A 57,671-nucleotide genomic window follows, 5' to 3' on the forward strand; every position below is an offset into this window, starting at 1 on the left:
AAGCTCAACCCTGCGTTCCACAGACAATCCTTGGTTGAGAGCAGACAGGTTCATCTGACCAGGGGATTAAGCTGGATAAAGAGAAATGGTTAAACAGAGAAGTTAAATTGAGCAGTATGCAGGTTGAATAAAGAAATCAGGCTGAAGAGAAAGTTTGAGATTTCAGTTTATACCGATATTTTCAGTTGGTACATTTCAGTTTATACCGATATTTCCAGTTGATACCGAAATCTCAGCTGAGACTGATATTTAGCGAATACTTTCTCCATCTACTCTTTAAAAATGTTAAAGGCAGGCTCCTTCCTTTGCAAACCTGCACATGCATTTCTGGGTTTCCGGAATGTTTCCTATCACATCCGAGAGGATTTCGAAGATTGAGTCCTGAGCTTTCCCGACAACTTCTGTGACTTCATCTGCGGTTAATTTCTGTGTGGTCATCCCACATGCCTGGTTTGTAACAATGGCGAGGGAAGCGTAACATAGACTAAGTTCCTTAGCAAGGACTACTTCCGGCACACCTGTCATGCCAACAACGTCTGCAAACTGGCTCATCATGCGGATTTCAGCCCTTGTCTCAAAGCGGGGACCTTCAGTACAGGCATAAATTCCTTCTGTATAGGAAAGTCCCTGTTTTCCCAGAGCATATTTAAGAGCTGCCTTTATTTCAGGACAGTAGGGCTCAGTAACGTCAACGTGGACAGTTTTATCGTCATAAAAAGTTGAAGGCCTGCTACAGGTAAAATCAATGAAATCGTCAAGCACGACAAAACTGCCAACAGGATGCCCACGCATTGACCCGACAGAGTTTGTGGAGATTACACGTTTTGCACCCAGGGAATGGACAGCCCACACATTTGCTCTGTAATTAACTCTATGTGGCGGGATATGGATTTCTTCGGCGTGCCTGGGGATTATTGCGACGCTTTTTCCTTTTATACTGGCAATATATGCCGTAACTCCCCCATAGGGAGTCTTTACCGGCTGGCTTTCGCATTCTCCGTATGAACTGAAACCCACACCCCCAAGCACTGCAATTTCTGCAATTTCAGATGCCTTATCCATTTTTAAGTCTCCTTTTCGGCGTTTTTAATACTGAGCTTATTGGTTTTCAACTGATTGGTTTCTCTGGTGATTGGTTGCTCTGGTGATTGGTTGCTCTGGTGATTGGTTGCTCTGGTGATTGGTTGCTCTGGTGATTGGTTGCTCTGGAGTTCATGCGATTTTTTTATTTCTCCGACCTCTCACTCGCTTCTCGTTTTCCGGAGTCTGGTTAGATAGAGAATACTTTATCCCTGCAAGGGCAATGAGGACTGCAACTGTGATAGAATATACGAAGTACTGCAGAGCAAGGGTAGGATCACTCAGAGACCCGTCAGATATGGCAGCCACTGCCAGGATATATGTGCTTGCCCCCCAGAAAAGAAGGCCTGTTGCGATCACGAATAGGGAAATAGAGACATTTCTATATATGGGCCTGCCATCCGTCTTGAGATCGAAAATCTTTCCCAGGTCTGCGAGCAGAACGGCTGCTGCGTACCACCAGATAGAGACATTGATGAAGACCGAGATAAGTGTCAGAGTTCCGTGATACCAGACCCCTTCTGCAGAATAGAGTTTCCATACCTCCATAGCTCCGTATACAGTGGCTACAAGACTGGTAAGCAGAGCAGCAGTATAACTGATGAAAACCATTCTCTGCTCAAGGAAAGCATCCCAGAGCTTTTCTTTCTCAAGGGCAACAATGTCGTCGAGACCGAAGCCCCTGTACAGCATGTAAAGCCCTACAGCTGCAAGAATTCCCACAACTGCCCCTTCGGGATAACGGGCAAGCAGGAAAATCGCATATATGAGAAAAGCAAGCCCCAGAGGTACAAAAAATGTCTGAGAAATCTTGGGGTCACTGAAAGCATGCTTGAGGATATAGTACGTACTTTCCAGGTTTTCACTCTGCATAACAACAATCCGTTTTACGGAGTCGATTTTCATCCTGGACTGCACAATAGGGACAAGAGTCTCATCTTCTGCCCCATCCGAAACAAAGACAGCTCTCTGCACGTCGTTCATCTGAAGATAAAGCTCAAGCTGTTCGGCGATCTTCTGGTCTGAGATCACTCCGACATTCTTGTCTCCTGCAAAAGAAACTATCTCCGCGTCAACTCCTTTTGCCCGAAGCTCATCAAGGATCCGGATCCCTCCAAAAATGGTATTTGTGTCCGAATCCTCAGGGTCAGCAATCCCGAGTGCAACTGCTGCCTGAACGTTTGCCTCCCTTCCTACAATGGGAGTTCCCATTTTTGCTTTTTCACCGAGGTCGTTATCCCTGTCTATGCATATAACTAAGGTCTGCATGTCTCCTCTATTATTTTTATTGAGTTGTCCTGTCCCGGAGAGCGAATCTTTGCTGGATACGATATTGATTCAGCTTTTATATGATCCTTGACGGAGTTTTCAATAAACTCATTTAATTAGTTAAGTTGCCTTACTCTTTACAAGCATACTATTTTAATTTATACTTTATAAGCCTGTAGCGTCATAAAATCTATTTAAAAACCATTTTTCGTCATGACAGGTTTTAAGCGTCAGCTTGGAATATGCTGAAAATTGCAAAAACGACAATTAATGTCAATCATTTAGGTATAAAATTGTTTTGGATGTAAGGTGTAAGCAGATATTAAAAAAAGATAGTTTTTGATTGATTGATTGATTGATTGATTGATTGATTGATCTATTCCGGAATTCAGGAGGAAATTTTTCAGATTTTACTCCCTGAGCCGTAAGAGACTGGAGTAAGCTTGTCAGCCAGATAAGTATTTTCCTTAACCCTAAACCGTTTTTTAATTAAGGCAGACATAAACGATTCCGCCAGCTTTTCTGATGGTCTGGAAAAAAAGTAGAAAAATACAAAAACAAATAAAAACGACACCATATAGCTAATATTGTGTAAGGGTCAAAATTAAGGATTCATGATTTAGAGCTGCCATGATTTTGAGCTGTCGTTATTTTCTTAGTGCTCTAAAACATCAACCAGGTAACAGGGGATGACCAAAAACCAATGGATAAAATAAGGATATTTAAAAGAAAAAAATAAAAGCAGATGAGATAGCCGATGAGAAGATAGAAGTCTTCTCTTTCATCATTTTATCTTTTCTTCTCTGGCTTGACGGGATTGTTGTGCTGAAGAGACTGGTTTGGATTTTACTTGGTTTTACTTGGTTTTACTTGGTTTTACTTAATACTTGTTCCCCTGGGTACAGATAGAATCAACAACTTCGCCTTCGATGATCGTAACAGTCACTGTGGCTGTATCGACCATAGTATGGTCTTTTTCAGAAATAAGATCAAACTTGTAGACGAACTGCCAGCATGAAGAGCAGTTGAGATTTGTGCTCTCAACAAGAACCGGTTCTGTCAGATTATAGGTTTTATAAGAGTCAAGGTCTCTTACATAATTCCCGGCTATCTGCTGGCTTTCTTCTTTTAAGGATTCATTCAATCCACCGCTATTTCTGTCGTTGCTCTCGGTACAGCCGGATATGGCAGAAAAAATACAGAAAAATATCAGAGTAAGGAAGAAGGTAAACCGGACTTTCACATAAATTCGTCCTTTTCTTCGGGCTTGTTTTTAAAAGAAGTACAAAATGAAAGTATTTAAGAATTGCTTGAAGTTTGTTCCCGTTTTTAACCTTCCAGGCGTTTATCGGTTTATACCTGTGAAATAAAAGGAGTTTCAAAAAATAAAAGGAATTTCAAAGCTTCAGGATCAATGTTGTTGAGATTATATAAAATGCATTAAGTACGGATTCTCCTAAAAAAACTCCCACCAGGCACTTAATCACGGGAATTCTAAGACTTGAGCCTATATACACGATCAGATCTGTAGGTACAAGAGGGAAAAAACTCCAGCCAACAATTACCGGGAGTTCTTTGTCTGTAATGCTGCTCCTTATTTTTCGGACATATTTTCCGTATTTTGTTTCAAAATATGAGTCAAAGCCCATGTACTTTGAAAAGTAGTATACAATGATAGAGGAACTCAATATACCTGCCATGTTTACGGCGAAAAGCTCCATAGGGTCAAAGATTAATACTCCTGCCAGGAGGAGGGGAGTTGAAGGGATCATGGTCAGCCCTCTGACTGACAGGAGCAGGAAATAAATACTCAGGGCTATGTAATGGTACTCTTCGGAGAGTTCTTCCAGGAAAAAGATATTTATTTCGTCCGGAAAGAGGAAGTATGCTATTATCCCTCCTGTTATCAGGAGCATCCAGAAATAAAAAACGAGCTTTTTCGGGTTCATTTCTGATCGCTCACTTCCTGCCCGGATCTGCCGGTGGTTTCATATCCTTATGAAACGCTTCACCTTTATTTTCAGAGGCCCTGTGTACTTTTCTAGTACTTACATAGACAAGATCGGTATACTTGTTTATTCCGTAAAGCGTATAAGTGAAATTGTCTTCCGGGTCCTGAATATCATAAGTAATTATCAAGAACTCGTTTTTCTTATTGGAAATCCCGTAGTGGCTCTCGAAAAGTTCTATAAAGTCATCTTCCTGGCTTAATGAGACATTGAAATATTCCAGCGCGAATTCTTCTTTTGTGTAAGTCTGAAACTTAAACTCATGAGGATCGGTCCCGCTGTGCTTAACAAGTAAATTGACGTGTGTATTCAGAAAAAAAGGGTGAGAAAAAACCAGAATACCTGATATAAAAATAAGTATAGATAGAGTTAACATGGTATAGATGATAATTTTCAGGTATTTTTTCATCCTTCCTGTCATTAACCTGAATTAGCTTTGTAACAGTTATAAATATAATCCCTTAATGAAACAATTATTTTAATGGAGAATCTTTTCAAAAAATCCTTTTAATAAATACGTTAAATAAATAAATTGAATAATCAGTCTAATAAGTACATAACACACACAAATAAAACCTGAAATAAAAATACAAAATGAAATCCACTCTTTTCGCCCTTTTCTTAACTTCCCATATTTAAACAAGACGTTTTGTTCATAATGGGTAATTTTATAATTCAGTCCTGCCTAATGTATAAAATCTCTTAGAGGGAAAAAATATGCAGGCTTACTCGGGTTTTCTCAGGAGGTTAATAGCCTCGATAATTGATTCTTTCATAATTATCCTTCTTGTGGCATTCATCCAGTTCATCTCAGGAACAATGAGCGGAGCTTTTTTTTATATTTTATTGATCCTGCTTTCCTGGAACTATTTTGCCTACCAGGAAAGTTCAGTCAGACAGGGGACAGTTGGCAAACAAGCAATGAACATTATCGTAACTGACCTTAAAGGAAACCGGATTTCATTTGAACGTGCAACGAAGCGTTTTGTGGGAAAAATTCTGGCTTCCCTTCCTTTCTTCGCAGGGTTTTTGCCAGTTCTTTTCACTGAAAACAAGCAAGGTCTGCATGATAAAATAGCAAAAACTCTGGTTCTTGTTAGAGAGGATTAATTCCTGTTTTCAGGCTTTTTTCTTTATTTATTTCTTTCTTTCTTTCTTTCTTCTCTCTCGCTCTTTCTTCTCTTTCGCTCTTTCTTCCTGTTATCTTTTTTGTTTTTCTCTTGCTTTTTTCTGTTTCTCTTTCTTCGACCTGATCTTTCCGTTCAATTTTGTCTTGCAATAATTGGATTTTTGCGCTGTATCAGTTAATTATATTATTTAGAATGATTAAATACTTTTATTATCCCTCCCATAATAAACAGGAAATTATTTGCCGCCAGAAGAAGAAAGGAACGGTTGTCATGTCCATTTATGTTGATCAGCGCAGGTTTATAAAGAAAATTTCCGTTAAAAGCAGTTCAACTCTAGATTATTATGTCCAGAGTAGCTCAGTCCAGAGTAGCTCAGTCCAGCGTGGTTTGTTTCAGGATTATTCTGCCCAGAGCATCCCGGTCCAAAGCAGCCCGGTCCAAAGCAAACCCTTGAGTCTCCACAATTCCTTTCCAGACAATTCCCCTGTCTCTTTATTTTCCGGGCAGGATCCAAGGCTGAAGGTTTTTCTGGATATGGATGGAGTACTTACTGATTTTACAGGCGCATGCGAGAGCTTAAGCGAACATATGATGTTCTGGTACACGGCAGATAAAGAGCGTTTCTGGAAATATATTACAGCGGCAGGAGCTGGCTTCTGGTCAGATATGCCCTGGATGGCTGGAGGAAGGGAACTTCATGGCTTTCTTATGAATTCCGGCTTACATCCCACGATTCTTTCTGCGCTTCCCAGCCCGGATAGAAAAACTGCTATGGCCAATGCCAGAAGAGGAAAAATAGAATGGCTAAAAAAGGAACTCGGGACTCCATACGCAAATAATGCAATTCTATGTTTCCGCCCGGAAAAAGCCCTGCAGTCCGGAACCTCCAGAGTCCTGATCGACGATAATTCAGATAATATCCGCGAATGGGAAGAAGCAGGAGGGACAGCTATCCTGCATAAAAGTACGGATCGGACAATCAGGTGTCTGGGCAAAATAGTCAAAAAAGAACAAGAGGCCTGAACTTTACTCCCTTCTTCCTTTTCTCCTGTTCTTCCACGAACCCTCTGTGGCTGTTGTTTTTATATTTGGCTGGCAGATGGCTATAAAAATGTGCAGCTAAAAAGTAAAAAGCCGGAAGTTAAAATCTCTGGATACTTTTGAATAATATAAAAGACGGTCAGGAACCGGCAGAGATAACCCAGAAGTTAAAAATTGTTAGCCGGATAATCTGAATTAAATAGTTAATCTGAGTTTTTATTATTGTCTGTGCTCTGCCGACTTTCTGATACCTCGATCACATGAAACTCTATTCATCCGGCAGGGGCACTTAATGTTTATTTTGTAGACTTTATTCTGTGTCTGTCCTTCTGTTTTTTATAGCGTTCATTCCGGTTTACCTTTCTGTTTTTCATAATATATTAAAAGGAAAGGATTCTTGTCCCCTTTTGTTGCGGGAAAACAAGCATCCTTTTCGAACGTGAGAATTAAGAGTCTTGCTTCCGCCTGAAAAAGAAGAGATAAGGGGAGACATCCATTTGTGGAATATTAGGCGGAAGCACCATAAACAAAACACAATTAATTTATTTTAACCTGATTATCCGGATAATAAACCTTAGCTCCTGGTTAATAATGTCTGACTTACAAAAGCCTGAATCACAAGAGACATGGAAAAATTCAGGTTTATAATTAATGGTTTTCCTTATTTCCAAGAAAACTTAAAACGGAAGGGAACTTTGGTCCCCTCATTTTAAGAATGAAAGTCCTTTTCTTTCAGTTCGCTTTTTAGCTATTCCTTCTCCGAAGTAAAAAAGCAATGCATAAGAGTCCTTCAAAAACTAAAAGAGTTCCGAATCCAGGTGTACTTTCGTCTTCCATTCCTGTCACTGGCTCATCATATGATGCCTCTTCGTATACCATATCGCTCTCAGAAAGTGAAGCCTGGGAAGATTGTGTCTGACTACCTGAAAAAGCAGCTATTTCGCCTTTTATAGGTGGCTCTTCCGCAGGTATTTCAGAAAACGTTTCTTCCCCGTCGGCTGATTCCGGATTGGTAAATTCAGGGACTTCCACAAAAAGAGAGGTGTAGGGGGTCACAAACTCGAATTCAAAAGCTAGGTTCGTTACTGCAGACACGAGATGTTCGTGTTCTCCTTCTACTTCAATCCTGTCCAGCAAGGATTCGATTGTGGTGTACGCCCAGAGGCGGGGGATGAAGTAATTGTCCGCTTTCGGGCTCACAACAGATTCTTTTGAAAAAATTCTAGCCCCTGTCCTGGTACTGGTCGAAATATCCGCCTTGATTCTGCCGATTTATGGGCTGTATTTTCCAAGGACAATAGCATCTGAGCCTGCAAAGAGGTTCTTTTCCCCGGTGTTTACAAGTTCGGTGACCCCACCGCTATAGGAGAAGTCCATGTCCGTGACCAGGGGGGTTGAAATCGTTTCATAGAAGCTTCCTATTTCCTCAGAAGCATTGTTTTTCAGATAGAAACTCTCCGCAATCCCGTAGTTTTCCAGGCTCATAGCTCTGAGGAAGTGGTAGTTGCTTTCGTTCTCGATCCCGAAGGCACTCGAGAAGATAGATACCTGTGCGGTGTTGGCATCTTTAATGTTCTGGCGGATTGCGTATGGGGAAACAACGCCTATGGTGGGTTCCCCATCGGTTAAAAAGACTATGATCGGAACCCTTTGACTCTCCGGGCTGAACATACCTAGAGCTGTCAGCAGGGCTTCGTTGATATTTGTACCCCCGTCTGCTTCAAGGCTGTTTACGAAATCCAGGGCCCCTTCCTTTTCTTCCGGGTCGGCTTTCAAAAGGGTTTCGGAATAGCTCTGCACCGTGGAATCAAAAAAAATTAAGTTAAAATAGTCCCCTGACGGGAGATCTTCAATGATTTTTCCGAAAACTTCCTTTACCTGCTCGATTTTGTACCCTTCCATAGAGCCAGATTTATCGAGCACGAAAACGACTTCCTTGTCCATCGCTGAAGTCCCGAGATCTGCTTCCTCCGGGGAAAAGACGTGCATAAAGTATCCTTCACCCCCATTTTCGTAAAACAGCATGTTTCCGTTCAGGGGAGGGTTTTCAGTCTCGAACATGACCCTGATTTCCGAAGTAGGGTGAGAATTCGTTTCATACCTCACCTGTCCGCTGTTTGCTGAATGGTACTCAACCTCAGCTGCCGGGAAATCCGGAACTTCCAGGCGGGTAAGCTGATTTTCCGAATTGATGTTTATAGTTACCGAGAGGTTATCTGCTGCCTTTCCACTTTCCAGGAACTGTATAAGTTCGTATTCCCCGAGGGTTTTCTTGAGAGCCTGTTCATAGGTCAGCTTCACGATGATGCTCTGCTCGGGCTCAAAGCTCAGGGCATAGGCGAAAAGATTTTCATCCTTTGTTTCGAGGAGACCTGCTGTCCTTCCTTCAGATGCGGCAGACTCGAATTTTTCGGAAGCCTCTTCATTTGGAAGTACATCAGCCCTGTATTCTTTTCCATCAATAATCAAGGAAAAGCCCGAAATGAAAGCCTCTTCAGGGATCGTGAACTACCCCTCCCTAAAGCTCTGGCCTAATGGCTCAAGCTTTTGAGGGAGGTGCTTCCTGCTTCATTCTCCAGAGCAACCTCTGCGAGTCCACAGGCTCTACCTCTTGTCCCAAGAGTGCAAATTTTTTGATGTTAATAGCGGCATTAATGTCTCTATCGTGGTTAGTTCCGCAATCGGGACACTGCCACTCTCTTATTTCTTCAGTTAGATCTTGATATTTGTATCCACAAACATTACAGGTCTTTGATGAAGGTTCCCATTGTCCTATCTTCAATATAGTTTTTCCTAACCATTCTGCTTTATACTGTAATTTCAGGACAAAACTATACCAACCTGCATCTACGGTTGATTGAGCACGATTGTGGTTTTTCATTATTCCCTTGATATTCAATGTCTCAATAGCTATTGCTTGGTTATCGCTTATGAGCTTTTTTGAAAAATTGTGTTGGAAGTCATGTCTTTGAGTTGAGATTAGTTCGTGCAGTTTTGCAAGCTTATGTACTGCCTTTCTTCTGTTTTTAGAGCCGATTACTTTTCCCGAAACTCTCCTCTGCAAACACTTCAGCCTTTCAAGAGAATTCTTCAGGAATTTAGGATTATCAATTTTCTCTCCTGTTGATAGTGCAGCAAATGTTTTGAGTCCTACGTCTACTCCGATGAGAGTAGCATGAGAAAAAGGTTCGGGTTCCGGTAGTTCTATTCCATCATCCGTTAAGACGCTTATATAGTATTTTCCAGTAGGAGTTCTCGATACTGTTAATGTTTTCATCTTTCCTTGAAAAATGTCTCTGTGCATCTTAACTTTTATCCAACCGAATTTAGGCAACTTAATTTCTAACTTTTCTACATTAAGATCATAATGTTGTGGAAGCTGGAAAGAAAAATGATGATCCTTTTTGCTTTTTCTTTGAGGATAACCGAATCCGAAATTGAAAAAGTTTGTGAAAGCTTTATTAAGATTTCGGCCTGCTTGCTGAAGTGCCCCGGCGTTAATCTCTTTTAGCCAGGGATATATTTCTTTTAGAACTAACAAGTGATTATTAAGATCAAATTCAGAAATACTTATTCTACAATTTCTATATAATGTAGATTTAATATTTAGAAGTTTGTTGTAGACGAACCGAGTACTCCCGAAGTGTTTTTCCATAAGAACTTTTTGTTCTTTGTTAGGGTAAATCCTGTATCGGTTTCCTCGTTTCATTGGCATTATATATGTTTTGAAACTATGTTAAGATTAACAGATTTACTGCCGGTAGAATGTCGGGAAGTTGACGGCTTCCATCCCCCACCTGTTCGATCCGGTAAACCGGATCTCCTGAGGAGGGGGTCATCTCGCCTTAAGAGATAAAACTGAACTGGTCTTCAACTGCAGTATCAGCCAGGTTGCTGAGTTTTTCTTCAACAGAGGTAATGGCATACCCATTGTTTACGTATGTACTGAGCGTCAGGTATTATGCAACAGGGCTGGCTGCCCCAATCTGGATTGATGCCAGCAAAATAAGGCAAATAACAAGAACTTTCCTTATACAAAATCCCCCTTTAGTTGATCCGATTTTCAGAAAATTTTTGACTTTTTGGTGCAAGAATTCAGGAATAATTCAGCAAATTACTTATTACTGATATGTATAAAGATGTGCAACTGTTTTATTTATATTTGACTTTAGTTACGGATTCTTTCGAAGTTATACAGGAAATTCGTATGATACATAAGAAAAAGTTCTTTAAAAAAATTAAAAGTCTTTCAATAGAATTTCGTAAATATATATGAAATGATAAATTAGCAAAGTTATATACACTACCGTATTTTTCTATAAGTGACTAGCTCTATATTCACGCCACCTCTATGAAATTAATTGGAGTAGATCAAATGAATAAGAGAAGAAGATCAAAGTTTATTGTTTTGCTTATAATTACCTTGTTTTTTGGGATAGTGCTTGTTCCGGCGACAAGTGCCACTCCGGAAAAAATAGCCACCGAGAAAGAAGGGAATGAACCGAAGTCTGTTGAAGCTTCAAAATGGAATGAATGGAAACAGGCCCATACTGTAGAAGTTGAAATGACAACGGTTTATGATTACAAAAAAGACGGAACACTCAAAATTACGGAAACTTATTCTGGAGAGAAGCTTAAAGGCAAATTTAAGGTAGATAAACTCACAAGGTCACAGGCTTTTTCTGTCTCTAACAGAGAAGAAGTTGCTGTTAGTGCTGAAAGCGGAAGCTTGAAACTAAAGCCCGGAGATAAGAAAGAGTTCATGACCCAGGAATCCATAGTGATTACTACCGAAAATGACCCTTATATGTGGTGGACTACTTTCTCAACTGCTTCTCCAACTTTTTCTTCAACTTCTCCCACCTATCCCCAGTGGACTTTCTCAAAGGTTACCTCACTCTCCAAGACTTATTACAAAATGGAGGACCCCGTAAATCTTATCTGGGAACAGAAAAGTTTGAAGGTGATTAAAAGCGTAATCCTGAATCAAAAATGGGTTGATAACCCTGTGAATACACCCATTATATTCCGTATCCTGACGGAACCTGGGTTGCTGGAGACGGAATGGCTGACAGCAAGTACAGGCTTTCCGGAGGGTACCATTTGAGGCTCTGGGAACTTCCAGGTGGGAACGTAGTTTCAAATGCCCATCATGATGACAAGTTCTCATTATCCCGGGACATCAGGTAGATGGATATGAAAACTCAGAAACTAAAATTGCCGGATTTTTCGGAACCGCATATGGGGTATCCTGGCTGGACAATATGTGCTATAGTAATTACTATAAAGCCTATAACGACGGATCGGCAACACTGTCCCGATAATTAAAAAAGTAACACATTTTGAATTAATGTGAAAACAAAAAAACCTTGAATAGCTAAAAATACTTATTTTAATTTATTTTTAAGGGTCTGTTAATGAGGCCCATAAAAATATTTTTAGTAAATGCTTACTCCTTTTACCGAAGGCAGGTTCAGGATTTCGTCCACAAGGTTTCCGGGCACCTTGCGGTCAGTGATAATGGTGAGCCTGGGGTTATCAGTAAGGTATGGATCATCTGAGACTGCCTGGCGGATACTCACATTGTTTCTGGAAATCAGGCCTGCTACCTCTGCAAGGATTCCAACATGAGCAGCATCCTCAGGAATAATAATGATCACTCCCAAACCAAGGGAAGGAGCAACGTCCCTGAGGAAAGGTATAGAATGGACATTCTTAAAAATAGTACTTAGAAGTTCGTCCGAAATAATGGTTTTTGTGGTTGCGTCAACCACCCGCCGGTCCACACCGGCTTCCTTTGCAAGCTGAGTATGTGCTATCTCGATGGATCCGGAAGTTACTTTTCCTTCCTCATTAACCTGGAACCCACGTTCAAAAATTAGTTTAAGCACTTTTGCCTGCGCAGGGTATTTTTCAAACTTTTTGAGTAGTGTCTGCCACATATAAACCTAAGTTTAAAATGAGTCCCCTGATATATAGTTTACTGATTGTTGCGAACCCGAACCTAAAAGATAGTCAAGAGAAGAATTTTTCACCGACTTTTTTGAGCTTTACAAATTTTTTAAAATTTGACAATTGTCTGCGTTAATTTGATGTACCTGCAGGACAGGAACCTGTACATGGAAATTCCAGCATCAGGCAGTAATGAAAAATCCCGAGAAACAGAATACCAGCTAATTCTTATTGCCGCCCTCAAAAAGGAAATAGAGATCGCTCGCAGGCTTGACCCTGAAAAGCTTGCAGCCGAAATAGAAAAAACAGGTTTTTCCTGCCAGCACTGCGGGAAATGCTGCAGACGGGCTTTTGGGGATAACAGGGTAGTTTTGACTCCTCATGAGATTGAGAAAGTCAGGGAGTATACAGGACTTTCAAAACTGGAGGTTGCAGGACCTCTTATCCCTGAAGCCTGCCAGCCTGAAGAAATCGGAGAGGATGATGAATGCAGGGATACAGAAGGTTCTTTCAGGTCATCAGAAAAAAACGAAGGACCAAATGAAGAGCCGTTTTCAGAACTCTCCGGGCTGTTTGAGCTTCTGAAGGAAGATATTGATTCGGAAGGAAATATTCATGCCTTTGGCTGGATGCTCAGGCGTAAAAAAAATGGAGACTGCGTTTTCCTTGAGAAAGACACAAACCGGTGCAGGACATATCCTGTACGCCCGATGCTCTGCAGCACCTATCCTTTTTACATTGAAGGGCTTAAACTGTACACCTGCGAATGTGAAGGACTTGGATATCACATTTCTGCGGAAGAAAGCCGAAAACTTGCAGAGGCTCTGCTTTCCAGATATATCCTGGAGCTTGAGGATACGCTTGCCATGTACGAAAAATACGATGATTTTAAAAGAGAGGAAAGAGGCCCGGAAATTGCTAAGAATAATTTTGAAAACGGCATCTGTATTTATATAATCCATGACAGCAAAGGAATTACAAAAATTATTGAGTGAGTTGTGGATTTCAGGAGACACTGATATTTCCTGAATGACTGATTGATACTTTCCGGGATCCTGGAAGAAATTTTTAATTTTCTCTCCCAATGCCGCACGGGGCCGGGACCTGCCTGTAAGCCAGAAAAAACAACAGTTAAATCAATGCCACGGTTGAGGGAAACGGTATATCGAAGAAACATCCCCTAGACTAAGGTAATACTTACTTTTTCCCTGAAAACCGATTTCGAATTCACAGCTAAGCATAGTGTGTCCCCACCAGTTTGTCTGGCAGCCGGCCGAAAGAAACAAAAGGAAAGTAAAAAAGAGTTGATCTTCTCTTTCTTCCTCCTCTTTTTTCTCATTTTTGTTTGAAAGACCACTTTCCTTCATCGAGCGTAATAAAAAACGACACGGGACAGTGAATGAAGTTGCACGGGTTAGAAATATTGCATAGTCCGCTTGAACTCAGATTACTGCTAAAACTCCTAAATCAGTCCTCTTGAGCGAAGCGCAGCGGAGCGAAAAGGACCGCGTACTCCCGAGGCGCAACTCGGGCGAGGCGCAATTCGAGCGAAAAAACTTATTTGAAAATATATTTTATTCGACCTGAACTTCATTTTTTTTCTGGATCATCAATTAAATTTATTTATTAGAAAGCGCCAGTTATTCCCCATGACCGGAATGTCTGGTAGTGACAATCGCCCGATGACCGTTTCGGAGAAGATCTTTTCGAAGGCCTCCGGAACTCCCGTGAAAGCCGGGGATTTTGTACTGGCAAACATAGACCTGGCAATGACCCACGACATCACAGGTCCGCTGGCAGTCCAGGGCTTTTACGAAATTATGAGAGATGAAGAAGAAAAGAAAGTCTGGGACCCCAGCAAAATCGTAATTATATTCGATCACCAGGTCCCTGCAGACTCAATTAATGCTGCACAAAACCATATCATGCTCAGGAAGTTTGCAAAAGAGCAGGGCATTTTAAATTATGATGTGTATGAAGGAGTCTGCCACCAGGTCCTGCCCGAAAAAGGGCATGTGCTGCCCGGAGACCTTATTGTGGGTTCTGACTCCCATACCTGTGCATACGGGTCTTTAGGAGCATTTTCTACCGGCATAGGGTCTACTGACATGGCTGCAGTTTTTGCTACAGGCAAACTCTGGTTCAGAGTCCCTGAGACCTTCCGTTTTGAAGTCGAAGGAAAACTGCCGAGGCGAGTTTACTCAAAAGATCTTATCCTGCACCTTATAGGGGATGTCGGAGTAGAGGGTGCCAGGTATATGGCAGCTGAGTACGCTGGTTCGACAATCCGCTCCCTTTCCGTCCCAGAGCGCATGACTATGTCCAACATGGCAATCGAGATGGGAGGAAAAGCAGGAATTATTGAAGCCGATGAGGTTACCGAAGCATACCTTAAAGAGCGTATTCCAGGCTACAAACTTGATCCTTACTGGAAATCCGATGAAGATGCTAAATACCTGGATGTCAGGCATTACGATGTATCTGATCTTGAACCCCAGGTAGCCTGCCCTCACAATGTAGATAACGTAAAGCCGGTAACGGAAGTCGAAGGCACGAAAATTGACCAGATCTTTATGGGCTCATGCACTAACGGCAGGTTTGAAGATATCAAGCTCATGGCAGATATCATGGGTGACGAACCTGTTGCAAAAGGTGTACGCCTCCTGGTAGTGCCTGCTTCAAGGACAGAATATATGAAACTGTTAAAAGCCGGATATATTGAAAAACTCATGAACGCCGGCGCAATTGTAGAATCCCCCTGCTGCGGACCATGCATGGGCGGCTCTTTCGGCCTCCTCGGCCCCGGAGAAGTCGGACTTGCGACCTCCAACCGCAATTTCAAGGGTAGAGAAGGAAGTGCAGAATCATTTGTGTACCTTTCCTCCCCTGCAACAGCAGGAGCGTCCGCTCTCACAGGAGAGATCACTGATCCCAGGAAGGTTTGAAAAACCCTCCTGTTTTTACTTCTTTTTAATTTTTTCATTACCTATTATTTATCTTGAACAGGTGTTAGAATGCCGGAGGCTGACTTATCCATTTTAAACAGGGTGTACGAGATCATCCTGGATCGGAAAGAGAACTATGATGAAAATTCATATGTCTGCAAACTTTTGAACCACCGCAAGGGCATAAATAAAATCCTTGAGAAAGTGGGAGAGGAATCCATTGAAACTATACTTGCAGTAAGGAACGAAGACCATAAAGAGATAGTCTCGGAGAGCTCGGACCTTATTTTCCATCTACTGGTACTGCTTGCAGCAAACAACGTCACTCTTGATGAAATCGCAGCTGAGCTAAGTGCCAGACACGAAAAAATGAAGAGAAACTAAATAAAGAGATTTAAAAAATGAAACTGGAATAAAAGGATCTAAAAAAGAAACTGAATAAAGAGATCTAAAAAACTGAATAAAGAGACCTAAAGGCGACAAAAGCTGGATAGCGACCGGAAGGAACCTGAAGAGATCAGGAGGAAGTTTTAAAAGAGCAAAGGGAGTTGAAGATCCGTAACTTCAGTCCTCCGGTCCGGCATTCTCTTAACCAAATTACATTTTAATACACTGCAAGTTCATTGAGCACGTCGGTTTTAGAAAGGGTTCCTTTCGGAACTCCATTAATTGTTACAATAAGTCTCCCCACGTTATATTTATGGAAGAGTTTTACCACGTCATAGAGCTGCATGTCTCCATCAACAGTTATCAGCTCTTTTGTCATTATGTCCTTAACTTTTACATTGGGTTTTCCCTGGGCAATGGCATGCGCGATATCAGTATAGGTAATTATCCCTACAATTTTTCCTTTATCTTCCACAGGGGCTCCGTGTACGTTATTCCGGATAAAGAGCCTTGTTGCTTCCTGGATGCTCGCATTAAAGTTCACAAGCAGTGGTGGATACTTCATGTAATGTTTGACATGTTTTTTAGGCAGAGAGATCATCTCTGTGATATTAAAAAGAATTGCATTATTGGTATCGTCCCTTCCTGTAACTTCACCACGGACTATGAGGCGGTTTACAGGTGTCGGACCTACCTGAAGCTTATCGTCCATTACAAAGTCCTTGATATTTCCTATTACCCTGATTACCCCGTTGCAGGCATCGGGATTGCGGACGGTTGTAAAGCTGATTTCTGCAGCTGTTGCCCCGTTAACTATCACGTTATTCCTGTAGAGAGGGACTACGGATTCGTTTTTCAACTGCTGAATGCGTAACGAATCATATGCTGCCCCTGTTGGTTTATATCCCCCCTTTGGTCCGGGTACCCCTTCAACCAGTCCAAGAGCCTTTAATAACTGCATCTGGTTGCGGACTGTTCCAGGGTTTCGCTGGATAACTTCGGCAATTTCTTCCCCTTTAATTGCCCTGTCTTTTTGCCGCTGAAGGTTGATTAATGCAATGATAATGTCTTTTTGAATCGGAGTGAGTTCCATACTACCACCATCAATTTCATATACCTTGTATCAGGATGATGTATAATATCTATACATCGAGAATAGTGCATCCTTTAATTTACCATAATTAATGATTATAAATTCCTAATACAAATTATAATTACAAATATAAATAAAGTCCGGTTCTTTGAAGAAATACAGCTGTTTTTATGCCTGTATTTAGGTAATTATAATAATTTACATTAAAACTCTGATAGAACCAGATTATAAATTAACTACTGATCATGTAATTGATAAAAGTAAATTAAACGTTAATTATATAGTACCATAATATTGCTCCAGATCGATTTTAAGAGAAGTAAATCGGAATATCTCAAACATATAAGTTTTGGATATTGCGGCAGTGTAAAACCAGGGCTTAATTATTTTTCCGGGCAATCTTTCCGGCATTGTGAGTTTTGGGCAGAAAAAATTGGACAGAAGCTGTTCAGAAAATCCAGACAAGAAAAGCAAAGAAACTCCGCTCAGGAACTTTTGCGAAACTTTTGCTTGCGGACTTTAGATTTTTCTGTTAAACTTCTTTACTCAGAAAAACCTTTATATAGATGAAAAGAGCCCCCAGAGGGTTAGAAAATTATGATCTTTGAAAAAATTCACACCGTCCCTACTTCCGACGAGTTAACTAATAAAGCTTTTAAACGGGCAGCAAGAGCTATGTCCGGGAAAACTATTGAGGGGAGAGACAGCCGGCTCAGAGCCAATGAGTCCATGGTACTGACAGCTGCAAACATTTTCACGGATAACCTTGCTAATATAGTCAGGCGTTTTCCGAGCTTTGAGCAGTTACCCAGATTCTATTATGAATTGACTGACATCCTGGTAGGTGTAGAGAAACTTAAGATGTCCCTTGCATCCGTGGACTGGGCGAGCAGGAAGATCCATGAAGTTGCAAGGAGCTACGTAGGAAAAATCCGGGATTCGGACCTCCCAGAACCTGTCAGAAAAGAAGCTTTCGGAAGGCTTGCATCCATTGTCAAGTCCATCAATAAGGACCTTCTCTTTCTGAATGAAGCCAGAAACATCCTCAGGAAACTCCCTGATGTCCAGGATGAGCCTACAGTTGTAATCGCTGGCTATCCCAATGTAGGAAAGTCAAGTTTTGTTACAAAAATTACCGGTGCAACCCCTGAAATTGCCCCTTATCCTTTCACGACAAAAGGAGTAACCATTGGCCACTTCACACGGAAAGGAGTCCGTTATCAGGTTATGGACACCCCGGGTCTCCTTGACCGTCCCATGGCTGAGAGAAACAATATTGAACGGCAGGCAATTACAGCAATCCATTACCTGGATGCAGTTGTAATGTTCATGATTGACCCCAGTGAAAGCTGCGGATACGAGATTGAGGATCAGAAACGCCTTCTTACTGAAATCAGGGAAAATTTTAACCTTCCCCTGCTCGTGGTTGCTAACAAAGCTGACAGGCCTGAGTTCAGGAAAATGGACGGAGTAGATCTGAACATATCCACAATTACCGAAGAAGGAATCGAAGAGGTAATGGAAAGACTTCTTGAGATGATTGAAGAAAAGCGCCTTAAGTCTTTAGAAGAAGCAGCTTCGGAAGAACCGGATGAGGAATTCACTTTCTAATTCCTTATCTGACTATATTTAGCTTCAGAACCTGTTTTAGCCAGAACTCTGTGCCTGCAGGATTTGTTTTGACCAGAGTCTGGTTTTAATTAGAATCCAGACTTTTAGTTAGAATCTGATTTTTTAGTATCCGATTTTAAGAGATCAGATTTTTAGTTATCCGGTTTTTAGTTCCGGTTTTTAGTTCCGATTTTTAGTTCCGATTTTTAGTTCCGATTTTCAGATACCTGGCTGCTCAGAGTATCCTGAACTGCATCAGCAGGGCAAGGGCAATAAGTATCAGCCCTGTTGTCAGCCTTATCTCCACTCTTCTCTTTTCTCTGAACTCAGTGACTTTTTTCGGGCTCAATCCGAAGGCCAATAAAAGCCCAAGGCACACTACAGGCAATAGAAGTCCAAGATTGTATATTCCCATGTATGCTATTCCTTTTACTATATTGGTTCTTATTGCCAGCACACTCAGGATTGAGAGATAGATTGCCCCGACACAGGGAGCTTTGACCAGAGAGAACATGCCCCCTGCAAGGAAAGACAGAAGCAGAAGGTTTTTTTCACCCATCCTACTCATAAAATCCTTCAAAGATTTAGGGGTCCTGAAGGTTGACTTTGCATGAGTTTTCAGCCAGTAGGCATCATAAATGTGCCAGAGACCAAGCAGTGCAGTCAGCAGGATCGTAATTGCGGTAAAATGTCTCCGGACTTCAGGCAGCAAACTGACAGTACTCAAAATGGTTATCGCTGCAAACATATACATCGTGAAGATTCCTGCAGAAAATCCCAGGGTGATTTTAAGCATCTCTTTTCGCCCTCCCTGCTGAGCAAGGGTGATAGAAGCCAGGAAAGCCATTACTGCAAGCAGGCAGGGATTAAAACCGGCAAGGATACCTATAGCCAGGATTAAAAAGGGGCTCACTCTCTCGAGATGTTTATTTTTCCCTTCTCTGCTTCCTGTTAGAAGGTATGAAGATTCCGGGGTAAAAAGCAAAGCCGAAGTTTCGAAAGTTCCCAGCAGAAGAATCTCTATTGTATTTGCGCTTCCGTAAAAATAACCGTTTGATCTGTTTCCTGCCAGAATGACCGAACCGGAAGCAGGGCTCAGCAACAAAAAAATAGATATGAACACAAGTGTTCCTTTAGTTACAAACCGTGGTTTTACGAATCGCTTTTTCATATCTCTTTTCCGAAGCTATATTTGTGGAAACATCCAGAAATTCCCCTTAAATCGGTGATGCATATTTTTGATACGGACAGTTTTCAGTGTACTTCAGTGTATACTTTCAATGAACAGGACTGCTTCTGGAAAAAATATTACTGGTTAAAAAAAGCTCATTGCAAGATAATATGGATTAGTAAGCATCGGAACAATTGCAAAAAGCTCTTTTTCGGTATGTCAAGGTATCTGGATGCCTCAATATAAATTCTCCCAAAGTTAACGGCATTTTTCAGAAAACAGGTTAATCGAATAGAAAAATAAAGGAATACAGAGAAGTAAAAGTTAAAAAGGAGAAAAAATTGAAAAAAGGAAGAGAAGGGAAAGATCCTTCTCTGTAAAAAGGCTCAGAGCAATTTTTCCATGATGCTCAGGGCTTTTTCAAGATCTTTCATCGAAGCTGCGTAAGAAATTCTTATGTGGCCGTCCCCATCGCTTCCGAAGGCTGTTCCTGGGACAACAACAACGCCATTTGAGATCATTTTTGAGGCGATCTCTGCGGAGTTTGAGACTTTCGGGAAGGCATAGAAAGCCCCTTTCGGAAGAGCACACTCCATCCCTAGGTCATTAAGACCTTTTACAAGCACGTCCCTGCGTTTCCGGAACTCTTCACGCATTATATTGACAGAGTCTTTCGGTCCGGTTACTGCAGCATAGGCAGCTTTCTGGGCGACTGAGTTTGCACATGCCTGTATATACTGGTGCACTTTGAGCATCTGGGCTATATACTCTTTTCTAGCTGCCAGGTACCCGAGCCTCCATCCTGTCATAGCATAACTTTTAGAGGTTGCATTTACAGTGACTACATTATCCGAATAACTCGCAGGGCTCACATGCTCGCCTTCGTAAATGAAGTACTCGTAGACCTCGTCAGAAATAATGGTTATGTTATGGTCGTCTGCAATCTCGGCAAGAGCTTTGATGTCTGCCCTGCTTGAGACAGCACCAGTGGGGTTGGACGGAGAGTTAAGGATAATGGCTTTTGTTTTCGGGGTAATCCTCTCAAGCACGGAGTCCGGCTTCATGGTAAGGTCTTCTGCAAGGGGGACACTTACTACCTTTCCGTTAAGGATTTCAGTCAGGGCGTTGTAGGATACAAATCCGGGGTTTGAGATAAGAACCTCGTCTCCCGTATTGAGGAGGGCTGCGAGGGCAATGGTGAGGGCTTCAGATGCTCCTGACGTTACGATTATTTCCTGAGGAGAGACTGAAAACCCATTTTCCTCCTGGAATTTATGGCTCAGGGCTTCCCTCAGTTCAGGGATTCCGGGACCTACGGTATAGCCTGTAAAGCCTTCATTTATTGCTTTGATTGCTGCAGCTTTTATATGTTCAGGAGTATCGAAGTCAGGCTGTCCGAGCCCGAGGTTGATGGCATTTGAGCCTGCAGCTTCGAAAATCTTTCTGATTCCGGATGTATCTATCCGGGATACACTTTCTGAAAACTGAATTTCCTTCAAATTGAGCCCTCCTTATATCCCTCAAAATTGTATCCTTTAAATCCTGAATTTCTGAGTTACCCACTGTTCCGATCCATATTATTTTAACGGTTAACTTTAAAAGTTATTTTGAACCCATTATTGAGTGTTCAATCCGTTATTCGATATTTGTATGCCTGGACTTGAGTTCTGCTTCCGAAGCACCTGTAAGTGTTATCAGCTGGGCAATTACCGAGTCAAGGAAGACCAGTGAGGTGATTTCGAAAGCCGTGCCCAGGGGAGGTAAGTTCTTATAATCTCCTCGCATGTTTTTTTCAAGGTAGCCGCCTGCATCATGATCATTTTTGGTCTTGCTCGGAAGAACCATAGTTATATCAGAAATTCTGCCGAGTGTTGACTCCCTTTTGGAGGTGACAGTTATGAGGGTTGAACCGATGTCCTTTACTATTCTGCCGAGATCTGCTATGGAACGGGTTTCTCCTGACCCTGAAATGGCAATCACGACGTCCTGTGGATGAACAGCAGGGGTGGTAGTTTCTCCCACGACATACACAGTAAACCCGAGATGCATCAGTCTCATTGCAAAGGCTTTGGCAACAAGCCCGGACCGCCCTGCCCCCATTACGAAGACCCTTTCCCCTTCCAGTATATTCTGAAGCATGTGTTTTATGGCTTCGCGGTCAAGCATCTTAACCACCTCGTTGAGGTTTTCCACTATAAGTTCCATTGATAATACTACATCTTCGCAGTCTTTTACCTGATCTTTTTTCATATAAGTTCTCCAAAAAGCATTGAGTTAAATTCTCAATAAACAATCAATTGACCTTTTACTTACTTCTACCAAATAAGGATTACAGTCCCAAAATACGGGCAGAGCTCCTGAGACTATTGACTGTAAATATTGACTATAAACACTGACTATAAACACTGACTATGAATATCGACTATAAATAATAACTGGAAGTATTAAATGTAAATATTAAATGTAAATATTGAAATAAAAACTCCTGAAATCCCTTCCAGATAACCTTTTTTCAATTTTTTAAACTTATTGGTGAGGATCTCAGGACAAATTTCTGGAAGCTTCTTTTTATCCCGCTGCTGTGCCGGAGACCATTATCGGCTTGTTTGCGGCTCAGTCTTATAATTAATAGCTTTTAATTCCCAGCTATCGATATTGTTTCTGAATTCCTTGTAGAGCCGCTGGATATCGCAGTCACTCCCGTTCCAGTAGAAGTCCTTGCGTACCTCTCCTTTCTGAAGCTCTTCAAGGACAAATCTGGATAGATGGAAGAGGGCTTTTTTATTGGAAAACGGAATACTGTAATTTACACGATAACCGCCGGCTGTTTTACCATAGGACACCAGTATATACCCTTTGCTTTCATACTCCGTAATCTCATCAAAGTCGCAGATAATCTCAAATTCGTGAACTGTAGACTGGTCTACCTTTGAGATTCCTATGAGTACCTGCGCTATAATATAATCAGGAACCTTTCGTCCGAACCATACTGCAATTTTCCCGTAGGTACAGACTACGTTAACGTCGTTCCTGCCCATCTCAAAGGAGCCGAGGGACTGGGGAGGGGATATTTTTGCTTCCAGGTCTTGGGTCTTCTGGGCACACATTGTTTCCACTTCGTTTACTTACTTGCAGAGACAAGTGCACTGATCAGATTCCTGTCTTTTTTAAGGGTTTTGAGCTGGTTTGCGGGCCCTATAACCGTAAGTCTCTTGCTGCTCTGTTTTTTAAAAAACTTTCCCAGCAAGGAAGCGTCCGCGTTTGCAGGGTAGCTTTGCATCTCTATTCCTGAAAACACGTCAGGCTGAATCGCTGACATTGTCATCTCAATGAGTTTTGCTTCCTCCATAGGGTTGAGACCCTTTTCAAGCACAAGGATTTTGCCTTTCCGTACCTCATCGATTATGTACCGGACTTTTTCCATAGAAGCCATTTGAGAGATTTTGGCTTCGGATATAAGATCAAGTTGGATTCCCTGCATTTTGATCACCCGAACTGTTTGGCCAGAGCTTCGTAGAATGAGTCCATTCCCACTCCTTCAAGAGCCGAGACAGGTACCATAGGGTGCTGAGGGAAGGCTTCCTTTATGACTCCGGGGTCGGCATCAGGAAGGTCCACTTTATTTGCTACAATGAGAAGCGGAAGGTTTCTGGCTTCCATATTTCCTATCACAGTTACGTTAACTTGAGTATAGGGATTTTCGGTGGAATCCATAACCAGTATGACTCCGTCAAGGTCATCCAGCCATTTGACAGCCTCAATTACGCCCTCTGTTGCTTCTTTGGACCTTTTCTTCGATTCAACGTCACTCATTCCCTGTTCCATGAAGTCATGGAAGTCGATCTTTGTTGCAAGCCCGGGAGTGTCCACAATATCAAGGCTGATAGTATGCCCATTAGTCTCGATAGTGACTGCATTCCTTCTTTTTGCATGCCTGGTTTCATGGGCAATATGTGAAACAGAGCCCATTGTTTCCTCGTTTCCGACCCAGTCTCTAAGGATGCGATTGCTAAGGGTTGTCTTGCCGGCATTGGGGGGTCCGTAGATACCTATGCATGCTCCTTTTTTCTTGAACAGTTTATTGAACATTTTTGAAAAGCTTACCTTAAATCGTTTTATCATATTCATGGCTTCCCTCCATTGGGAAAAGCATAACACCAAAGGATTTCTCGGATTGCTTTCCTTTATGGGTTTACTGGTGTTTTCGTGACCTTTTTATTTAATTGATCCTTGCATATAAATAATTTCCATTTGTCAAGCTGTGGGAATCAGAGAAAATGGAGATACTGTCTTCTCCTTTTCAATACCCTGGAATAAATAGCAAATATTGCATTCTTTCCATGTGAAAATAGAAAGTGCCTCCGTGAAATAACACCAGAATATAAATAAATTACTTCTTATCGCCTGATTCCCGGATATGTTTAATAAAAAACTTTTTTATAATGAAAATTTTCAGTCCATCTGTAACTCTTTTCATTTTCCATTAAATTTTTATGTTTGTACTGATGTTCTGTACTTTCCTTTATATTTTTTCCTATTTTTATTCATCATATCTTAAAAATATAAATGGTTCTTATCCTCTTAAGTACTTCGCAGGCTGTCATTCCTTTTATTTTTTCCAGTCTCTTTTGCCGTCATACTCCGAAAAGCCTGAACTGCTGGACCTTAATCTCCTTACTTACCTCACCGCATTCATCACTGACTGCTTTTTGCTACTCTGAACATTTTCTATTTAACCTCCCTGAAACTACTTCAGGTAAAGTCCCTCCATGTGTCCCTCTATCCAGTCTTATGACCCTTTTGATGAGCAAGAGAATCAAAAGCTGGCTGTTTTCCCTGATTTCAAAGAAAACATGCAGCTAGTGTCCAGGAAATTTATTTATGAGCTATCATAATTACGAAAAAAGACTACATATGAGGGGTAATCTAAATATTAATGCCCCATAATTAATTTGTCAGGACAATAGTTCCCTTATCCAATTAGAGTTATTTTGTTAAAAAAATAGATATATTCAGTCATCTGATGCTGAAACAAAGATTAGTTACTATTCCTCAGGACAAAAAGAGAGATGTTTTTCGTTAAAAAGAGGAACTTATTTACTTTCTATTAGTAACGTTTCTTTTTGTACTCTATTCATTTCTTTCTTTTTTATTTCTTTTTGGCAGGCACTGCCAGGCAAGCTGATAGAGATGTCTTATAAACTGCAGACAAAAATCAGGTTTCCCGGGAAAAGAAAATTCTTTCTCAACCCATAGGTACTTTATCCACCGTACCGGTTTCTCTGAATGCAGCCGCGTGTCGTTTTTCTCATCTGTCTGACAGGCCGGCTAAAGCTCCCTGTGACAGGGGAGAAGGTCTGAAAATCTCACTTTTGATACCTGAATAACATCAACCAATTTGTCAGGAGCTTCATGACTTTTCCACAGAATATTCATTTATCTCTTATCGCGGAATTTATGGCTATCTCGGCTATGTTAGAGCCAAGGTCTCCTATTCTTGAGAGGCTATCTACTACCATCCCTAGATATATCATGGTTTCATGTGACTCGAGTTTGAGAATGGATGCATGTAGTTCCGTCACACGTGTACGCATGTTGTCTATACTGTCTATTACCTGGTTTGCAAGAGAAGTGTCGGAGTTATACAGGGCATCTACTGCCTGCTGAACAAGTTCCATGTAAGTATTACTGAGATCCTCTATGACCTGCATCACATCTTCCCTGACTGGTTCCTGCATTTTTGAGGTAACGTTTGCAATCCTCTGTGAATGGTCTGCAATTCTCTCAATAGGACCTGCTGCCATTCTGAAATCATGGTATTCTTCAATACTTGTTTCTGAGGAATCAGGCATCCTTCCCCCGCAGAGAATGGAACGAAATTGTTTAGAAATCATGAGACATAACCTGTCGACCTCGTCATCCCTCTGACTTACATCGAGAGCAAGGTCGTGGTCACCAGTTTTGAGAGCTCGTATGGCATCCTTTTGCATGGAACCTGTAATAAGGAACATTCTGTGTATGCCTTTTTTAATATGGAGTTCATTGGGATTAAGAAGATCCTGAATGACCACGCAGTTTGAGCTTTCCTCAATAATTTCAGGACCTATGAGTTTGTAACAGACCTTTCGGATAACCTGTTTTTGCTCTGCAAGTATTCTTTTTGCGGTAAACTCCATTCTGTCATAGCCATAGAGATATGCAGCAATGATGTCTCTTTCCAGAGCTTTTGCCTCATAACCTGCCACATCAATCCTCTTCGTTTTTATCGTGCGCCCCTCGAGAATAGGGTCAATTAAAAGTTTTCCGTCTGGCTGAGCCTGAATGGATACTCTTGTCCCGGTTTTGATTCCTACTTTTTCGGCCCACTGTTTCGGGAGAGAAATAATGTAAGTGGATCCGCCTGTCTGCTGTACTTTTCTGGTTTCTATGTTAATTCCCCGTTTTTAGTCGCTCAGGCCAGGCCTGGAAGTTAGATGATACTTACTCCATATGTATAATATTGATCAGTGTTTAGATAACTACTTAATATATATACAATTTGGCTTTACTATTTATATTCTGAGACTTCTTCCTTTTTGGGAATAAATTCCGGAGTCCTGTATTTAAGTTTACCTCGCTTTCTGCTCTGAAGAGAGGTAAAAAATATTAAAGAGCAGAGCATTCAGGACGTGATGACATTTGAAGGGCACGCCTGCGCTTTCGGGGCTGGAACCATAATAAACGCCATAGCTACCTGGAAAGGTGCAGCATTCGGGATAGACTTAAAAACCTTTGCAGAGGTGGAACTCTCAGAGGGTAATTCGGGTATTATGGGCTCAATTGAAGAGATGCCTGAAGGAGACACTCACCTTATAGAACGCTGCGTAGAACTTGTCCTGGAAAGATTCGGGCTTGAACTCGGAGGTACAATAAAGACAGGAAGTGAAATCCCTCTTGCAGGAGGACTCAAGAGCAGTAGTGCCGCGGCAAACGCTTCAGTCCTTGCAACCCTCCGTGCGGTCAACGAAACTCTGCCCCCCCTGGAGATCGTAAAACTGGGTGTAAGGGCTGCAAAAGAGGTGGGAGTTACGGTAACAGGAGCTTTTGACGATGCATGTGCCTCCTTTTTAGGTGGAATTGTTGTCACCGATAACCGGAAAATGGAACTTGTCAGGCGCGAAGAAGCCGATTCAAAAGTCCTGATATTTGCCCCGGCAAAAAAGGCTTTCAGTGCGGACACGAATGTTAAACGTTCACGGCTGATCGCCCCATATGTGGAAATGGCATATGAGCTTGCCCTCAAAGGAGAATATGAACGCGCAATGACGCTTAATGGCTTTCTCTACTGCGGAGCCCTTGGATTTGATACGGAGTACATGCTAAGGGCTCTGGAATGTGGGGTAAAAGGAGTCAGCCTTTCCGGAACCGGACCTGCTTACGCAGCCCTGGTGAAGGCTGAGCAGGTAAAAGAACTTAAATCCGCCTGGGAAAGCTGCGGCATGGAAGGAAAGGTTATAGAGACCAGTATAAATAACAGAGATGCGATATCCTTTAACAGGGAGGGGTCCTCTTGAGTGAACTTGAATCTGTCCGTAAAGAAATCGAAGAGATTGACAGGGAAATCCTTTCCCTCATTGACAGAAGGGTTAACCTTGCTGAGAAAGTGCTTGAATCAAAAAGAATAAATGGAACTTCCATAAATGACCGTAAGCAAAACGAGGTTGTAATTAACAGGGCATTAAATACTGCAACCGAGCTCAACCTTGATATAGGATCGGTAAAGGAAATTTTTGAAATTCTTATCAGAATGAGCATCGAACGCCAGAACGAATTAAGCGGAAAGGGAAACCTGCCCTGACCTGCCTCAAAGGAGCGAAAAATGGTAGATATCTCACTAATTATGGGCTCTGAGTCCGACAGATCAATTGCCAACCGCGCAGTTTCTGTACTTGAAAAGAGCAAATACACTTACGAAGTAATGGTTATCTCTGCCCACAGAAACCCTGACGAGCTTGACAGCTATGTCGCGAGTACAGATGCAAAGGTCTTTATCACAATAGCAGGTTTATCGGCAGCCCTTCCTGGGGTTGTCGCTTCCAGGACGAAAAAACCTGTAATCGGCGTACCTGTAAGCGCAAAACTCGGCGGGCTTGATGCCCTTCTCTCCATAGCCCAGATGCCCCCAGGTGTACCTGTAGGGAGTGTAGGAATTGACAATGGGGCAAACGGCGCATACCTTGCCCTGAGAATTCTGGACTTAATCGAAAATCCGTGATATTTTTAAGAATTCTGATTTTAATTTGTTCTCTATGGAAGTTAAATTCACGGAACTTATTTTTCATATTTTTACATTTTTTCTCATATTCTTCGGCACCCGAATTGCGCCTCGCCCGAATTGAGCCTCGCCCGAATTGTGCCTCGGGAGTACGCGGTCCTTTTCGCTCCACTTCGTTTCGCTCAAGAGGACTAATTTTGCGAAATAGGAGAGAGCTTTGCTCAGGAGGACTAAAAAAGGATTAAATCATAAATATTTTGACCTGTAAAACGCCATTCGCTGTTTTAAGCCTTTCTTGCCGCACTCGCCCATAAACAGTCTTTACCGCGAAGAAAGAGAAAAAAAATAGCCGCTAAAAAGAATGACGATACCGATAAGAAATTAACAGGTAGAAGTGACAGGGGAGCCGTAAGAGATCAACGAAAGAAAACAAGTAAAGTAATCGAACAAGTCCATAAGGATACGACAAGACAGAGACAGAATTAGGTGTTATCTGAAAAACTCCTTTTCAACCTCTGTTTTGTTTCTTCAAGGAATAATTTTATACTCTTTTATTTGTTTTCTGGAAGAGTCACAGGCAAGCTTGATGAAGAAAAGGTGAATATGAATAGAGAAAATAGAGCGGAAAAGGTATGGGAGAATCTGCAATTGTATTGGGGATAGGGCATCCGAGTGTTGGGGGTGTGGGAATTGGGAGGTAAAAGAATTGGCTGAGGTTTGCAATAAGAAAAGATATGTGTTCTCAGATGCCCGATTCTACAAATATAGCTGATTATATATAAAATTGATGATATACTGATAGATTTCAGGACTTTTTTGAAGTACTCTTATTATTCTACTCTTATTATTCTAATAAGTTATCACAGGCGTATCTCGAATTCAGAGGATATCTCGAATTTATTTAAGTGTCCCCTGTGAAATTTTTAGTGAGTAGAGTAATTAGTCACTGGAAAGTAAAGTGCCCGAGCTAAATGCCAGAATAGAAGCAAAATGGAGACAAAAATCATATCCAAAACTAAGGAAAAGATAATAATGAGTAACAGAGAGATAACGGAAATTAGCAAGAATAAAAAGATGAAAAAAATAAAAAAATGTGGCATGAACAGGCATCTGAGTTGGGAAATCTGATTTGGGAAATATCTGGAGAAGGGATCTTCCTGTAGAACACAGTTTTTCAGACGCCAATCTAATAATATAAGCTCTTACATATAAAAGTAATGACATATGTGTAAACTACAGTATTCTTAAAAGTATGGACACACCAAATCAGGCTAAAGAAGTTAAAAAATAATCCCTTCTCCAGATATTTCTTACAGCAACCTTTCAATCCGGACGGAAAAGCACGTACCAGAAAAGCATGCTTATTGGTATGCATGTTCAGAGGGTTTCATAGGACTCTGCCTGCACAGGTTAGATGAGATCAGGAGACCCGAATGAGGAGTGCGTCTGCTTCGGGACTATGCCAGTCATGAGAAAATAATTGCTTGTGAGAAATCAGGTCTTTTCGACCAATCTTGCATCCAGAATCTTTAAAGAGCCAATGTCACCTTCCCATTCGACTTCGCTTTTTACGACCTCTATGCGCTTTTTGAAGAAAGGAGCATCGAGGACCACTGTTTCGTATTCTCCGCCTTCTCCTGCCATATGGACCATGTACCTGCGGTTCAGGGCTTTGAGGTTTTCTATTGAGTTCACATTAATAGGGCGGCCAAGCCAGGATTGATCCAGGCCATCGGCTGCAACTTTGACAATCCTTATATCGAGGACTTTTGCCATCTCATTCAGGAGTTCTTCAGGGTCCCTGTGCCAGAGAGGAGCATACATTTTAAGTCCGAGGGAATCACAGATCTTCTGCACTCTGCTTGCCTGATACTGCGATTCAATAGCGCCTACGGATACCCCGTCCACATCTACTTTCTTCAAAGCGAGAGTAAGGTCGTCCAGTTCAAGTTCCTTGATTCCGCTGGACTGCTGCTGAATCAGCGGGATTTCACTGGCAGCAGAAATCAATTCTACCATATGGAGATTGATTGAGTGATACATATAGGAGTCATCCCTTGCAGGGATAATATTTATGAGGTGGGTGACCTCATGCCCCTCTTCAAGGGCTTTGTGAATGGCAAAGACCGAGTCCTTGCCGCCAGAAATCAGTGCTGCGAGTTTCATTTGCATCCTCTTCTTTAACGCTATTTTTCCGTACTTCCGGATTGTTTTTCATAATCCCTGATTATTTTTGGTACTTTATGATTAGAATTTGCAGATTATAGTTCGCGGACCACTAAATAACATTTTACATTTTTTTCCCTTTTCAGCATCCCGCTTGCTACGGACCTTTATGACCTCAGTTCTCTGCTTCCAGAATTCCAAAATTGACCTCGTAGCGGAACTTCATTTCATCCCAGGTTGGAAGACTGGTCTGGCAGCCTCTGGTCTGTACGACAAAGGAAGCTACTGTTGATCCTATCTTCCCGCAGGTGGGAAGAGAATACCCTCTAGTGTACGCCAGCAGAAAACCTGCTCTGTAAGCATCTCCTGCTCCGGTGGGGTCTACAGCTTTTACGGAAACAACGGGAATTGCCCATTCTTCATTGCCTGTATAGATCCTGCTGCCTTCCGCATCATAGGTAACGACAATAACATCAATCATAGCCTTAAGTTCGGTAAAGCTCTTCCCGGTCATCTCTGAAACCCGACTGATTTCATGCCTGTTTGCAAAGAGAATATCGGCGTGGGCAAGAATTATCTCGAGATTTTCTTTTGAATAAGTGACCAGGTCCTGTCCGGGATCAAAGGAGACAAAACCGGCAACTTGAGATATCTTTGCATTGTAAACGCAGTCTGCTGTTGCGAGATGGACAAAGTCCACAGGTTCGGGTTCCAGTTCTTTGAATTTTGAAGAGGAACCCCAGTAAAAATAGGTAGTCTGGTTGTCTTCCCTATCAGTGAAAATAAAAGCCTTTGAAAGCTTCAGGTCTTCAATACTATAAAGGTGGGAGAGGTCAACACACGCTTCTTTAAGGAGCTTCTCATATCCTGAGCTTGAAAAATCCGTACCAGCCGGAGATATCAGCTGACTTTTTCCCCCCAGCTTTGCAATGGCAACTGCAATATTTGCAGCCCCTCCGCCAGGATATTCTTCATAGTCAATTACAGGGGAAGACTCGTTTTTTCCTGCTATTTTTTCAACATCTACGATGTAATCAAGGGCAATATGCCCCACTACGGAGATCATTCTGTCCATGCAGTTTCCTCTTTTTTGCGGGTCTGGAAGAAACCCGGAAGTTTTTGGGATCACATACATTCTTAAAAGTTGAATAAAATAAAAGACTCAAGAAAAGATAAAATTACTGATTAAGGTAAAATTACTGATTAAGGTAAAATTACCGATTGTGTCCATTCTGCCGTGCCAGATGCTCCCTATATGTTCTTTTTTAGCCAGAGATTCTTTTAACCCTGGCTATATGAAACTGTCCGTAATAAGAAATCGTACAGGTAAGCCTTTCTCTGATCCGGCATTCTTAACACAGTTAAGGAAAGAAACCTGTTTATTTATTTGTCTTGCCTTTCTGCTGCTGCTGTTCGCCTTTTTCACCTGTCCTTTCGAATTCCGTGACCTCGACAACTGTCAACGGAATATCACGCAGAGATTTTCCTATGACGGATTTTGCAATCCTTTCTGCGTGTTCCGCAGATTCGGCATCAAAGACCTTCATCTCAAAAATAAGCCCTACGAGAGCTGTATTTGCCGCTATGAAAACACTGCTGAAAGGCTCACCGCATGCCGGACAGGAAGTTGTTCCCACATCAACCTCTACAAAATCGAGTTTGGGGTTCAGGCGTTTTCCAGCCTCAGAAATCGCAACCCCTATTGCATCATCAGCCGTTTTTACATCTCTAACCAACCAAGCTGCTTCAAGTACCACATGAAAGTTCTTCATAATTATCCACCGTAGATATTAGTATACGTTTTTAAGAATATTCCCGGATAGGGAAAAGTTATTGAGACCTAAAGAATAAGTAAAGTATATTAATTGTTTCCGCTTCGAATGAATGTTTATATTTATAAGTTTTACGTATTATATGGTTTTTCAGTTTAAGCTTTTAGATTCTCAATTTTAGTTTATAAGTTTTAGCTTCTTATTTTATTTTTTTCTAATTTTTCAGCTTTTAGTTCTAAGTTTTTAATTTCGACTTTTAATATAAGTTTTTATTTTAGTTTTAGTTTAGATTTTAGTTTAAATTTCAGTTTAGATTTTAGTTTAAATTTCAGTTTAGATTTTAGTCTTCAATTTTTGGCTTTATCGTATTTTCTAATTATTGGCTTTTCAACCTATCTGATCCTTTTTCAGGATTCCTTACCTTCTATTCCTGTATCTATGTAAGGGTTGCCATACTTCCGAGGTCTTTATAATCATTTATATGATGATTTATCCAATCTTTTCTTCAATCCCTTATATCGTAAAAAGGGTCTCGTCGTCCACTGCAAAAACCCCGAGTTTCGCTCCGGCATCAAGCCAGGCATGCCCATAGCTAAAGGAAGCAAGGGCGTTTACAGGGTCTCCGTTTTCAAGAAAATAGGTTCCGTCTTTATAATAGGCTTCTGCCATTGTATAGTAATCCTCTGCTACCGCATGCATATGGGAGTTCGGGATTGGAGCATACTTTGCTTTCTGCAGTGCTCTTTTCAACATATCCTCGTATCGGTTAACCTTTTCATTCAAATCGGCAGGCATTTTGACCACCATAGAGTCATTTAGCGTTTATTGATTCAACTGGTTTTTATTTGATCTCGCTCTTTCTTCCAGATTATTCTGTTTCTTCCATAATTCCTTCAGGACCGGCTGCAAGTTTCACAAGGGCTTCGGCTTCAAGAAAATGCAGTTTTCCTGGAACTAGGAGGATATGAAGAGGTTTTCCAAAATCAAAACCCTTCAGGTTTTCTGCGTAGTCAGCTTTTACTACTGGCTTTTCCGAACCTGCCCTTGCTATCCCCACAGCAACAGTTCTGTCCATTACTCCTTCTCCTCTTTTTATTTCAACTTCAAGAAGAAGTTCAAGAGCAAGGTTAACGGTCATATATCCTTTTTCTTTATCAATGTCCAGAAAAACAAGAGTATGAAGGCCAAGTCCAGAGTTTTGCTTTATGATATCGTAAGGGGTTTCTGAAATGACCCTAGTACCTCGCCTGCTTTCGTAAGGGTAAGGAATACTTGCAGATTTGCCGAAACGATAGTTCTGCAACCCTGTGAGCCCTGAAACGGCTGAGGCAATTGATGCCCCGTGAACCAGACGGGTTTCTATCCCGAGCTTCTCAGCCCTGAGGCGCAGGTCAACGTGGGTTGTGGAAACCATTGTATCCCCACCTGTGAGAAAAGCAACTTTTTTGTCTTTTGCTTCCTCCAACCAGTCAGGCTGCTGTTCTACATCTTCCCTTGTGAGTAAACGGACTTTCTTTCCATAGAGTTTTTCCATTTTTTCAGGGTTTGTTCCCATCAGGCAGGAAGTATAGAACTCAGCGTACACCAGGTCAGCTTCCCTGACAGCCTCAAGTCCTTTTAAGGAAATATCATATTCATCGAAAAGGCCCAGCCCTATAAATGTGAGCATATCCCGCTTTAGGAGCTTATTGGTTTAAAGCTTTTGGCGCCGCAGGCTCATTCAGGGAATCTGTGGCTTTATTTTCAGGTTTACGGATACGCTCAACGTATTTATATCTAGAAATTAATAATAGGAATGAGGCTTACAATCTCAATTTTTGGAGGTGTTTTTTACGGTTAAAGTTACGCTTATTCACGCCAACTGGTGTACTGCATGCCCGGCAACACGCAGGTTATGGAAAGACCTTAAATCGGAATACGATTTCGAGTATGAGGAAATTGATGTAGAGAGCCCGGAGGGGCAGGTACTTACTGAGAAGCATGGAATAGTTGGTGTCCCTACAACTCTTATCGATGGAGAGCCTGCTTTTACAGGTCTTCCTAAAAAAGCCGATGCTATAGCCCGCATTAAGTGAAGATGCGCTAAAACTTTATTTTTTGAGCTCATTCTCTATTTCTGGGAGGTAAGTATGTACGACCTGATTATAATAGGAGGGGGACCTGCGGGACTTGCAGCGGGAATTTATGCCGTGCGTTCCGGGCTTGACACCCTTATTCTGGAGAGGAGCGAGATAAGTGGCCAGATCTCGATGGCAGATATCGTAGAAAACTATCCTGGCTTTCCATCCATTACGGGAGTTGAGCTGATGGAAAAATACAGGACACATGCCCAGGAAGCTGGGGTTAAGACCAGAATTACTGAAGTTATTTCGGTCCGGACTGAAGGTGCAAAAAAAATCGTCTCAACGGATAGTGGGGACCTTGAAGCAAAAGCCTTGATTATTGCTACAGGCGCAAATCCAAAGTATCTGGGCGTTCCCGGGGAGAAGGAATTTATCAGTAAGGGAGTCTCCTACTGTGCGATCTGCGACGGGCCTTTTTTCAAAAACAAGACAGTAGTTGTCGTAGGAGGCGGCAATTCGGCAGTTACAGATGCTCTTTTTCTATCAAAAATTGCTCAGAAGGTATACCTTATCCACAGACGGGACCGTTTAAGAGCTGCAAAAATCCTTCAGGAACGGGTGTCTGCAACTCCAAATATTGAGCTCATCCTCAATACTCTTGTCCTGGAAATAGCCGGGAGTAAGGAAGGAATCAAAAAAGTTGAAAAAATTATCCTGCAAGACCTCAACAGTAAAGAAATTCGTGAACTTTATACTAACGGAATTTTTATCTATGTAGGAATCCACCCGAATACCGAATTCATTAATGTGGAAAAAAATAGTGAAGGCTTTATCAAGACCGACCGCTGGATGGAAACCTCCGAGAAAGGAATTTATGCCGCAGGAGATTGCAGCGATACCCTCATCTGGCAGCTTGTAGCAGCGGTAAGAGACGGGGCAATCGCAGCCACAGCTGCAAACGAATATATCGAAACCCTTAAATAAAAAATGCCATGGAAGGGCTCGAACTAGAAGCCGGGCTGGGAATCCATTTAAGAAGCAATTGAAAGAGCAATTGAAAAAATATCCGGAGCTTTGATTTCAGGATTTTGACCTGAATAACCTTAAACTGAAATATGGTTATTCAGGTAATAGCTTTTCCAGTTATGGTTCTTTCAAAGCCAGAAAGTAAGAAAGGTTCATAGTAAAAACTAGTTATGCGAAAATTAAAAACGGGACAATAAGGTTCCTTTGTCCCCGAATATACATTTCGGAATTCGCTTTAAGGCTTATTCCAGCATCTGGTTTATTTTATTGTAAAAATCTATAATCAATTTTGTAGCGTCGCTTTCCATATTCAACTGGAAGGTCCGGATCTGCTTTCCAAGAGGTTTTTCTATAACAATACCCGACTCTATTAGTGGGGTAATAACTCTTGATACGCTGGAATGAGACAGACCTGTTTCTTCTGCTATCCCTGATAGGTAGGTTGATTCGTTCTGGTGCTCGATCAGATTTTTAAGTACGGTCATCTGTGCGGTTTTTCCAAAGATTTTTTCAAGTGGATCCATTGTTATCATCTCAGAGGTGGCTGTTCTCCGTAAGTGATTCTTATTTCCAATATTAACTTGCTATTTACGGTTATAAACTTATCTCATTATTGGTTAGTCAGGCGATTCATACAAAATCTTCTAAATATTTGGGGAACTCCGCGCCCTCCCGATTCACTGTGTACATTTTTAGCTATTCTCTTCGTTTTAATATTTGAGAAATGTTTAATACCTAAGAAAATATATACTGTATGAGGTGGAGGGAAATGCATAACATTAATCTTGACCGTGAAATTTTAAAGCTTATAGAAGAACAGCCTGACATAAGTGAAAGAGACATTGCCCACACTCTTTCGATTTCGGAAGAGTCAGTAAAAGTTCGAATTGCAAATCTTCATGATATCAGGGAAAAAATCCTGATTATGGGTAATGAGCACAATGCCCACCATAACCTTAAGAAGGCTCTTGAAGCTGAAAACTACAATGTTGTTAACGTCTCGGAAAGCTTATCAGTCCTTGAGACAGTAAATGCGGAAAGACCGGATCTGGTACTCCTTGATACAGCTTTTCTGAGTAAAGATGGTTTTGAAATTTGCAGACAGCTTAAAGCTAACCCAAGGAGCTGGGGAGTTCCTGTAATGATGCTGAGTGAAAAGAATAAAGCAGAAGACAGTTTTAAGGCCTTTAAATCAGGAGCTGATGATTACGTTGCTGCACCTTTTAATCCTCTTGAATTGAAAGCAAGGGTCGGAATGGTTCTGAGACGTAACCGTATTTGACTCGAGGAAGAGATTTACTTTCTGATAAGCGGTCTTTGTGATCAGCAACAATACTCTCTTAAGGAAAGCAGACGTATTAAAAGGCAAAATTTCCTTTTTGTTTTCCTTTTCAGTATCCGAATATCTAAGAAACTAGTCCGGGTTTGAAATCCATCAAATTTCTTTGAGGCATCTTAAGATTTTTATTTACTCACTTCTTAAGACGCCCTCTTTACCTATATCCTATTAATATGCTTATCAATTCTGTTTATTGTTTTTTTCAAAAATCGCTTGAAATCCATCTGGATGAATTTAGTTGTGTAGTTCTCCAGATATATTCGGTTTAGTTTTTAATTATTTTAATAAAGATTACTTTTTACAAGTCCCTCTATATCACCTCTTAAAATGAGTTTCTTCATTAAAATTAAAGATCCTTTAAAAATTACATCCCCCATTTGAATCAAATTTATCTGTTAAAATCAAATTTCCCAGCAAAATCACATACTTTGCTGGAAGTTTCCTGAGGACTTTGCCGCGACTTCGACATTTGAGTAACAGGTAATGACCTCATACGGGTTGCGCGTAAGATCCGGATTATTTTTATTCAGAAGATATCTGCCCGGTTTTTAACTATTGACTCTTAAAAAATGAGACTTTGGCGAAAGCAGGACACCGTTACTATCGATGGGAGAAAGAGAAAATGAATGATCTTTAATAATTATATTTTATTCAAATAATATTAAACTTATACGTTGGTTTCCTTCTATATCATATGCTTGTTAAATATCGGCTCGGTTCATAAATATGCTTAGAAAACTCTATTTTTAAAATAATAATGTTTATGAATATTTCAAAATGTTTAAAAAAGAATAAAACGTAAATTATTATGCGTAACTGTTTATCTGCCCTTATTCAGGATAAGGAACTAAAGTACAAAATCGATTTAATGTTCTGAAAGCATATAATATTGTTGTTCAAGGTAGATGTGGTAAAGCAGTGGAAAAACGTAGTCCAAAAAAGGTGTGGTAAAGTTATGACTTCGAATGAATGGTATAACAAAGGCGTTGCACTCCATGAACTAAAAAGGTTTACAGAAGCTCTGGATGCATACAATAAGGCTCTGGAAATAAGCCCTGATAATGCGAAAATCCTGTTTAGCAAAGGGATTGTCCTCAAAAGCCTCATGAAGTACGAGGAGGCTCTTGATGCTTTTGACAGGTCTCTTGAGATAAACCCTGCTGACGCTAAAACCTGGTGCTTCAAAGCTGAACTTCTCCTGGGTCTGATGCAGTACGAGGAAGCTCTGGATGCATTCTACCGGGCTATATCCTTAGCGCCTGAAGACCCGGAAGTCTGGTACAGGCGGGGAATGGCTCTCAGGGAGATGAGAGCATATGAAGATGCAATGGATGACCTTGAGAAAGCTATCCGGCTATATTCAAAGAATTACGATATGAGCGCTATGAGCGCAAGCGAATGGTGCAAGAAAGGAATGGGGCTCTGCAAAATAAAGAGTTACCAGGAAGCTCTTGATGCTTTTAACAGGGCACTTGAGTTAAACCCGACTAACGGAAAATCCCTTTACAATAAAGGGGTTGCTCTGCGCTGGCTCGGGAAAAATGATGAAGCAAAATTATACATTGAGAAAGCCGTGGAGATTTTTGACAACAAAATCAAAGCAAATCCCGAAAACGCAAGGTTCTGGTACAACAAAGGAATTGCCCTGAGGGACCTTGAGAAATACAAAGAAGCGCTTGAAGCTTTCGAGAAGGCTATAGACATCAACCCAAGCTTCACAAAAGCCTGGATTGGCAAAGGAATAGTATACGACAGGGTTAAAAAACACCAGAAAGCAATGGAAGCATACGAAAGAGCAGTCGATATAAACCCTATATACTCGGATCTTATTTAATCGCCTTAATTAGAGCATCTTTCCAGAGAAACTGCAGATAAGAAAACAGAAAAAGCCGTTCGCCATTAAAATTCATTCAGGAATTGACGGCATAGCGGCTAAAATAATCTTTTTCTTTTATTTTCCTTTATTTTCTCTTATTTTCTCTTACCGGAGTTTATAAGATCTCATAAAAATCGTGGTGCAGCTATGGATATTATGTAGGTCTAACAAGAAATTAATTAAGTTCCAAACTTGTTTCGTTCAATTTTGGCGTCGCCACATATTGAACTAGCCCACCGATTGATACTTATATGATTTTCACCATATTATACTAAAGAAACCATAATAGGGCGTCTTGTTACAGAGATCCTGTGTTAGACCCCATATAGTGGGAAATTAACTATTTTTGTGCCACACCGATTTATTTAATTGGTTCTATATTTGTCGGTTTTATATTAAAATGCTTGGAATTGTTACCCAACATAATTAATTTTTTGTTAGACCCTATGTAGATCATGTCGCTTGATGTGGCTTTATACTATAAAGTATAAACTCCGGTCTTACCTTCTCTTTTTCTCTCTTATTTTCTCTTACCTTCTCTTACCTTCTCTTACCTTCTCGTATCCTGACTTTCGCATACTGATTAAGTGAACTACCCCGCCCTGCTTTCTTCGAAAGCGAGGAAGGAGACTTCTCGCCTTAAAGTTAAATATTAGTTTTAAGAATCTACCTTTTGACTTCGGGAATCTGCCTGGATATAAGTTCCATTCAACATGCCGATATATCCAATCAAATCCTGAAATGCATTGAGCTGAAAGTCAAAGCACTGTTCTGTTTCCGCGGTTGACCTCCAGTCTCCATAGGAAGCATATGCAGTTTTTAAGCCTAACCTGCGAGCAGGAACCATATCCCTTTTGATGCTATCCCCCACGACCAGGCTTTCTTCTGGTTTTAGTCCAAGGGAATCAAGAGCAAAGAGAAAATGGGCAGGATCAGGCTTTTTCGTACCTGTCATATCTGCAGACACAAGGAATTCAAAGGAATCAAGAAGCCCTACTCTCGTAAGCCTCGCATGGGCGTGATACCTGTCAGCATCTGTTATTACTGCAAGCCTGAGACCAAGTTTTTTCAGTCCTTCAAGGGTATCCCTTACCCCAGGATATAGTTCGAGGTTTTGCAGTTTTTCCCTGTCATAGATCTCACAACAGTATCTGTATCTCTGCTCTGTGAAAAGCCTTCTCTCCTGCATGTAGTCCCTTATGTTTTCATAGTCTTCAAACCCATATGTTCCCCTGAGGAAATAACTGAAAAGTTCTGCAGGCTCCTTCTTAAGGTCCCCATCTCCTTCTCCGAGATAGGTAAGGATTTCCCTGCACGCTATGAGTTTTACGGCTACGAAATCAAAAAGAGTATTATCCATATCAAAGAGTACCGCTTTCAGAGTATGATGATTTTGCTGTACGTTCTTCCGGACATTTTCCATGGTTTCCCTGATTAGTTTCATTTTTTCGGATCTATTTTACATTTTTCGGATCTTTCTGATCTTCTTCTTATTTTATTCTCTTTTTCCAGACTTTTTAGACTACTTTTTGGGGAGAGGCTATAAAAGCCATAAAGCACAGATGTATAGGTCATAAAGAACAATAAACTTAAGTAGATAACGAACACGAATACTCGAAAAATTGTGGGTCTTAATTGTAAAAGACATTAAAGGAAATTTTGACATGAATTCTGGAGAACCAAAGGACGAATCCTTCACAGGAGAAGGAAAAGGAGAGAAAACTGAAACCGGAGAGGGACCGGTTTCCGGGGATATGTACGTGCTGGACGACTCGGAGAGTGTGGCAAAGGAGGAAGTCAGCAACGAAATTCTTGCAGCCGAACTTAATGAATGTGGTCTTGATCTTCTCAGGCTTGGTAAGTTTAACGAGGCAGTAGTTGCCTTTGACAAAGCAATTGAAAAAGACCCGAGGAATATTTACCTTTTAAATAATAAGGCTGCGGCTCTTGAAAGCCTTGGAAAGTTTGAAGAAGCTCTCAAACTCTATCAGGAAGCTATTGAGATCAGTTCTGAGGATGCGGACCTCTGGAATAATATGGCTTTTTCTTACTCCCAGGTAGGAGAATACGAAAAGGCAGTCGAAGCCTATGGTAAGGCTCTTGAGCTCAAACCGGACTATCCTAATGCATGGTATGGAAAAGCCCTGAACCTCAGCCAGGCAGGAAAATACGAAGAGGCTGTTGAGGCTTATGAGAAAGTCCTGAAGGAAGATCCGGATTATAAAGAAGCATGGGCAGGAAAAGGTATAGCTCTCGGACAGATGGGAAATTACGACGAAGCAATAATTGCATACGATAAAGCACTCGAGATTGACCCCGGTTTTCTTGAGGCCTGGTATTATAAAGGAGTGGACCTTGATAGCCTTGGCAGTTACAAGCAAGCTCTGAAAGCCTATGAAAAAGCTGTGGAAATTGATCCTAAAAATGATGACGCCTGGAATAATATGGGGATAGATCTGGAAAACCTGGAGAGGTATGAAGAAGCAATTAATGCTTTTGGAAAAGCAATCGAAATCAATGCCGAAAACTCCGATGTCTGGTATAACAAAGGCTTTACCCTCAGTCAGGTGCAGAGGTTTGAAGAAGCTGTTGAAGCTTACAGAAAAGCCACACAGCTTGACCCCGAATATCTGGAAGCCTACTCGAGCCTCGGTTTTGTTCTGGCTCAGCTCAAACGCTTTGAAGAAGCCCTGGAAACCTACGATAAGGCACTTAAGCTTGATCCGGATGCTGCCGACTCCTGGTTTGGAAAAGCTGTCTGCCTGAGTTTCCTCGGGCGTGAAGACGAAGCTGAGGATGCGTACCTGAAAGCTGTGGAAATTGACCCCAGATATGCTGAGATCGGAGGGAATGTTCAGTAAATTCGGTAAAATCTTTCCTCACCGAATTTTAATTTCTCTCCTTTTTTATCCTTATTTCTTCTATATTCTTTATCCCTTCAATTCATCTTCATGTAGTTCATCTTCATTTTTTTCTCACTATAATTATTTCATTTTTCCTTTTTGCATTCTCCCCTGATATCTTATCTACAACCGGAGTTTATAAGATCTCATAAAAATCGTGGTGCAGCTATGGATATTATGTAGGTCTAACAAGAAATTAATTAAGTTCCAAACTTGTTTCGTTCAATTTTGGCGTCGCCACATATTGAACTAGCCCACCGATTGATACTTATATGATTTTCACCATATTATACTAAAGAAACCATAATAGGGCGTCTTGTTACAGAGATCCTGTGTTAGACCCCATATAGTGGGAAATTAACTATTTTTGTGCCACACCGATTTATTTAATTGGTTCTATATTTGTCGGTTTTATATTGAAATGCTTGGAATTGTTACCCAACATAATTAATTTTTTGTTAGACCCTATGTAGATCATGTCGCTTGATGTGGCTTTATACTATAAAGTATAAACTCCGGTACAAGCAGGATGAAATAATACAAAAATAAAATAATATTACTGCGCGTTAGTTCCGCTTACTGTAATCCGATATTTACCTGCAGGTAGGTTTTGCCCTCATCTGTGTAGTGTTAGAGGTAGAGGACTTGTAGCATGATTATTGAGTACCTGGGAAATATGCACAGAACTGCCAGATTCGATCCAGGAGAAGGGGATAATGTATGACTGAACCTTTTAAAATCGCAGGTATTGAGATCAGGCCCGGAGAAAGAAAATGCATAGAACTTCCTGCAGCTCAACTTTACACGCAAACCCCTATGAATATTCAGGTTCGTGTTATCCGGGGCACAAAGCCGGGTCCCTGTATTTTTGTTACGGCTGCAATTCACGGAGATGAGATCAATGGGGTTGAGATTATCCGGAGACTACTTGAATTACCTGCAGTCAGGCACATTCACGGAACTCTCATTACCGTACCCGTGGTAAATGTTTACGGGTTCATTTCGCTTTCCCGCTACCTTCCGGACAGAAGAGACCTTAACCGTTCTTTTCCGGGAAGCCCTAAAGGTTCTCTTGCTTCCCGCCTGGCGCACATCCTTATGAATGAAATTGTAACTAAATGCGATTGCGGAATCGATCTGCATACTGGCGCTGTCCACCGCCCAAACCTGCCCCAGGTCCGAGTAAACCTGAATGCAGAAGGCTCGGAGAACCTTGGAAAAGCTTTCAATGTGCCTGTGGTCCTTGATTCAAGACTTCGGGACGGGTCCCTGAGAGAAGCTGCAAGCAGTCTTGGAATCCCTGTCCTGGTCTATGAAGGCGGAGAAGCCCTCCGGTTTAATGAGCTCGCTGCAAGAATGGGAGTTCGTGGCATAAGACGTGTTATGGAGTCGCTGGGAATGCTTCACGCACCTCACCAGCCAAAAAGGAAGAGCATCCTACCTGTCATTGCGCATTCAAGTATATGGACCCGCGCCCCTAAAAGCGGAATTGTCCACCCTCTTAAGAAGTTAGGAGATAAGGTAAAGGAAGGGGAAATCATAGGGCTCATTGTAGATCCCTTTGGCGGCCCGGGAGGAACACCGGTAAAGACTGAAGATGACGGCATCGTAATCGGAAAAAACAACCTTCCACTGGTAAATGAAGGGGATGCCCTTTTCCATATAGCCCGTTTTGAGAGGATAGAGATTGTAGAGTCCCAGCTTGAAGAATTTATGAGCCTGAAAGAGCGTCCTCAGGATCATGATTGAGGAACTATAGTTAATTCTGACAGGACCTGGACCTTCTCCCCGGATTGATGCCAGTATTTGCTGCCGAAACGTCTTATTTATTTGATTATGTTTCACTTTTCACCTGTAGTCACTTTTCATCTGCAGTTACTTGTCACCTGCAGTCACTATTCATCTGCAATTACTTGTCACCTGCAGTTGCTTATTACCTGTAATTTACACTGATCTTATCCTGTAACTCTTTTTCAGACTCATTTCCTGACTTCTTGAGTGCCCGACAAAACCGAAAAGTCCAGAAATAGTAAAAGGAAAGGTCTGGCCAAAAACAGGATTCCGAAGCGAAAAGCATATCTCTATATATCGGAAACACTCTTCAAATAGATGTATATCTTCCTTTAAATATAGAAGCACTCCCCTACAGGATAGAGCGGATGAAATAATGAAAGGATGGATTCTTTACAAGAGTATTGCTGCCGAATTAAGGCCCGACCTGTACGAAATTCACCGCTTCATCGAGGTTGCGGGTGAGAAGGGAATAGAGCTCAGGGTTGTAAAACCCGACCAGTTCGACCTGATTGTAACAAGGGACGACAGAAAAAGCATACTCCTCGACGGAGAAGTGGTTCCCCTACCTGACTTTCTCCTGCCTAGAATGGGGGCAGGCACAACCTACTTCGCGCTTGCGGTTATCCGCCACCTTGAACGCCTCGGGGTCCGTGTTATTAACTCCTCTCAGAGTATTGACACCGTAAAGGACAAGCTTTACTCTCAGCAAATCCTGGCAGAAAGAGGAATTTCCTATCCCAATACAATGTTTGCCAAAAACCCTGTCAACATAAACCTGGTTGAAAAATATCTGGGCTTCCCCCTCATAGTAAAAGCCCTCTCCGGCTCCATGGGTAAAGGAATCTTCCTTTCGGAAACCCACGACAACTTCCGCGACCTCATGGAACTGATCCACATAACCAACCCTAACGCAAACATTATCCTCCAGGAATTTATAAAATCCAGCCTTGGAAGAGATCTCCGCGTCCTGGTAATCGGAGGCCGTGCAGTTGCCTGCATGGAACGAATAGCCCCAGCCGGAAGTTTCAAGTCCAACTATTCCAGAGGCGGAGAAGTCCGCAAATTCGATATGACTCCCGAAATAGAGCAGCTTGCAACCGAAACCGCCCGCACCTTCGGACTCGACATAGCCGGCATCGACCTCCTCTTCGACGGCGACCACTTCAAAGTCTGCGAGGCTAATTCTTCCCCAGGCTTCGAAGGGCTAGAAGAGTGCTGCGGGATTAATGTTGCAGGGATGATTTATGATTTTGTGAGAGAAAAAGTGAGAGAAAAATAAGGAGATTAACTTTTTTGTTTTACGCAAAGAAATTACCTTACTTTCAGCCCCGGTGGCCGTTTATGCTCGCCGGAAGATATCGTAACCGGATCAGGGTTAAAGGTAAAGTTTTCAATTCTAACTTCAACCACTCTGGCATCTGCTTGAGTGTCAGGCGTTTCAGCCGGGGTTTCGGGCGAAGTTTCCGGTTCGGTGAGTGTCAGGTTTTCAATGGGAGTTGGGTCAGGAGTATTTTCTGGAGATTCAACTATTTCAGCTGGAGGTTGAGGCACTTCGGCCGGATTTACAGGTGTTTCTACTGGAGATACAGGTTCAGGTTCTTCAGTGCCGTTTTCTGCACAGCCTGCGGACAGGAATATCCCGAGCAGGATTATGAAAATAACAGATTCTCTTCTCATTGCTTTCCCTCATTCAAAAAAGCGGATTATATCTAAAAAGAAAAAGACTGTTTTTTAAAAGACTGCATTCTTTGAATGAAAACCTCCGGAAAACTGGATTTTTGAATCTCAGCACTCCAGCAGGACTAAACCCTCATTCCTCCACCACTACTACAGTTCCTCTCATAGAAGGATGAATCGAGCAATAGTACTCATAGGCGCCTGGATCAGTAAACAGGAACTCATAAGAACCTCCCTGTGCAAGGGATGGGGAACCGAAACTGGTACCTGTACCTTTAACCGTATGGGCTTCAGGGTCCATGTTAGTCCATCTTACGGTTTGACCGGTAGATATTGTTATTGTGTCCGGGCTAAAGGATGAATTAACAATTGACACATCAACAGCTTCGGACTCATCATCGGAAATGCCAGGTATTTCACCTTGAACTGGAAGTATTGGTGTTTCTTCTGGAGCTGCCTCTTCTCTAACTGGTTCTACAGGTTCTTCAACTGGAGTTACAGCATCACCTGGTTCTTCAGTACCATTATCAGCGCAACCTATCGCCAGGAATACACTACATAAGACTAGCAAAATAACCAATTCTCTTCTCATAATTTCCCCCCATGCAAAATCAGATGCTTTATAATTAACATTTTGATTTTATAATAGTTCCTATCTAATTCTGAATATGGTTCCTCCTACAGTTTAGAACCTGAGCAGGTATTTTAAAACTTGAAATATAGCTTCAATTTAGGTATTTGCATACTCAGTTAGTTACTCAGTTAGTTACTCAGTTCTTACCGTTCTAAACAACGGTAAATAAATATTCAAAGTAGAGTTATTGGAGAAATATAGAAAGACAGGGTTAACAGGACAAAATAAACAGACAAGGCTAACAGGATAGAATAAACAGGAAAGAATAAAGGGACAGAATAAACAGGAAAGAATAAACAGGACAAAATTGGACCTAAAAAAAATAAGATCGTTTTTAAAGGCATTCTCGTTGAAATGAGATTTCCGAGCAATTCCGGTATTTCAGATATCGAGATTACCGTTCATTTTCGTATCGATATTACTCCCCCACTATTGTATTCCTATTACCATGTCGGATGAACCGAGTCTGGGCAATGGAGTTCCTTTTCCGTTAATGTGAACTCGTATGTCTTTCCTGACTGTAAGATTCAGGATCATAACTGTAGTTATGGATTTGAAGTTCACATAGTACTACCAAAGTACAGCGTAGAGGATTATGAATCAGGTAGAGTCCAGGTAGAGTCCTAAACTATTACTTAAATAATTCATCACTGGGTAGGAGTTACTCTGATTACTCCTTCTCTTTCTGTAACGTTACCTGCCGGAGTCTCGTCTTCCATTGGAGTCTCGTCTTCCATTGGAGTCTCGTCCTCAAATGGTGTCTCGTCTTCCATTGGAGTCTCGTCCTCAGCTGGAGTAAATGCTTCAGCCGGAGTTACGGCTTCAACTGGAGTTTCCTCTATCACTTCAGTTACTTCTACTACTTCCTGAACTGGAGTTACGGCTTCAACTCCGGTTACTACTTCAACTTCAGTTACTTCCTCAACTGGTTCTCCTTCTTCAGCTGGTTCTTCAGCACCATCCTCAGCACATCCTATTGCTAGGAACACGCCGAACAGAACTATTAAAATAAGCAATGCTTTTCTCATATTTTCCCCCCATGTAAAATTGAGTGCTTTATAATTAATATTCTGGTTTTATAATTATTACTACCAGTTTCTGAACACAGTTCCGTTATTTAGTTCATTTTTTATCAATTGAGTGCTTTATAATTAATATTCTGGTATTATAACTATTACTGCCAGTTTCTGAACATATCTCAGTTATCTAGTTAACTTTCAATCTATCGGATGAAATCTGAATTCATCCAGGGAACAGGTATCTGAAAGCGATTCAAAGCATTTTTTTCCTTTTTAGGGTTTTACCTGTCCTTAAATTATAATACCTGGAATTCTAATATTACTAAAGGACTCTTTTTCGGGGGGAGGTCATGAAAATCAAATCTATTAATCCTTATACTGAAGAAGTAAACTGGACTTACGATGCGTTATCTTTCGGAAACTGCGAGGACCAGATTGAAAAATCCAAGGCTGCTTTTTCAGGATGGAGCTCTCTTTCGGTTGAGGAAAGAACGAGATATATTGCGCGGACAGCTGAGGTACTCAGGCGGAACAAGCAAATTTATGCCGAGATTATTACAAAAGAAATGGGAAAGCCGATCAGGCAGTCACTTGCAGAGATTGAAAAATGCGCATGGCTTTGTGACCATTATGCAGGAAGTGCGGCAGAGTTTCTGAAAGACGAAGTTGTGGAAACAGAAGCTGAAAAGAGTTATGTCACCTTTGAGCCTCTGGGAATTATTCTCGGAATCATGCCCTGGAATTTCCCTTTCTGGCAGGCTTTCAGGTTTGCAGTGCCCACACTGACTGCAGGAAACGTATGCCTGCTAAAACATGCATCCAATGTACCTGGGTCAGCTCTTGAGATCGAAAAGGTCTTTACTGAAGCCGGGTTGCCTGAAGACGTGTTTAAGACCCTGCTGATAGACTCTAAAACTGCCATGGAAATTATTGATGAGGACCTAGTGGACGGGGTTTCGCTCACCGGAAGCGTGGAAGCCGGGTCTGAGATCGGAGAGCTTGCCGGAAGGATGATTAAGCCTTTAGTGCTGGAACTTGGGGGTTCTGACCCTTTTATCGTTCTTGAAGATGCGGACATAGATCGGGCTGCACAGGTCGCGGTAAGATCCCGTTTCCTGAATACCGGACAGAGCTGTATTGCTGCCAAGAGGTTCATTGTGATCGAAGACGTTGTTGTGGATTTTATCGAGGCATTCGAACTCCATATGCAGGAATTGAAAATCGGAGATCCTATGGACAAGGAAACTGACATCGGACCAGTTGCAAAAAAAGAATTTGTTGACAGCCTTGAGAAAATTTTGAAGGATGCAAAAAAGAAGGGAGCAGAACCTCACGTCTACGGGGAAGCGCATGAGAAAGGCTTTTTCTTCAGGCCGACCCTTATCCCTGCAGCCAGTACTGACATGAAGGCCTTCAACGTAGAAGTCTTCGGGCCTATTGCGCCAGTAATTATGGTAAAGGATGAAGATGAAGCAGTGGAAATTGCAAACTCCACGGATTTCGGGCTTGGAGCCGAGGTCTGGTCTGCAGACCTAGAGAGAGCCGAGCGGCTGGCAAAAAGAATCAGGTCAGGTTTTGTGGCTATCAATGGAAGGGTCAAGTCCGATCCAAGACTGCCTTTTGGAGGGGTAAAAAAATCAGGAATCGGAAGGGAGCTTTCTCATTACGGACTTAAGGAATTTGTAAACATAAAGACTGTCGTGGTCAACAAATAAAAACAAACAGTCAGGAAAACAGGTAGTCGAGACCCTGACAAAATCCAGGTTAAGAAACATCATTGAAAGCTAACAAAAAATCCCTTTAGAGAAAAATCTCTTTAAAGAAAAAGCATTAAAAAGAATAAAAGTTGAAACTAAAGATCGAGTAATACTTAGGATATGATAATACCTGGAGTCCTTTATGAAAGCTTCGGACCTTTTTGTCGCCCAGCTTAAAGAGGAAGGTGTGGAATATATTTTCGGCCTCCCTGGAGAAGAAAACCTTGACCTTCTCGAATCTTTGCGAAACTCAGAGATTAAACTGATCATAACAAGACATGAACAGGCTGCGGCATTTATGGCTGCAGCTTATGGAAGGCTGACAGGAAAACCAGGAGTTTGTTTTTCAACTCTTGGGCCAGGTGCTACTAATCTTGTCACAGGGGTTGCCCAGGCACAGCTTATAGGGGCTCCTTTAATCTCCATATCGGGACAAAAGGCCCTGATTGACAACTGGCAGGGCCGTTTCCAGCTTGTAGACGTTGTCAGGATGATGGAACCGCTCTGCAAAAAAGCCGTATCCATTACCGATCCCGGGATGATCCCTACAGTGCTTCGAAACGCCTTCAAACATGCTGAAGCCGAAAGACCTGGAGCTGTACACATTGAGCTACCTGAAGATGTAGCAGGAGAAGAGACAGATGCAGCTATACAAAAGAGGAGCAAGATCAAAATTCCCTGTCCTGACCCTGAAGCTGTAGAAATGGCAGCAAGCATGATTTACGAAGCTAAAAATCCCCTTATCATAGTCTCTTCCGGGGCTAACCGGAAGGCGGTCGCTGAAGAGCTTGAGGATTTTGCAAACAGGACAGGCATCTACCTTGTCCATACACAGATGGGAAAAGGTGTTGTCCCTGATGACTGCCCTTACAGCCTTTTTGCTACAGGAATTCATGCAAGGGATTATGTAAACTGCGGAATTGACGGAGCAGACCTGATAATAACTGTGGGCTACGATATAGTGGAATACCCCCCTTACCTCTGGAACGGGCTGCTGGATAAAAAGATAATAAATATCGATTTTGTGGAGTCAGTACCTGACAGGTACTTTAACCCGACAGTAGAGGTGATAGGAGATATTGCCTCTTCTATCCGGCAGCTTGCTTCAAGACTTCCGGGAAAGAGGAAATTTCCTGTATTTGAAAACACAAGAACCTTCATTGAAGAAAAAATCAATTCTCCTGCCAGGAAAAGCTATCCTCCCCTCCCGCAGGCAGTTGTACAGAGTGTGAGAAGAGTACTTGGCCGTCAAGACATCATCGCTCTTGATAACGGAATATACAAGCTCTGGTTCTCCCGGCTCTATAAGACCTACGCTCCCAATACCGTGCTGCTGGATAATGCCTTTGCTACGATGGGTGCAGGATTCTCTGCAGGGCTCACCGCAAAACTTCTTCACCCGGAACGCCGCGTACTTGCCATTTGTGGGGACGGCGGTTTTATGATGAACTGCCAGGAGCTTGAGACTGCAGTCCGCTACAGGATTCCTCTCGTTGTCCTTATCCTGAACGACAATGCCTTTGGCTTCATCAAATGGAAGCAGAAGAAGATGCACTTTGAAGATTTTGCCCTGGACTACGGAAACCCTGACTTTGTCCTCTTTGCCGAAACTTTCGGGGCAGCAGGTTTGAAGGTTAAAGAAACCGATGACCTTACAGAAGTTCTCGAAAAAGCCTTCTCCCTGAATAAAGTAGTGGTTATTGAGTGCCCTATCGATTACTCTGTAAACTATGAAACTTTCTCGGTCGAGCTCGGAAATCTTGTATGTAAATTCTGATAATAAAATTCCTGTATTTCTGAGACGAATCTATTATTCTGAAAACCCGAATTGAAAGGGATTTCCTGAAGAGCAGGTCTCGACTTTCTGCTTTTTCGGGCATTCTTAAGAAAGTTGCAATTGAACTTATACGGATGGCAAACATCTCAGTCTCCTCAAGGCGGGCCCTACTGCCGGAATTTCCGAAAATTGAGCTTTCCCACCTGTACAGCCCCTGGGGCGTCCATGCTGCCAGGGAAATACAACCCTGTAGTGACTGAGTGTCTGGATATGATAGTTTCCAGATTGTTGAAAATGATACTACAGTCACGCTTGCTGCCCGGGCAGGGCAATCGGACCTCAATCTTGTGACACCTGTAAACCTCCAATATCTTTGAGTCCGTTGGCCTGCTAGCCTAATTACCTGCCGATCTTTCTGAAGCGTTGTGCAGAAAGAATCGAAGTTCATGAAGGCAGGTGCTGAGCCTATCTCGAACTTAACCCTGTCTTGGCAACTTTCCTTACTCCAAAAATAGAGTATCTTAAGTCTGCGAAAATAGCAAATGAAGCCATGGATAAAAATTATATGTTAAGGAAATTGCAATAATAAAAATGGATGTTGAGCAAAAAAGAGGCTGAGAAGCTAAAAAATGAAAGGCTATTAAAAAAGACTTGATTTAGGAGTATCCAGAGTAGATTCTAGAGATTCCAGAATAAATTCCAGAATAAATTCCAGACAGACTTCAATAGACTACACAACGTATTACAGGCTGTACAGATATTTGCCGGAAAACATAAAAAATAATAAGGTAAAGGAATAACTGATAAAAAGAAAGCTAATAGCGAGAAGTTTTCCCAGATTGATAATCTATTATTTACGAGTTTTACATAAAATACTCTATATAATAATCTGGCTCTTCGCTGTTTTGTGTGGGTTGAAGATTATTGCTTAATTAGAAAGTAGCCAGGCTAAAAAGAGAGACATCAGGCTTGAATGTGATTTTCAACAATACATGTTTCTAAATTTTAGATCTGCTACTTCAACATTTAGGAAACGAATGTAAGTTACCCACACAAAACAGCGAAGAGCCAATAATCTAAAAACTCTTCAAGATTAAAGGTTAAAGTGCGATATACGGATTAAATAAGTGGGATATTAAATTAAGTTGGTTAAAGTTAAGTTGGTTAAAGTTAAGTTGGTTAAAGTTAAGTTGGTTAAAGTTAAGTTGGTTAAAGTTAAGTGGGATATGTAAAGTTAGTGAGATATGAAAGTAAAAGGTTTTTTTGAGGTGACCCTTAATTAAGGTACCCTTTTCTCTCAAGCCAATCTACCTGCGGTCTGGTATATTTCCAGATGACATCAGCTTTTGAATCCTGAACTTCCCAGGGGTTTGCGATTACAACATCACCTTCACGGATCCACATTTTCTTATTTTTGGAGCCAGGAATTCTGCCCATACGGACAGTACCGTCCATACACTGCAGTGTAACTCTTTTTGAACCAAGTAAACTTGCTACCGTTGCAAGGACTTCATTTCTATCCTTACGGGGAGTACGGACTCTTGTTATTTCTGGGTTATCACCCGAGTATACGGGCTTGTTTGATCCTGATTGTCTTTTTCTAACAACACTTCTATAATTAGCCAGACTAATTCCTCCTTTGTTGACTTTATTCTGTAATTCTTTGATGGCTTATTGACCCCATTTTAGCCTTTTTCACTTTTGTTTTTCAAGCTCTATTTTTAGAAGCTTTATTTATATACATATTATCTCAATGTTTACTGTCACGGATATTTATCATTCAATCCCTGGCTGCTTTTTCCTTTCAGAACTACTGGAAAAAGAGATCCCCGTTATATTACTCTAACTGAATGAGATGTACTCGATTCCAAGCAGGTTCGCAGAAAATGAAGCGAAAACAAGGAGACAAAACAAAAAGTGAAAAATGAATTGAGTATTACGCAATATAAGTTGCAAAAATTAACACTCAACGCAAATTATTGTCATTATTATTAGAACTTCCTGTGGTTAGGAAGGCAATCTCTGCAGTAAACCGGACGTCCTTCTGTTGGCTTGAACGGAACTTCGGTCTCAACACCGCAGTCAGAACAGGTTACTTTGGTCATTTCTCTGGGGCCGCTGTTGCCGCCTCTGAAGCCACCGCCGCCACCACGGTTACCATCTCTGTTACCGCGGAAACCTCCGGAATTTCCTCTGTCATTAAAACCCATTTTTGTTTCACCTCCGCTTATAGCGGATATTCGATAGTTTAAAAATAAGATGGTATAGAGCTCTTTGATTAAAAACAAAAATTGGTTTTTAATAACAGATTATACTTCTCTTTATTTTCAACTCCAAAAAGACATCCAAATTATATAAACGTTCCCATGGAAAAGTCAATCTATAGAGATGAAAACTTTGATATTTTAAGGGCAAAACTACTCGGCTCAAACTTATAATTAGAGTAAAATTGGAAGTAAACCTAAAATATTGGAACTTAACAAAAATCTTACAGGAACTTTGTAGAAAAAGAATCTCCGTCTGCCTTTTAAATCAGGCAGAACGGACACACTCTATAAAAGTAAGAATTCCGAAGTGAATTTCGGATTAATAGCGGTTCTCTCTGGGCTTCCTGTGGTTTGGAAGGCAGTCTCTGCAGTAGACCGGTCTGTCGGGATCAGGTTTGAAAGGAACCTGAGTTTCAGCGCCGCAATCAGAACAGGTTGCGTTATGCATTTCCCTAGGGGCTCCAAAACCTCCCCGGTTGCTGTCTCTTCCCCGGAAGGAATTTCTGTCATTAAAAGCCATTTTCTTTTCACCTCCGCTTACAGCGGATAGTCATTTGCTTAAAAATAAGATTGTATAGAACTCTTTGATTAAAAACAGAAATTAGTTTTTAATAACAGATTATACTTCTCTTTATTTTTAACGCTTCTACTATACAGTCAAATTATATAAATTTTACTCATAAAAATTAAAAAGAATCTTAAAAATATTTTTCATCTGAAGTCGCATGCATTTAAGTCTAATTTTCCAGATTCGTCTCTTATGATTCGTCTCTTATGAATTGTCTCTTGAGATCTGATGATTAAATCTTAAACTTAACTGCCTGTAATCAGGCCATTTTTCAGGAAACAACAAAATCTAACTTATTAAGTCTCAATTTCTCTTTTCAAGTAATGCCAGAAAGCCCATACACAAACCAGTTCCTAGCCATCAGCACCATATCTGTTGAGATCTTCTGTCTGTCCCCTTCCCATTTTAAGGATAGGGGCGCATTTATATTCAAATTTTTGACGTAATCCCTCCTGGGTTTAATGCTTTTCAACGAATCTTGATGATATTAAATTGAGCTTGTAGAAAACCATACCATAGTCAGAAGTGGATAATATTTAAGCAGCTGGTATAATCAATCCATAAGCAGGAATGCAGTGCACGAAGAATAAACTCTACAAAGAGTGGACTCTACAGGTAAGTATAATCTGCACAACCGGTTAAACCGATCTGAATAACCGGTTAAATAGGTCTAGCGCAACCTGAGGAAAGATATAGCTGAGGTGATGAAAAGAGCAGAGATTTGTTAAGATGGCTCTTAAGAGAACTATTATTGAAAAGAGGAATAAAAGGTTTAACCGTGGCACTGGTTAAAACCAATAAGTGTTAAGAAAGTATTTTTGTGAACTGAGTCTTATAATTTACCATGAGTTATTTCAGGTAACCTTTGCGCTCGAGCCATTCTATCTGAGGCCTTGTATATTTCCATATAACATCGGCTTTAGTATCCTGAACTTCCCACGGAGTCGCGATTACAACATCTCCTTCACGGATCCACATTTTTTTATTCTTTGACCCCGGAATTCGCCCCATTCGGACAACGCCGTCCATGCACTGTAAATTGACCCTCTTTGAGCCCAGAAGGCTTCCTACTGTTGCCAGTACTTCATGGTTCTCCTTACGTGGAGTACGTACCCTTGTAACTTCCTGAGTACTGGGTGCAGAGCTTGCTGATCCTTCTCTTCTCTTCCTCATATTACTTCTATAGTTAGCCAGGTTGATTCCTCGTTTATTTTGATTTCGAATTTTTGATTTTAAATTTTTGATTTTGAATTTTTGATTTTAAATATCTGTATTGAATTATGGTTATAGCTAGCTACTTTAATTTCTTCTACAACTTTCTTATTATATATTGAAACCCTCTACGTTTGTCGATTCCTTACGTACTTTGGTCTAATGGTTCATAAATGGATAGGAAGTTAAAAACCTATAAAAAATATAAAGGGCTTGAAAATTACCATAAATCTGAAACCTCATAAAACTGCTCTTTAGAGATCCCATGACCCAATTTGTAATCTCCTGATCAGAGAGGTTTGAAACTATCCAAACTATAAGTATTAATAAATTTTTACTGATATATAACCTTTGATTGAAATCTGAGCGACAGTTATAAGTAATTCGACACTCAATGAACCGGTTCGTAATAATTTAGGATTCCGATGCCCTTCACCTGAGTATGAGGCAAAAAACACAGATTAAAAAGTGTAGTAGTGTTGCTGTAATATCTTACAGGACAACACTTGTATTGAGAAATTTAAAATTTAGAATTTCCTGTGGTTTGGGAGGCAGTCCCTGCAGTAAACTGGCCGGCCTTCAGTTGGCTTGAAGGGGACTTCAGTTTCAACACCGCAGTCAGAACAAATAACCTTGTGCATTTCTCTGGGGCCGCTGTTGCCACCTCTGAAACCACCGCCACCACCACGGTTACCATCTCTGCTGCCACCGCGGCCGCTGTCTCTTCCCCTGAAGGAGCTTCCTCTGTCATTAAAACCCATTTTTATTTCACCTCCGCTTTCAGCGGATACACATGCTCATAAAAATATGATTGGATATAATTTATTATTTAAAAACAAAAGCGGAGTTTTTAATAACAGATTATATTTCTCATTATTTTTACTAATTCTACAATCTTTTTATGCTATATAAAGTTAATCTATGGAATCTGAGAAAACAGGGAGGTACCTCCCTTAAGAGAGGTGAGGTGAAATGAAAAAACCTGGCCCGAAAATAAATGAGTAAAGTTGGAAAATCCTGTTATCGCAGGCTTCCAGGATAAAGCTTGAAATAGAAAATATTAGATTCGATGAGAGTTAGAACTTCCTGTGGTTTGGAAGGCAGTCCCTGCAGTAAACAGGTCTTCCTTCAGTCGGCTTAAACGGGACCTGGGTCTCAACACCACAGTCTGAACAAACTGCAGGGTGCATTTCTCGAGAACCACTATTGCCTCCTCTGAAACCTCCCCGGTTGCTGTCTCTGCCACCCCGGTTGCTGTCTCTCCCCCGGAAGGAATTCCCTCTGTCATTAAAACTCACTCTTGTTTCACCTCCGCTTACAGCGGATACCCTCTAGGCTGCTATAAAAATAAGATTCTATACAATTCTTTTATTAAAAACAGAAATGAGGTTTTTAATAACAGATTATACGATTCTTTATTTTTACTGCAAATACGTCCCAAGACATTATGATATATAAAACTATCTCAAGTGAGAAGAGGTATGAGAAAAGAGCTTTATGAACCTTTAAAGCCCTATTCCGCCTTAAATATGATCTTTTTTCAAAAGGAAGAAGCTTGACTTCAAATTTCTCGGTTTGTGCCTGATTTTTCTTATTTACACATCAAACTTCTGATGTTTTGATATCTCAGTGAACTTTAAAAGAATGAACCTGGATATTTGATAAATAAAATAAACAAAATAAGTAAAATAGTAAATAAGTAAAATAGTAAATAAGTAAAATAGTAAATAAGTAAAATGAATAAAATAATAAACTGACAGACTCTAGAAGGGAAATAGACGGATGATATAACGAAACCGGAACTGATTAATGATAAAATAGGAAACTGATTAATGATAAAATAGGAAACTGATTAATAAATTAGAGTAAAATAATCATTGATGAACTATTATTTCCTGCTATTACTCGCAATAGCATTTGAAGTATGCGGAACCACCTGTATGAAATTATCCGATGGTTTTTCAAAATTGGCTCCATCAGTTTTGATCTTCGTATTTTATGCAATCAGTTTTTTCTTCTTTACCCTGCCCTTAAAGGAATAGATGTTAGCATTGCATATGCGATACGGGTCGGACTCGGAATTGCTCTTATCACGTCAGTCGGAATTTTCTAGTTCAAGGAACCTGCCACCGCCCTAAAAATTATTTCCCTTGTCGTTGTAATTACAGGAGTTATCGGGCTTCACCTCAGCAATAGAGCCACATAATCGACATGGATGACCAGATTAACCTGATTGAAATAAGTTTGTGTAAACAGGAGCCAGGGCTTTGAAGTTTTCCGGTTCATGGCAGAAAGAATTTCTGCTGTCCGGGTTTTAAAGTTTTTTAGCCACAATTACAAACCCGTTAATTTTGTTGCCTGTCCTGGTTTTGAGCTCTTCAACTCTGAAATAATCAATCTCAAACTCGCAATCTACAAGCAGGAACACGAGCTCTTTCTCGGAAAAATGGTGTGCAATAAATTCATCCTTTCCTGTTTCAGGGTTAAGGGCAAAGAAAGAACCTTCTTCTTTTGTAACCGGAAAGTCCTGAAGATAGCGCTTTCTATAAAGCTTGAGGTGCCAGTTCTGGCTGAATTCAACAAGATAAAGGTAACCTTCAGGTTTCAGTACTCTGAAAGCTTCCTGAATTATCCTGGCTCTTTCCTGTGGGTCAGGTACAGAGGTCAGAAAAGCCTGCATGACTACAAAATTGAAACTTGACCTGTGAAAAGGAAGGAAAGAAGCATTTCCAACTTGAAATTCAGCCCTCCCTTCAATCTTTCGATCCAGTTCCAGGTTATTTGCAGCAGCTTTTGAAAGCTTTACAGCTTCTGGATTTATATCTATCCCTGTTACTAGGTATCCAAGGGAAGCAAGTTCAAGACTAATTTTCCCAAACCCGCATCCGATGTCGAGAACATTATCACCATCCTGCAGATAATTGTAAATTATGGGGTAAAGCTCAAGGCTTGAGGGTATATTCTTTCCAGGCACAGTTTCCCAGTATGATTTAGACATAAAGAACCAGATACAGGTAAAGAATAAAGAATATTCCTAAACCCATAAAATGCTCTGAGTTGTTAGCTTAGGGTAAATGGAAAAGTAAAGGAAAGGCAGGGGTGTACTGCGAAGAAGAGAAAAGCCAGAAACGAAATCAGGAGAAAAACCTGTAAGTAAATATACATAAAAATAGGTAGAAGGGAAATAAAACAGAATAAATTCTACCTCAAAATGCTCTTTTTCGAATCTATCTTCCATTTTTTGTTTCAGTTTATTTTTTGTTTCAGTTTATTTTTTGTTTCTCTTTATTTTTTGTTTCTCTTTATTTCTACTTAATTTCGGCTGAACACCAGATAGCTTGGAGCAGGCATTCATATGAGGATGAACTGAAAAGCGGTTTTTGGGGGCAAAGACCATTTTTTTCATGTAGAGAAGAACTCGGCACTGGCAGTAAACAGGAAGAAAAAGGAACCGGAAATGAGAGGAATGGTAGACAAAAAAGCTGGACGAAGAGCCAGAGGGAGGGTTGGAAGGATAAAGCAAAGAATCAGGAGAGAAAAAGATGGTAGGGAACAAAAAGGTGAAAAAATAAAAAGGGTAGATAATCATTTGGAAGTGAATGAAACAATAAAGATATTTCAGGCAACTCCTGAATCCGCCCTACAGGCGTTGCCTGAAAAATATGCTTATTGTTAAGGGTTAACCCCGTTAAGACGGACTTTGACACCGCCTCAGTACCGTTTCATACAGGGTATTTAATCCCGCAACAGCCCTATGACATTACCGCCAAGGTCGCAAGATACTTATCTTCGCGGGATAACACAGTGGCTTCTGCTGCAATTTCCGGAAGGAATCGGATCGTTGACATCAATGTGGATGCAACAGGTGCCACTGCTTCA

At 41.2% G+C, this 57,671-nt stretch carries 55 protein-coding genes and 1 pseudogene; 21 read left to right on the top strand and 35 right to left on the bottom strand.

The genetic code is table 11. From position 1 onward, the window contains the following. Positions 1–285: 285 nt before the first annotated feature. From mtnP to ACZ5A8_RS15565, 5 genes are all read right to left on the bottom strand, one after another. On the bottom strand, positions 286–1,062 hold the full coding sequence (gene mtnP / locus ACZ5A8_RS15545) for an S-methyl-5'-thioadenosine phosphorylase (protein WP_464530157.1): 777 nt from the start codon (positions 1,060–1,062) through the stop codon (positions 286–288). Positions 1,063–1,212: 150 nt separating this feature from the next. After that, positions 1,213–2,349, bottom strand: coding sequence for a DUF373 family protein (locus ACZ5A8_RS15550; RefSeq protein WP_464530159.1), 1,137 nt, complete (start codon positions 2,347–2,349; stop codon positions 1,213–1,215). Between the two features lie 880 nt (positions 2,350–3,229). After that, positions 3,230–3,493 carry a hypothetical protein gene (locus ACZ5A8_RS15555; RefSeq protein WP_464530160.1) on the bottom strand — a complete coding sequence of 88 codons (264 nt, stop codon included), beginning with the start codon at positions 3,491–3,493 and terminating at the stop codon, positions 3,230–3,232. A 253-nt stretch (positions 3,494–3,746) separates the two neighbouring features. After that, the gene (locus ACZ5A8_RS15560) at positions 3,747–4,298 is read right to left on the bottom strand and encodes a VTT domain-containing protein (protein ID WP_464530162.1); all 552 of its coding nucleotides are present in this window, start codon (positions 4,296–4,298) and stop codon (positions 3,747–3,749) included. Between the two features lie 10 nt (positions 4,299–4,308). Further along, on the bottom strand, positions 4,309–4,779 hold the full coding sequence (locus ACZ5A8_RS15565; protein WP_464530163.1) for a hypothetical protein: 471 nt from the start codon (positions 4,777–4,779) through the stop codon (positions 4,309–4,311). Positions 4,780–5,075: 296 nt separating this feature from the next. Between ACZ5A8_RS15565 and ACZ5A8_RS15570 the strand changes: the two genes are divergently transcribed. Continuing rightward, positions 5,076–5,468: an RDD family protein gene (locus ACZ5A8_RS15570; protein WP_229391526.1), complete on the top strand. Its 393-nt coding sequence runs from the start codon at positions 5,076–5,078 to the stop codon at positions 5,466–5,468. Here ACZ5A8_RS15570 and ACZ5A8_RS15575 read toward each other — a convergent pair. Continuing rightward, the gene (locus tag ACZ5A8_RS15575; RefSeq protein ID WP_464530165.1) at positions 5,455–5,637 is read right to left on the bottom strand and encodes a hypothetical protein; all 183 of its coding nucleotides are present in this window, start codon (positions 5,635–5,637) and stop codon (positions 5,455–5,457) included. The two genes, ACZ5A8_RS15570 and ACZ5A8_RS15575, sit on opposite strands and share 14 nt — an antisense overlap. Positions 5,638–6,022: 385 nt before the next feature. Between ACZ5A8_RS15575 and ACZ5A8_RS15580 the strand changes: the two genes are divergently transcribed. Then, positions 6,023–6,511, top strand: a complete 489-nt coding sequence (locus ACZ5A8_RS15580) for a 5' nucleotidase, NT5C type (RefSeq protein ID WP_464530166.1) — start codon at positions 6,023–6,025, stop codon at positions 6,509–6,511. A 762-nt stretch (positions 6,512–7,273) separates the two neighbouring features. On the opposite strand, the gene ACZ5A8_RS15585 is transcribed toward ACZ5A8_RS15580, so the two are convergent. The 3 genes from ACZ5A8_RS15585 to ACZ5A8_RS15595 form a co-directional block, all read right to left on the bottom strand. Further along, complete coding sequence (locus ACZ5A8_RS15585; protein ID WP_464530167.1) at positions 7,274–7,729, bottom strand: hypothetical protein; 456 nt, start codon at positions 7,727–7,729, stop codon at positions 7,274–7,276. A gap of 72 nt (positions 7,730–7,801) precedes the next feature. Beyond that, positions 7,802–9,031 (bottom strand): VIT and vWA domain-containing protein, encoded by a 1,230-nt coding sequence (locus ACZ5A8_RS15590; RefSeq protein ID WP_464534161.1) that lies wholly within the window; start codon positions 9,029–9,031, stop codon positions 7,802–7,804. Between the two features lie 37 nt (positions 9,032–9,068). After that, the gene (locus ACZ5A8_RS15595) at positions 9,069–10,184 is read right to left on the bottom strand and encodes an RNA-guided endonuclease TnpB family protein (protein ID WP_464530169.1); all 1,116 of its coding nucleotides are present in this window, start codon (positions 10,182–10,184) and stop codon (positions 9,069–9,071) included. Between the two features lie 720 nt (positions 10,185–10,904). Between ACZ5A8_RS15595 and ACZ5A8_RS15600 the strand changes: the two genes are divergently transcribed. Continuing rightward, a complete protein-coding gene (locus ACZ5A8_RS15600; RefSeq protein WP_464530170.1) occupies positions 10,905–11,636 on the top strand; it encodes a hypothetical protein in 732 nt (243 codons plus the stop codon). Between the two features lie 331 nt (positions 11,637–11,967). On the opposite strand, the gene ACZ5A8_RS15605 is transcribed toward ACZ5A8_RS15600, so the two are convergent. Next, positions 11,968–12,471, bottom strand: coding sequence for an amino acid-binding protein (locus ACZ5A8_RS15605; RefSeq protein WP_229389979.1), 504 nt, complete (start codon positions 12,469–12,471; stop codon positions 11,968–11,970). 126 nt (positions 12,472–12,597) lie between these two features. On the opposite strand from ACZ5A8_RS15605, the gene ACZ5A8_RS15610 reads away from it, so the two are divergent. The 3 genes from ACZ5A8_RS15610 (at position 12,598) to hisE (ending at position 15,810) form a co-directional block, all read left to right on the top strand. Further along, positions 12,598–13,476 (top strand): YkgJ family cysteine cluster protein, encoded by an 879-nt coding sequence (locus ACZ5A8_RS15610; protein ID WP_464530172.1) that lies wholly within the window; start codon positions 12,598–12,600, stop codon positions 13,474–13,476. A 687-nt stretch (positions 13,477–14,163) separates the two neighbouring features. Continuing rightward, positions 14,164–15,426 (top strand): 3-isopropylmalate dehydratase large subunit, encoded by a 1,263-nt coding sequence (locus ACZ5A8_RS15615; protein WP_464534163.1) that lies wholly within the window; start codon positions 14,164–14,166, stop codon positions 15,424–15,426. 69 nt (positions 15,427–15,495) lie between these two features. Beyond that, complete coding sequence (hisE, locus tag ACZ5A8_RS15620) at positions 15,496–15,810, top strand: phosphoribosyl-ATP diphosphatase (protein ID WP_229389978.1); 315 nt, start codon at positions 15,496–15,498, stop codon at positions 15,808–15,810. Between the two features lie 220 nt (positions 15,811–16,030). Here the strand turns inward: hisE and ACZ5A8_RS15625 are convergent, their stop codons facing one another. Further along, positions 16,031–16,906 carry a CBS domain-containing protein gene (locus ACZ5A8_RS15625; RefSeq protein ID WP_229389977.1) on the bottom strand — a complete coding sequence of 292 codons (876 nt, stop codon included), beginning with the start codon at positions 16,904–16,906 and terminating at the stop codon, positions 16,031–16,033. Positions 16,907–17,503: 597 nt separating this feature from the next. Here ACZ5A8_RS15625 and ACZ5A8_RS15630 point away from each other — a divergent pair. Next, positions 17,504–18,517 (top strand): NOG1 family protein, encoded by a 1,014-nt coding sequence (locus ACZ5A8_RS15630; RefSeq protein ID WP_464530174.1) that lies wholly within the window; start codon positions 17,504–17,506, stop codon positions 18,515–18,517. 235 nt (positions 18,518–18,752) lie between these two features. Here the strand turns inward: ACZ5A8_RS15630 and ACZ5A8_RS15635 are convergent, their stop codons facing one another. The 7 genes from ACZ5A8_RS15635 to ACZ5A8_RS15665 all read right to left on the bottom strand — a co-directional run bounded on the left by ACZ5A8_RS15635 (position 18,753) and on the right by ACZ5A8_RS15665 (position 26,116). Next, positions 18,753–19,688 (bottom strand): cytochrome c biogenesis CcdA family protein, encoded by a 936-nt coding sequence (locus tag ACZ5A8_RS15635; RefSeq protein WP_464530175.1) that lies wholly within the window; start codon positions 19,686–19,688, stop codon positions 18,753–18,755. A gap of 386 nt (positions 19,689–20,074) precedes the next feature. Continuing rightward, a complete protein-coding gene (locus ACZ5A8_RS15640) occupies positions 20,075–21,187 on the bottom strand; it encodes a pyridoxal phosphate-dependent aminotransferase (RefSeq protein WP_464530176.1) in 1,113 nt (370 codons plus the stop codon). A gap of 136 nt (positions 21,188–21,323) precedes the next feature. Beyond that, complete coding sequence (hxlB, locus tag ACZ5A8_RS15645; RefSeq protein ID WP_229389973.1) at positions 21,324–21,938, bottom strand: 6-phospho-3-hexuloisomerase; 615 nt, start codon at positions 21,936–21,938, stop codon at positions 21,324–21,326. A 344-nt stretch (positions 21,939–22,282) separates the two neighbouring features. After that, the gene (locus ACZ5A8_RS15650) at positions 22,283–22,795 is read right to left on the bottom strand and encodes a hypothetical protein (protein WP_464534165.1); all 513 of its coding nucleotides are present in this window, start codon (positions 22,793–22,795) and stop codon (positions 22,283–22,285) included. 14 nt (positions 22,796–22,809) lie between these two features. Further along, positions 22,810–23,169: a DUF2073 domain-containing protein gene (locus ACZ5A8_RS15655; RefSeq protein WP_229389971.1), complete on the bottom strand. Its 360-nt coding sequence runs from the start codon at positions 23,167–23,169 to the stop codon at positions 22,810–22,812. Between the two features lie 5 nt (positions 23,170–23,174). Further along, positions 23,175–23,816, bottom strand: a complete 642-nt coding sequence (locus ACZ5A8_RS15660) for an Era-like GTP-binding protein (RefSeq protein ID WP_229389970.1) — start codon at positions 23,814–23,816, stop codon at positions 23,175–23,177. A 1,304-nt stretch (positions 23,817–25,120) separates the two neighbouring features. Then, the gene (locus ACZ5A8_RS15665; protein WP_464534167.1) at positions 25,121–26,116 is read right to left on the bottom strand and encodes a PhoU domain-containing protein; all 996 of its coding nucleotides are present in this window, start codon (positions 26,114–26,116) and stop codon (positions 25,121–25,123) included. A 243-nt stretch (positions 26,117–26,359) separates the two neighbouring features. Between ACZ5A8_RS15665 and ACZ5A8_RS15670 the strand changes: the two genes are divergently transcribed. From ACZ5A8_RS15670 to ACZ5A8_RS15680, 3 genes are read left to right on the top strand one after another with little or no spacing between them, the layout of a single operon-like run. Further along, positions 26,360–27,241 (top strand): shikimate kinase, encoded by an 882-nt coding sequence (locus ACZ5A8_RS15670; protein WP_229390217.1) that lies wholly within the window; start codon positions 26,360–26,362, stop codon positions 27,239–27,241. Continuing rightward, on the top strand, positions 27,238–27,525 hold the full coding sequence (locus ACZ5A8_RS15675; RefSeq protein WP_322224131.1) for a chorismate mutase: 288 nt from the start codon (positions 27,238–27,240) through the stop codon (positions 27,523–27,525). The genes ACZ5A8_RS15670 and ACZ5A8_RS15675 overlap by 4 nt, the downstream gene beginning before the upstream one ends. A 21-nt stretch (positions 27,526–27,546) precedes the next feature. Then, entirely contained in the window at positions 27,547–27,942 is a 396-nt protein-coding gene (locus ACZ5A8_RS15680; RefSeq protein ID WP_229389968.1) for a 5-(carboxyamino)imidazole ribonucleotide mutase, read from the top strand. Between the two features lie 1,494 nt (positions 27,943–29,436). Here ACZ5A8_RS15680 and ACZ5A8_RS15685 read toward each other — a convergent pair. From ACZ5A8_RS15685 to dph5, 5 genes are all read right to left on the bottom strand, one after another. Next, a complete protein-coding gene (locus ACZ5A8_RS15685; protein ID WP_464530178.1) occupies positions 29,437–30,108 on the bottom strand; it encodes a diphthine--ammonia ligase in 672 nt (223 codons plus the stop codon). 175 nt (positions 30,109–30,283) lie between these two features. Then, on the bottom strand, positions 30,284–31,183 hold the full coding sequence (locus ACZ5A8_RS15690) for a carbohydrate kinase family protein (RefSeq protein WP_464530180.1): 900 nt from the start codon (positions 31,181–31,183) through the stop codon (positions 30,284–30,286). Between the two features lie 304 nt (positions 31,184–31,487). Then, positions 31,488–31,880, bottom strand: coding sequence for a DUF555 domain-containing protein (locus ACZ5A8_RS15695; RefSeq protein ID WP_229389963.1), 393 nt, complete (start codon positions 31,878–31,880; stop codon positions 31,488–31,490). A 513-nt stretch (positions 31,881–32,393) separates the two neighbouring features. Further along, entirely contained in the window at positions 32,394–32,675 is a 282-nt protein-coding gene (locus ACZ5A8_RS15700; RefSeq protein WP_229389962.1) for a DUF357 domain-containing protein, read from the bottom strand. 73 nt (positions 32,676–32,748) lie between these two features. Further along, positions 32,749–33,549: a diphthine synthase gene (gene dph5, locus ACZ5A8_RS15705; protein WP_464530181.1), complete on the bottom strand. Its 801-nt coding sequence runs from the start codon at positions 33,547–33,549 to the stop codon at positions 32,749–32,751. A gap of 154 nt (positions 33,550–33,703) precedes the next feature. On the opposite strand from dph5, the gene ACZ5A8_RS15710 reads away from it, so the two are divergent. Then, positions 33,704–33,955, top strand: a complete 252-nt coding sequence (locus ACZ5A8_RS15710; protein WP_322221600.1) for a glutaredoxin family protein — start codon at positions 33,704–33,706, stop codon at positions 33,953–33,955. A gap of 54 nt (positions 33,956–34,009) precedes the next feature. Further along, entirely contained in the window at positions 34,010–34,927 is a 918-nt protein-coding gene (trxB, locus tag ACZ5A8_RS15715; RefSeq protein WP_464530183.1) for a thioredoxin-disulfide reductase, read from the top strand. 284 nt (positions 34,928–35,211) lie between these two features. On the opposite strand, the gene ACZ5A8_RS15720 is transcribed toward trxB, so the two are convergent. Beyond that, positions 35,212–35,493, bottom strand: a complete 282-nt coding sequence (locus ACZ5A8_RS15720; protein WP_011034276.1) for a MarR family transcriptional regulator — start codon at positions 35,491–35,493, stop codon at positions 35,212–35,214. Positions 35,494–35,738: 245 nt separating this feature from the next. On the opposite strand from ACZ5A8_RS15720, the gene ACZ5A8_RS15725 reads away from it, so the two are divergent. Together ACZ5A8_RS15725 and ACZ5A8_RS15730 are read left to right on the top strand one after the other, a co-directional pair. After that, positions 35,739–36,251, top strand: coding sequence for a response regulator (locus ACZ5A8_RS15725; RefSeq protein WP_229389958.1), 513 nt, complete (start codon positions 35,739–35,741; stop codon positions 36,249–36,251). A 1,012-nt stretch (positions 36,252–37,263) separates the two neighbouring features. Then, a complete protein-coding gene (locus tag ACZ5A8_RS15730) occupies positions 37,264–38,142 on the top strand; it encodes a tetratricopeptide repeat protein (protein ID WP_229389957.1) in 879 nt (292 codons plus the stop codon). A gap of 700 nt (positions 38,143–38,842) precedes the next feature. Here the strand turns inward: ACZ5A8_RS15730 and ACZ5A8_RS15735 are convergent. Further along, positions 38,843–39,628, bottom strand: a complete 786-nt coding sequence (locus tag ACZ5A8_RS15735; protein WP_464530185.1) for an HAD family hydrolase — start codon at positions 39,626–39,628, stop codon at positions 38,843–38,845. Positions 39,629–39,848: 220 nt separating this feature from the next. Here ACZ5A8_RS15735 and ACZ5A8_RS15740 point away from each other — a divergent pair, with 220 nt between their 5' ends. The 3 genes from ACZ5A8_RS15740 (at position 39,849) to ACZ5A8_RS15750 (ending at position 44,160) form a co-directional block, all read left to right on the top strand. After that, positions 39,849–41,045, top strand: a complete 1,197-nt coding sequence (locus ACZ5A8_RS15740) for a tetratricopeptide repeat protein (protein ID WP_229389955.1) — start codon at positions 39,849–39,851, stop codon at positions 41,043–41,045. A 762-nt stretch (positions 41,046–41,807) separates the two neighbouring features. Then, the gene (locus ACZ5A8_RS15745) at positions 41,808–42,836 is read left to right on the top strand and encodes a succinylglutamate desuccinylase/aspartoacylase family protein (protein WP_464530187.1); all 1,029 of its coding nucleotides are present in this window, start codon (positions 41,808–41,810) and stop codon (positions 42,834–42,836) included. A gap of 418 nt (positions 42,837–43,254) precedes the next feature. After that, entirely contained in the window at positions 43,255–44,160 is a 906-nt protein-coding gene (locus ACZ5A8_RS15750) for an ATP-grasp domain-containing protein (RefSeq protein ID WP_464530188.1), read from the top strand. Between the two features lie 32 nt (positions 44,161–44,192). Here the strand turns inward: ACZ5A8_RS15750 and ACZ5A8_RS15755 are convergent, their stop codons facing one another. From ACZ5A8_RS15755 to ACZ5A8_RS15765, 3 genes are all read right to left on the bottom strand, one after another. Beyond that, a complete protein-coding gene (locus tag ACZ5A8_RS15755) occupies positions 44,193–44,558 on the bottom strand; it encodes a hypothetical protein (protein ID WP_464530189.1) in 366 nt (121 codons plus the stop codon). 133 nt (positions 44,559–44,691) lie between these two features. After that, the gene (locus ACZ5A8_RS15760; RefSeq protein WP_464530191.1) at positions 44,692–45,150 is read right to left on the bottom strand and encodes a cupredoxin domain-containing protein; all 459 of its coding nucleotides are present in this window, start codon (positions 45,148–45,150) and stop codon (positions 44,692–44,694) included. A gap of 689 nt (positions 45,151–45,839) precedes the next feature. Next, positions 45,840–46,181, bottom strand: a complete 342-nt coding sequence (locus ACZ5A8_RS15765; protein ID WP_464530192.1) for a hypothetical protein — start codon at positions 46,179–46,181, stop codon at positions 45,840–45,842. A 380-nt stretch (positions 46,182–46,561) separates the two neighbouring features. Here ACZ5A8_RS15765 and ACZ5A8_RS15770 point away from each other — a divergent pair, with 380 nt between their 5' ends. Both ACZ5A8_RS15770 and ACZ5A8_RS15775 read left to right on the top strand, forming a co-directional pair. Further along, positions 46,562–47,926: an NAD-dependent succinate-semialdehyde dehydrogenase gene (locus ACZ5A8_RS15770; RefSeq protein ID WP_464530194.1), complete on the top strand. Its 1,365-nt coding sequence runs from the start codon at positions 46,562–46,564 to the stop codon at positions 47,924–47,926. A 184-nt stretch (positions 47,927–48,110) separates the two neighbouring features. After that, on the top strand, positions 48,111–49,745 hold the full coding sequence (locus ACZ5A8_RS15775; protein WP_464530195.1) for an acetolactate synthase large subunit: 1,635 nt from the start codon (positions 48,111–48,113) through the stop codon (positions 49,743–49,745). Between the two features lie 1,275 nt (positions 49,746–51,020). Here ACZ5A8_RS15775 and eif1A (ACZ5A8_RS15780) read toward each other — a convergent pair. The 6 genes from eif1A (ACZ5A8_RS15780) to ACZ5A8_RS15805 form a co-directional block, all read right to left on the bottom strand. Then, positions 51,021–51,371 carry a translation initiation factor eIF-1A gene (gene eif1A, locus ACZ5A8_RS15780; protein ID WP_255680001.1) on the bottom strand — a complete coding sequence of 117 codons (351 nt, stop codon included), beginning with the start codon at positions 51,369–51,371 and terminating at the stop codon, positions 51,021–51,023. A gap of 365 nt (positions 51,372–51,736) precedes the next feature. After that, positions 51,737–51,955 carry a CxxC-x17-CxxC domain-containing protein gene (locus tag ACZ5A8_RS15785; RefSeq protein ID WP_229389946.1) on the bottom strand — a complete coding sequence of 73 codons (219 nt, stop codon included), beginning with the start codon at positions 51,953–51,955 and terminating at the stop codon, positions 51,737–51,739. A 376-nt stretch (positions 51,956–52,331) separates the two neighbouring features. Then, positions 52,332–52,532, bottom strand: coding sequence for a CxxC-x17-CxxC domain-containing protein (locus ACZ5A8_RS15790; protein ID WP_229389945.1), 201 nt, complete (start codon positions 52,530–52,532; stop codon positions 52,332–52,334). Between the two features lie 897 nt (positions 52,533–53,429). Beyond that, on the bottom strand, positions 53,430–53,753 hold the full coding sequence (gene eif1A / locus ACZ5A8_RS15795) for a translation initiation factor eIF-1A (RefSeq protein ID WP_229389943.1): 324 nt from the start codon (positions 53,751–53,753) through the stop codon (positions 53,430–53,432). Between the two features lie 566 nt (positions 53,754–54,319). After that, entirely contained in the window at positions 54,320–54,553 is a 234-nt protein-coding gene (locus ACZ5A8_RS15800) for a CxxC-x17-CxxC domain-containing protein (RefSeq protein WP_229389942.1), read from the bottom strand. Positions 54,554–54,868: 315 nt separating this feature from the next. After that, entirely contained in the window at positions 54,869–55,090 is a 222-nt protein-coding gene (locus tag ACZ5A8_RS15805) for a CxxC-x17-CxxC domain-containing protein (protein WP_464530197.1), read from the bottom strand. Positions 55,091–55,672: 582 nt separating this feature from the next. Between ACZ5A8_RS15805 and ACZ5A8_RS15810 the strand changes: the two are divergent. Next, positions 55,673–55,905, top strand: a pseudogene (locus tag ACZ5A8_RS15810) (DMT family transporter). A 201-nt stretch (positions 55,906–56,106) separates the two neighbouring features. Here ACZ5A8_RS15810 and ACZ5A8_RS15815 read toward each other — a convergent pair. Beyond that, entirely contained in the window at positions 56,107–56,790 is a 684-nt protein-coding gene (locus tag ACZ5A8_RS15815) for a class I SAM-dependent methyltransferase (RefSeq protein ID WP_464530198.1), read from the bottom strand. Between the two features lie 459 nt (positions 56,791–57,249). Here ACZ5A8_RS15815 and ACZ5A8_RS15820 point away from each other — a divergent pair, with 459 nt between their 5' ends. Then, on the top strand, positions 57,250–57,468 hold the full coding sequence (locus ACZ5A8_RS15820; protein ID WP_464530200.1) for a hypothetical protein: 219 nt from the start codon (positions 57,250–57,252) through the stop codon (positions 57,466–57,468). Positions 57,469–57,671: the final 203 nt, after the last annotated feature.

It is taken from the genome of Methanosarcina subterranea, from assembly GCF_055385895.1.

Coding starts and splice junctions, on each gene's coding strand:
- ACZ5A8_RS15770 (WP_464530194.1), top strand. CDS start 46,562: ATGAAAATCAAATCTATTAATCCTTATACTGAAGAAGTAAACTGGACT.
- ACZ5A8_RS15570 (WP_229391526.1), top strand. CDS start 5,076: ATGCAGGCTTACTCGGGTTTTCTCAGGAGGTTAATAGCCTCGATAATT.
- ACZ5A8_RS15760 (WP_464530191.1), bottom strand. CDS start 45,150: ATGAGAAGAGAATTGGTTATTTTGCTAGTCTTATGTAGTGTATTCCTG.
- ACZ5A8_RS15745 (WP_464530187.1), top strand. CDS start 41,808: ATGACTGAACCTTTTAAAATCGCAGGTATTGAGATCAGGCCCGGAGAA.
- ACZ5A8_RS15785 (WP_229389946.1), bottom strand. CDS start 51,955: ATGGGTTTTAATGACAGAGGAAATTCCGGAGGTTTCCGCGGTAACAGA.
- hxlB (WP_229389973.1), bottom strand. CDS start 21,938: ATGAAAAAAGATCAGGTAAAAGACTGCGAAGATGTAGTATTATCAATG.
- ACZ5A8_RS15730 (WP_229389957.1), top strand. CDS start 37,264: ATGACTTCGAATGAATGGTATAACAAAGGCGTTGCACTCCATGAACTA.
- ACZ5A8_RS15695 (WP_229389963.1), bottom strand. CDS start 31,880: ATGAAGAACTTTCATGTGGTACTTGAAGCAGCTTGGTTGGTTAGAGAT.
- mtnP (WP_464530157.1), bottom strand. CDS start 1,062: ATGGATAAGGCATCTGAAATTGCAGAAATTGCAGTGCTTGGGGGTGTG.
- ACZ5A8_RS15625 (WP_229389977.1), bottom strand. CDS start 16,906: ATGGAACTCACTCCGATTCAAAAAGACATTATCATTGCATTAATCAAC.
- ACZ5A8_RS15655 (WP_229389971.1), bottom strand. CDS start 23,169: ATGCAGGGAATCCAACTTGATCTTATATCCGAAGCCAAAATCTCTCAA.
- ACZ5A8_RS15750 (WP_464530188.1), top strand. CDS start 43,255: ATGAAAGGATGGATTCTTTACAAGAGTATTGCTGCCGAATTAAGGCCC.
- ACZ5A8_RS15775 (WP_464530195.1), top strand. CDS start 48,111: ATGAAAGCTTCGGACCTTTTTGTCGCCCAGCTTAAAGAGGAAGGTGTG.
- ACZ5A8_RS15560 (WP_464530162.1), bottom strand. CDS start 4,298: ATGAACCCGAAAAAGCTCGTTTTTTATTTCTGGATGCTCCTGATAACA.
- ACZ5A8_RS15680 (WP_229389968.1), top strand. CDS start 27,547: ATGGTAGATATCTCACTAATTATGGGCTCTGAGTCCGACAGATCAATT.
- ACZ5A8_RS15615 (WP_464534163.1), top strand. CDS start 14,164: ATGACCGTTTCGGAGAAGATCTTTTCGAAGGCCTCCGGAACTCCCGTG.
- ACZ5A8_RS15660 (WP_229389970.1), bottom strand. CDS start 23,816: ATGAATATGATAAAACGATTTAAGGTAAGCTTTTCAAAAATGTTCAAT.
- ACZ5A8_RS15670 (WP_229390217.1), top strand. CDS start 26,360: ATGACATTTGAAGGGCACGCCTGCGCTTTCGGGGCTGGAACCATAATA.
- ACZ5A8_RS15580 (WP_464530166.1), top strand. CDS start 6,023: ATGGATGGAGTACTTACTGATTTTACAGGCGCATGCGAGAGCTTAAGC.
- ACZ5A8_RS15755 (WP_464530189.1), bottom strand. CDS start 44,558: ATGAGAAGAGAATCTGTTATTTTCATAATCCTGCTCGGGATATTCCTG.
- ACZ5A8_RS15815 (WP_464530198.1), bottom strand. CDS start 56,790: ATGTCTAAATCATACTGGGAAACTGTGCCTGGAAAGAATATACCCTCA.
- ACZ5A8_RS15630 (WP_464530174.1), top strand. CDS start 17,504: ATGATCTTTGAAAAAATTCACACCGTCCCTACTTCCGACGAGTTAACT.
- ACZ5A8_RS15740 (WP_229389955.1), top strand. CDS start 39,849: ATGAATTCTGGAGAACCAAAGGACGAATCCTTCACAGGAGAAGGAAAA.
- ACZ5A8_RS15565 (WP_464530163.1), bottom strand. CDS start 4,779: ATGACAGGAAGGATGAAAAAATACCTGAAAATTATCATCTATACCATG.
- ACZ5A8_RS15635 (WP_464530175.1), bottom strand. CDS start 19,688: ATGAAAAAGCGATTCGTAAAACCACGGTTTGTAACTAAAGGAACACTT.
- ACZ5A8_RS15600 (WP_464530170.1), top strand. CDS start 10,905: ATGAATAAGAGAAGAAGATCAAAGTTTATTGTTTTGCTTATAATTACC.
- ACZ5A8_RS15735 (WP_464530185.1), bottom strand. CDS start 39,628: ATGAAACTAATCAGGGAAACCATGGAAAATGTCCGGAAGAACGTACAG.
- ACZ5A8_RS15550 (WP_464530159.1), bottom strand. CDS start 2,349: ATGCAGACCTTAGTTATATGCATAGACAGGGATAACGACCTCGGTGAA.
- eif1A (WP_229389943.1), bottom strand. CDS start 53,753: ATGAGGAAGAGAAGAGAAGGATCAGCAAGCTCTGCACCCAGTACTCAG.
- ACZ5A8_RS15800 (WP_229389942.1), bottom strand. CDS start 54,553: ATGGGTTTTAATGACAGAGGAAGCTCCTTCAGGGGAAGAGACAGCGGC.
- ACZ5A8_RS15790 (WP_229389945.1), bottom strand. CDS start 52,532: ATGGCTTTTAATGACAGAAATTCCTTCCGGGGAAGAGACAGCAACCGG.
- ACZ5A8_RS15650 (WP_464534165.1), bottom strand. CDS start 22,795: ATGTGTGCCCAGAAGACCCAAGACCTGGAAGCAAAAATATCCCCTCCC.
- hisE (WP_229389978.1), top strand. CDS start 15,496: ATGCCGGAGGCTGACTTATCCATTTTAAACAGGGTGTACGAGATCATC.
- trxB (WP_464530183.1), top strand. CDS start 34,010: ATGTACGACCTGATTATAATAGGAGGGGGACCTGCGGGACTTGCAGCG.
- ACZ5A8_RS15595 (WP_464530169.1), bottom strand. CDS start 10,184: ATGGAAAAACACTTCGGGAGTACTCGGTTCGTCTACAACAAACTTCTA.
- ACZ5A8_RS15725 (WP_229389958.1), top strand. CDS start 35,739: ATGCATAACATTAATCTTGACCGTGAAATTTTAAAGCTTATAGAAGAA.
- ACZ5A8_RS15820 (WP_464530200.1), top strand. CDS start 57,250: ATGAGAGGAATGGTAGACAAAAAAGCTGGACGAAGAGCCAGAGGGAGG.
- ACZ5A8_RS15685 (WP_464530178.1), bottom strand. CDS start 30,108: ATGAAACTCGCAGCACTGATTTCTGGCGGCAAGGACTCGGTCTTTGCC.
- dph5 (WP_464530181.1), bottom strand. CDS start 33,549: ATGCTCACATTTATAGGGCTGGGCCTTTTCGATGAATATGATATTTCC.
- ACZ5A8_RS15720 (WP_011034276.1), bottom strand. CDS start 35,493: ATGGATCCACTTGAAAAAATCTTTGGAAAAACCGCACAGATGACCGTA.
- ACZ5A8_RS15605 (WP_229389979.1), bottom strand. CDS start 12,471: ATGTGGCAGACACTACTCAAAAAGTTTGAAAAATACCCTGCGCAGGCA.
- ACZ5A8_RS15690 (WP_464530180.1), bottom strand. CDS start 31,183: ATGGACAGAATGATCTCCGTAGTGGGGCATATTGCCCTTGATTACATC.
- ACZ5A8_RS15700 (WP_229389962.1), bottom strand. CDS start 32,675: ATGCCTGCCGATTTGAATGAAAAGGTTAACCGATACGAGGATATGTTG.